The organism is Parabacteroides sp. APC149_11_2_Y6, assembly GCF_054506995.1.
In genome coordinates, this window is sequence record NZ_CP173709.1 from 1,557,129 (window position 1) to 1,614,799 (window position 57,671).

Here is a 57,671-nt window from a genome sequence, read left to right on the forward strand (position 1 = left end):
TTCTTTGACAAAATTGGATTCTGAATATCCGTTTACTGTACGTTTTTATGATGAAATCCTGCAACAGACTTATGAAAAAGAAATGAAAATAAGTATGCTGATAACTTTATTCAGCCTTGTCGCCATATTTATTTCTATAGTAGGAGTATTCGGCCTGGTTGTATTCGAGAGCGAATACCGCCGGAAGGAGATTGCTATCCGTAAGGTACTGGGTTCCACTATCCGCGAAGTTTTGCTGATGTTTAACCGGGGATATCTGACTATACTTATGATTTGTTTTGTTTTAGGTGCTCCGGTGGCATGGTATGGGGTTTCACGTTGGTTGGAAAACTTTGCTTACCGTACTCCGATGTATTGGTGGGTATTTCCTCTTGCGTTTTTGATTGTAGGAATGATAACAGCCGCTACGGTAACGTATCAGAATTGGTGTGTGGCAAGTGAGAATCCGGTAGAAAATATAAAATCGGAGTAGCTTGAAGAAGGATATTGATCATATTATAGTACCGGGAGTGTAAAGAAAATTGACACTCTTGTCAAATAATTAGACACTGTTTGTAAGCTATGGTTTTTATATCGTGTTGATAAACAGTGTTTTTTATTGTTTGGCATATTTTTTGCTTTTGTTAAATAAATGATGAATCGATATGAAAACAGTCTTACGGAACTTCTTGAGTGTGCTCCGTCGCTTTAAAACAGCTTCGCTCCTGAATGTATTGGGATTGAGCATCGCTTATGTGGCTTTTATGATAATCATGATGCAGGTAAATTATGATTATACGTTTGATAGCAGTACACAGAATGCATCATCCATTTATCGTCTGGAATTTGTTCATGGTAAAGGTTCACAGGCTGTTGTCAGTCGTCCTTTTGCACGGGCATTTACTGAATCGTCACCACATATTGAAGCAGGAGCTATTACAGCTTCGTGGCAGCAGAATAACTTTTTCTTTGTAGAACGCGAAGGTTCAAAAGTCGGTTATAAGGAAGCCTGCTGGCCTGTCTTGCCGGAGCTGACGAAAGTTTTTCATTTTGACTTTATAGAAGGTTCCGAACAGGCATTGGAAGAGCCGAATGCCGTTCTTATTCCGGAAAGCATGGCAAAGAAACTTTTTGGGAATGAGCCGGCGATGAATAAACAGTTGCTTTCGTCCAATCTGCAAGAAGATGCGAAGATAGTGAAAGGTATCTATAAAGACTTTCCCCGCAATTCGTCTTTGCAGAATGTTATTTATTATGCAATTCCTCCGAAGGAAAATTATGATTCCTGGAATAATCAGAATTATTTCTTCTTTATCCGGTTGGATGATCCGTCTAACCTGGAAACCGTTATCGATAATTTCAAGAAGAACTTTGATGCCAAATCTGTATTTGGCGAAGACTTTGAATGGGATAAAGACGGTCAGGGGATACGATTGACTTCTTTATTGGATCTTCACTTCTCGAAGAATGTCGATTTTGATAATCTTCCGAAAGCCAGCTCTCAGACGCTAATGGTATTGATTTCCATAGCTTTTGTTATTTTGCTTATTGCTGGTATTAATTTTACGAATTTCAGTACGGCACTTACTCCGATGCGCATTAAAAGTATAAATACGCAAAAAGTGCTGGGGAGTTCGGACAGGATGTTGCGTGGTTCATTGCTGGCAGAAGCTGTCGGAATAAGTATTGTCGCTTATCTGTTGGGGTTGGTTATACTGTCCTTGTTGAGTGAGGGGCCGGTTGCTTCGTTGGTGGATGCAGATATGTCGTTTTCCGTACAACGGAATATTCTTATAAGTACGGCCGGAGTGTCTATTCTTGTTGGGCTTCTGGCTGGAACGTATCCGGCATCTTATATAACATCTTTCCCACCGGCTCTGGTGCTGAAAGGAAGTTTCGGACTTTCTCCCAAAGGACGGCAGATGAGAAGTGTGTTGATTGGTGTCCAGTTTGTAGCCTCTTTCATTCTGATAATAGGTGCTCTTTTTATGTATTTGCAAAATTATTATATGCAAAACACCCCGTTGGGATATGATAAAGATGTGATAATAACCGTAGGATTGAATGGCAATATCAATAAGAGCCAGAAGGCTTTTGTCAATCAGGTGAAATCTTTTTCCGGTATCGAGGATGTAACTTTCTCCGAATCATTGTTATCCAGTGGCGACCATTATATGGGATGGGGGCGCGACTATAAAGATGAATCTGTTAATTTCCAATGTATACCCGTTTCCTCCACATTCCTGAAAGTAATGGGTATTGAAGTAACCGGCGGACGCGATTTCCGTGAAGAAGATGAATTGAAGGATACCGGTTCGTATATATTTAATGAAAAAGCGCACTCCCAATATGATTTGCAGTTGAACGACCGAATAGGGGATGGTGAGATTATTGGGTTTATGCCGGATGTGAAGTTTGCTTCCTTCCGTATGGAAGTGTCTCCCATGGCATTCTATGTATGGGGTAAATATTACTGGGGACGGGAAAATACAAATTACTTCAATGTTGCTTATATCAAGGTAAAAGGAAGTAGTAATATGCATGCCGCGATGGACCATATTCAGGAGTCTTTGCGGAAGTTCGATTCCGAATATCCTTTCAGTGTGCGTTTCTATGATGAAGTATTGCAACAGACGTATGACAAAGAGCTTAAAACAAGTTACCTGATTACTCTTTTCAGCCTTGTTGCCATATTTATTTCGATAGTGGGAGTTTTCGGATTAGTTGTATTTGAAAGTGAATACCGTAGAAAAGAGATAGCAGTACGTAAGATTTTAGGTTCTACCATTTCGGAAATCTTATATATGTTCAATAAATCTTATTTCCGTATTTTGGTTATCTGCTTTATATTGGCAGCTCCTGTAGGATGGTATGCGGTGAGCAAATGGCTGGAAAACTTTGCTTATCGGACGCCGATGTATTTTTGGGTCTATTTGTTGGCCTTTGTTGTGGTGGGTATTATAACCGTGCTGACCGTTACTTACCAGAACTGGCATGTGGCCAATGAGAATCCTGTCAATAATATAAAGAACGAATAATATAAATTAAAAGCATACAGTCATGATTAAGATTGAAGGTTTAAGTAAGTTTTTCCGTACGGAAGAAGTAGAAACAATCGCGTTGAATAATGTCTCTCTGGAAGTAAAAGATGGCGAATTTGTGGCTATCATGGGCCCTTCCGGTTGCGGAAAGTCTACCTTATTGAATATTTTAGGCTTGTTGGATAATCCGACCTCCGGTAATTATTATCTGGCGGATAAGGAAGTAGGACATTTAAAAGAAAAGGAACGTACCCAGGTACGTAAAGGGAATATCGGTTTCGTATTCCAGAGTTTCAACCTGATAGACGAATTGAATGTATTTGAAAACGTAGAATTGCCACTTACTTATCTGAAGGTGAAAGCAGCCGAGCGCAAACAGATGGTGAATGATATCCTGAAACGAATGAACATCAGCCATCGTGCCCAGCATTTTCCCCAGCAGTTATCCGGCGGTCAGCAACAGCGTGTGGCGATAGCCCGTGCTGTCGTATCGAATCCGAAGATTATCCTCGCCGATGAGCCTACGGGTAATTTGGATTCCAAGAATGGAGCTGAAGTAATGCAGTTGCTTACCGAGTTGAATAAGGAAGGGACTACTATCGTAATGGTAACCCACTCCAAACATGATGCCAGCTTTGCACACCGCGTTATCAATCTGTTTGACGGTAGTATCGTATCATCCGTAAATGAATTTATTTGATAATAGATATACCCTGTAACCGGTCAGGGATAATTCATGGAAGGCAGCTTAATAGGTTTAGGCTGCCTTTTTTATGAATCAAACTTCCGCTTCCTTCTTGCGGTAGGCAGATGGGGATATTCCCATGATTTTAGTGAACATGCGGGAGAAGTAGGCCGGTTCTTCAAATCCTAACTTGATGGATATTTCGTTTAACTTTAAGGGAGTAAGCTCGATGTATTCGCATGCCTTCTGTATCTTCAGGCGGATAAAGTAACCCATGGGAGAAACACCTGTCTCTTTCTGGAAGAGCATGGAGAAATGGGAGGGCGAGTATTTGAAATAGGAAGCAAGCTGCCCTAAAGTCAGATTCTGCTGGATATTCTCGCGCATATAGTGGATTACCCGCGAAGAGAACGGATATTCCTTTTGGCTGGGAATCATAATATGCCGGAATTGTTCCAGATAGATAAATGAAGCAAGGAACATATACAGGCACATGGAGGAGTAAATCATATATTCCTTAATGTACCCCATAGAAAAACTGCTGTATATCTCTTCAAATAATTGCAACCGGTCTTGCAGCCGGGAATACTCGTTAGGCAGGATGGAAACGGGCATCGGGTGGGATGGAAGGAACTGCTCGCGCAACTTCCCCTGGAAATGTAACCAGTAGATTGTCCATGGATCTTCTTCATCAGCCCCGAATGAATAGGGGATGCCCGGCGGGATGATAATATATTGATGTTTTTCGACTGCATATTCTTTCCCTAAAATACGGTACCAACCTTTTCCTTCGGTACAATAGATAAGCATTGCATAATCGCAACCCTGATCTTTTTGAACAAAATGGTATTTGACCCGGGGGAAAAATCCAATCTTGCGTACATATAAATTACTGATTAACGGCTCCAGCCGATAACTTGCCAGCAAATCTTCCGGAAGGAAAATCAGCCGCTCACCTTTAAAGCCCTCTTTAATCTTTGCCATCTTCTAAAATCGTAAGATTGTATAAGTAAATCGGGACAAATGTACTATACCCTTCTGAAATATTGAAATATTTTTGCAAACAAAGAGTTGAATGTATATCATTCAATAAATCGAATGATACAGAAGGATAATTCGGATAGTTAAATCAGGACGAAATAAACAGAATGAGAAAAAGTAATTACGATAAGGCACCTGCTACATCAGTAGAGGGTATGCTTTGGAAAGGATGGGGTTCAATCCGGGAAAAGCTGGCAGAGGAACATGCAAAACGTACCGGTCGCCAGATATGGGTTGTTGAATGTTATCAGGGCGTTCACCATGAAGAGTTGATAAGTGAACTGAAGGCTCTTCAGCCTGATGGGTTTATTGATACGGAAGAACTTTTTAAAACGCAGGAAGAAATAGGTGCAATGACTTATCCCTTCCTTACAGACGACCGCCTGTTCGGATTCCGTGCTCCGTTTTTGTATAAGGATTTTTTAGATGCTGAAAAAGTGTCTGCCTGCCAAAAGAAGTTAGAGCAGACACAAGGATGGATTATTATATATGGACATGGAGCAGCAGAAATAGTCGCGAATCCGGATGTTCTATTGTACGCAGATATGGCCCGTTGGGAAATCCAGATGCGTTCGCGTAGGAAAGAAATTAATGGGCTGGGGGTAAACAATAAAGATGAGGCTCCTTCTTTCCATTATAAACGTGGTTACTTTATCGATTGGAATGTTTGTGATGCACTGAAGAAAAAGTTGTTGCCGAAAGTGGATTACTGGCTGGATACCCATCAGCCGGAGCATCCTAAAATGATTACCGGGGATACCTTGAAAGAGGGATTGGAGAAAACAGCCCATAGCCCTTTCCGTGTTGTTCCATTCTTCGATCCGGCTCCATGGGGCGGACAATGGATGAAAGAAGTTTGCGATTTGGATAAAAAGCAGGAGAACTTCGGTTGGTGTTTTGACTGTGTGCCGGAGGAAAACAGCCTTTACCTGAAAGTATCGGGTGAACTGTTTGAAATGCCTTCCAATAATCTGGTGTTTTATAAAACAAGAGAATTGTTAGGCGGTCCGGTTGAAGCACGGTTCGGGCAGGATTTTCCGATACGTTTCGATTTTCTGGATACCATGGGGGGCGGCAATTTGAGCCTGCAAGTGCATCCTACTACCCAATATATCCGTGATACGTTCGGTATTTATTATACGCAGGATGAAAGTTATTACCTGTTGGATGCGGAAGAAAATGCAACTGTCTATTTAGGACTGAAGACCGGAATCGATCCGGAAGAAATGATTGCTGCCCTAAATGAGTCGCAGGAAACCGGAAAAGCATTCGATACGGAAAAATATATCAATAAGTGGCCGGCCAAGCGTCATGACCATTATCTGATTCCGGCAGGAACGATTCACTGTTCAGGTGCGGGAGCCATGGTATTAGAGATTAGCGCCACTCCCAGTATCTTCACATTCAAACTATGGGACTGGGGACGTTTAGGGCTGGATGGCTTGCCTCGTCCGATTAATATCGGGCATGGTTCACACGTAATCCAATGGGAGCGCCAGACCGATTTTGTTCGCCATCACCTGATTAACCAAGTAGAAATGGTAGCAGAAGGCGATGGATGGCGTGAAGAACAAACAGGTTTGCATGAAAATGAATTTATCGAAACCCGCCGGCATTGGTTTACGGATATCGTTCCCCATGATACGGACGGAGGAGTAAATGTCCTGAATGTGATAAAAGGGGACGAACTGATTGTGGAAAGTCCTACGAATGCTTTTAAACCGTTTGTTGTTCATTATGCAGAAACGTTTATTGTTCCGGCATGTGTCGGTCAGTATACGATCCGTCCTTATGGTTCTTCCGTTGGCAAATATTGCGGTACGATCAAGGCATATGTGCGGTTCAGACAATAAATAATGAAGAAAGGGCATAATCTATGTATATAAATGACAGTCGTATAGTAATGACATTAGATGCAGGAGGTACGAATTTTGTATTTTCTGCTATCCAAGGAGGGAGAGAGATAGTAGCACCGGTGACTTTTCAGGCGAAAGCTTGTAATTTGGAGTTGTGTTTAGATAGTTTGGCAAATGGATTTAAAATAGTTCAGGAGCATTTGTCTGAGCCACCGGTTGCTATTAGCTTCGCTTTCCCCGGACCTGCCGATTATGAGGCAGGGATAATCGGGGATCTTCCTAACTTTCCCTGTTTCCGGGGAGGTGTGGCATTAGGCCCGTTCCTTGAAAATCTCTTTGGCATACCTGTTTTTATCAATAATGACGGGAACTTATTTGCTTACGGAGAAGCACTGGCTGGTGCACTGCCGGAATTGAATCATCGATTGGAAACGGCAGGGAGCAAGAAACGGTATAAAAATCTTTTAGGCGTTACTTTAGGCACAGGTTTTGGTGCCGGAGTTGTGATTAACGGTGAACTTTTATCCGGTGATAATGGTGCCGGGGGAGATGTCTGGTGCTTGCGGAATAGAAAATATCCGGATTACATTGTAGAAGAAAGTGTAAGTATCCGTGCCGTGAAACGGGTGTATGCAGAACAATCCGGAGACTTGTCCGATAGAACGCCCAAAGAAATATTCGATATCGCCGAAGGGCTTTGCCCGGGGAACAAAGAAGCTGCAATTGCTTCTTTTGCAGAAATGGGAGAACTGGCAGGAGAGGCGATAGCATCTGCAATTACTCTGATTGATGGTATCGTTGTTATAGGAGGCGGTTTATCGGGGGCATCCAAATATATTCTTCCGTCTTTGCTGGCTAATTTGAATAGTACAATCGGTATGATGGATGGAAGCCGGTTCGGACGTATACAAATGAAAGCGTTCAATCTGGATGATGAGGAAGAATTTGCCCGCTTTGCAAAAGGTGAAGCTTTGAAAATACCTGTTCCCGGATGTAATACTTTAGTGGATTATGATCCGATGAAACGAATAGGCGTGACTGTCAGTAAGCAAGGTGCAAGCCGTTCTATTGCAATGGGTGCCTATGTTTATGCATTGAATCATTTAAAATAAATAAAGAATATAAATACCATGATACATAAAATAACAGGAGGATTATTGTTTTCTCTTCTTTTGGGTATTACAGCCTGTTCTGTTTCGGAAAAGAATACCTCGCTTGAAGAATTAAGCCAGTATGTGGAGCCTCGTATCGGAACTGCACATTGCCGTTGGTTCCATTTTACTCCGGGCGCTATGCCTTTTGGTATGGCTAAACCGGCTCCTTCTACGAATGGGCATATTGGAAATAAGTCCGGTTGGGAAGCTACAGGATATGATTATCGGGATAATACAATAGAAGGTTTTCCTTGCCTGCATGAGTTTCAGATAGGTGGAATTGTATTGATGCCGACTTGTGGCACGCTGAAAACCGTTCCCGGAGCTGTAGGGGATACGGCCGGCACAGGCTACCGTTCCCGCTTTGACCGGAAGGATGAGATTGCAACGGCAGGGTATTACTCTGTTCTTCTAAAAGACTATTCAATTCGTGCGGAATTGACAGCTACGCCTCGTGTTGCTTTTCAACGATTTACATTTCCGGCAGGAAATGATAACCATATTCTTTTTGATATAGGAAACCGTCAGGGAGAAAGTGGTGCCGTAAAAGATGCCAGTGTGGAACTCAAACCGGATGGACGGATTGAAGGTTGGGTAATCACGGAACCGGAATATGTAAAGAAATATCAGAAGGGCGCAACGGTTCCTTTATATTTTTCTGCGGTACTGGATAAAGAACCTTCTGAATATGGTGTCTTTAATGGAGAAAATATACAGGCCGACCGAAAAGAAACTTCAGGAGTAGGTGCCGGTTTATATTTGACATTCCGGACGGAAAAAGAAGAAAGCGTAACAGCTAAGGTCGGTTTGTCTTATACTTCTGTGGAGAATGCGCGTTTGAATCTGGATGCAGAAGCGGAAACTCTATCTTTTGATGATGCTTTGGAACTTTCTCATAAAACTTGGGAAGAATATTTAGGGCGTATCCGGGTAGAAACTCAGGTGAAAGAAAATAAGGTGAAGTTTTATACCGGTTTATATCATGCGCTGTTAGGAAGAGGTCTTGCGAGTGATATAAATGGGGCTTATCCGCGCCATGACGGTACTGTCGGACAGATTCCTTTGCAGGATGGAAAACCGGTACATAATTTATATAATACGGATGCCGCCTGGGGAGCGCAATGGAATTTGTCACAACTCTGGGCATTGGCTTATCCTGAATACTATTCGGATTATGTAAGCAGCCATTTATTGGTTTATCAGGATGCCGGTTGGCTGGCGGACGGTATCGCTAATAGCCGGTATGTTTCGGGAGTCGGGACAAACTTGTTGAGCACAATTATTGCAGGAGCTTATCAATGTGGTATTCGGGATTTTGATATAAAGAAAGGATATGAGGCTTGCTTGAAAAATGAACTGGATGGGGAAAACCGTCCGTTAGGTGCCGGTAAAGTAGATACCCGTGAATTTGTAAAATACGGTTATGTTCCTCATTTGGAAAATGGCGACGGTCCTCATGAAGCATTTATGTTCTCTGCTTCCCATACGTTGGAATACTCTTATAGTGCCTGGGCGCTGGCTCAATGGGCTAAACAATTGGGGAAGACTGAAGATTATAACCGTTTGATGGATTTGTCGAAAGGTTGGGAACGGATTTATGATCCGTCCGTAAATTTCGTCCGTCCTAAAAAGAAAGACGGTTCGTTTATCGATAAGTTTGAACCGATGGAGGTCTGGAGAGGATTTCAGGAAGGTAATGCCTGGCAATATACATTTTATGTGCCCCATAATGTAAAAGGATTGGCAGGGAAAGTCGGAATCGATGTTTTCAACCAACGGTTGGATAGTATCTTTACCGTATCACGGAAGCTTATTTTTAGCGGAGGAAAGGAAGTTGGAGCTTTTGCCGGCTTGCAGACTTTGTATAACCATGGCAACCAGCCTTGTTTGCATATTTCATGGATGTTTAATGAAGCAGGGCGTCCGTCTTTGACACAGAAATGGGTGCGTGCCATACTGAATGAGTTTTATGGTATAGATGGCATTCATGGATATGGGTACGGACAAGATGAAGACCAGGGACAGCTTGGTGCCTGGTATGTTATAGCCTCTATGGGATTATTTGATATAAAGGGATTGACTGATGAACAACCTGGTTTTGCGTTAGGCAGTCCATTGTTTGACAAGATTACGGTTTCCTTGAATAACCGATACTATCAGGGAAAAGAATTTGTGATTGAAACAAAGAATAACAATCTGCAAAATGATTATATACAATCAATGAACCTGAATGGTAAAGTCTGGACAGATACCCATATTCCGTTTGATGAAATTATCAAGGGAGGACATTTGATAATGGAAATGGGCAGCCAGCCGAGAGATGTATATACAAATAACTAAATCTGCATTATGGAAGCTCAATTGAATCAATATACGAAATCCGGTTCCGCTATTTTCCCTATTTTATTCGGTTTTTTTATCATGGGGTTTGTAGATGTTGTGGGAATTGCTACAAACTATGTGAAAATGGATTTCGGCTTGTCAGATACGTTGGCAAACTTACTGCCTATGATGGTATTTCTTTGGTTTGCCTTATTCTCAATTCCGACCGGTATTTGGATGGGGCGGCATGGTCGGAGGAAAACTGTGGTAATTGCTTTTGCCATTACCGCAGTGGCCATGCTGATACCCCTGTTATTCTATGATTTCATTTGTATTTTGCTTGCCTTTGCATTACTTGGCATAGGCAATACAATTTTGCAAGTTTCTTTGAACCCGATGGTGGCTCAGGTGGTCAATCCGGGGAAAGTGACAAGTGTTCTGACGTTAGGACAATTTATTAAGGCGATTTCATCTTTTTTAGGTCCGATTATTGCAGGTGTAGCTTCTTCTTTCTGGGGAGATTGGAAACTGATCTTTATTGTCTATTCCTTGACCTCGTTATTATCCATTTTATGGTTGGTGATAGCTATCCCGAAAGACGAACGGAGGGAAGAGTCTGATGCCTCTTTTGCATCGACCTTGTCTTTATTTAAAGACACAAAAATATTGATGCTGTTTTTAGGTATTTTGTGTATTGTGGGTATAGATGTAGGATTGAATACGACTATCCCTAAATTGTTGATGGAAAAGGTGAATATACCGTTGCATGAAGCAGGGTTGGGGACAAGTCTGTATTTTGCTGCCCGTACAGGCGGTTCTTTTCTGGGGGCTATCTTATTGGCAAAGTTGCCGGCTCGCCCGTTCTTGCGGATAAGCATGTTGTTGGCGATTATCGCTTTTATAGGATTGCTAGTTTCGGATGTATTGTGGATGATGGGCGCAATGATTGTGGTTGTGGGGTTAGCTTGCTCAAATGTCTTTTCTATCCTGTTTTCATTTGCATTGGAGCATAAGCCGGAACAGTCTAACGAAGTTTCAGCCCTGATGATTATGGGGGTATCGGGGGGAGCGTTGATTACTCCCTGCATGGGAGGTCTTGCAGATGCTTTCGGTCAGGTTGCTGGTTTGCTACTCCTGTTAGTGTGCATGTTTTATATAGGTTTCATATCATTAAAAACACAATAAAATGAGAAAACGAGGTTTGTTATTAGTTGGAATGGCAATCATGGCAAGTGTATTTGCTATTCAGGCTTCTCCTGATTTTTCGGGAGTTAAAGTCCGAACGTTGCCTGCTGTCTATAAATCGAAAGGAGGATTGACACAGAAGGTAGAAATATCCGTTAAACATGAAGGCGAGCCGGCAATGGCTATGGTTCAGTTTGATGGGCAAAACCGGAAAGTAAAACTGGTTCCCGGGGATAATGTGCTGGTTTTTGAAATACCGCAGGTTCAGTCTGCGAGAGAAATACCATTAGTGTTTACGTTAGGAAAGGAGAAGGAAACTTCTTCTGTAACAGTAGAGCCTGCCCGTCACTGGCAGATGAATATGGTTCAGCATACACATACGGATATAGGATATACCCGTTCGCAAATGGAAATATTGGCGGAGCATCTTCGTTATATCGATTATGCACTGGATTATTGCGATGCAACGGATAATTATCCGGATTTTGCCAAGTTTCGTTGGACTTGCGAAATTTCCTGGGCGGTTAGCGAATATCTGAAATGCCGTCCTGCCGAACAGATTGCCCGTTTGAAACAGCGGGTGAAAGAGGGACGTATAGAGTTGGCAACCATGTATCTGAATTTTGATGAGTTACCCGACGAGCAAACGCTTGCTGCTTCCTTATATCCATTAAAACAGTTCAGGGAAAATGGAATGCGTGCCGAACTTGCCATGCAAGATGATGTGAATGGTATCGGTTGGTGCTTTAGTGAGTATTTTGCGGATGCGGGAGTAAAATATGTCAATATGGGAACACATGGTCACCGCGCATTGATCTGTTTTGATAAACCGACTGTCTTTTGGTGGGAGTCTCCTTCCGGTAAGAAAGTTTTGACCTATCGTGCCGAACATTATAATCAGGGAAACTTTTTCGGTATACATACAGATAATTTTGAGCAGTTCGAAGAACGGGTATTGGCTTATTTGGACCAAATGCAGGCAAAAAACTATCCGTATGATATTCTCGCAGCACAACATTCCGGATATTTTACAGACAATGCACCTCCATCAACGAAGAGCTGTGAGATGCTGAAGAAATGGAACGATAAATATGAATGGCCGAAATTACGTACGGCTGTAGCCAGTGAGTTCTTTAAAACAGTAGAAACTCAGTACGCAGACCAGATACAGACAATCCGTGGCGCATGGCCTGATTGGTGGACAGACGGTTTTGCCTCTGGTGCCCGCGAAGCTGCAATTTCACGTGTGACTCATTCTGATATTATTTCCAATCAGGCAGGACTTTCTTTCGCAAAAATGATGGGAGCAAAGTTGCCTGTGAATATCAATGAGCAAATTGACAATATTAATAAAGCATTATTGTTTTACGATGAACATACATTCGGCCATAGTGAAAGCGTTCGCAATCCCTATGGATTGGAAACTTGGGAACAACGTTCTTTAAAGCAGTCATATGCCTGGGAAGCTTACCGCCACTCCGGATTGTTAGGGGAGGCAACATTGGGTATCCTTCAATCGTTCGTTCCTAAAAGTAATGTACCCTCAATTGCTGTATTCAATACCTTGAATTGGAGTTATAGCGGCATAGCAAAAGCTTATATCGACCATCAGATTTTACCTTTGGATAAAGATTTTGAAATAGTCGATGCACAAGGTAATGTGATACCTGCACAAGCAGGAGAAAATCGTTCGGACGGAACTTATTGGAGTTTGTATGTAAAAGATGTACCGGCATTAGGATATGCTCAATATTATATAAAGGTAAAGAATTCTCCACGTCCGGAAATGAAAACTCTTCCGGCATTGGAGCAAACACATGTGGAAAATCCTTGGTATGCCATAGATTTTAATATCAGGAAAGGTACGATTAGTAAATTATTCGATAAAGAATTGAATAAACAGTTGACAACTCCGAATGCGGAGTGGGAGATGGGGGAATTTATTTATGAGATCATCGATAGCCGCCATCCGATGGAACAATATCGGGCTCCTCAGTTCTTACGTCGCCGTCCGGAAAAGATTCGTTTTGAACGATATGAGCAAGGTCCTATTTGGGATACTTATCGTTTCCGTGGAGAAACTGTTGCCGGCCGTGAACCGAATAATTTGATGGTTGAATTTCGTGTGTTTAATGTTGCTAAGAAAATAGAAGTCGTTTATCGTTTACGCAAGAAAGCTGTAACAGATCCGGAAGCAGTCTACATATCTTTCCCATTCGAAGTGGAAAAAGGAAAGATCCATTTAGATGTACCGGGCGGAACAATAGAAGCTGGTGTAGATCAGATTCCAGGTTCGTCTAATGATTGGTATACCGTACAGAACTTTGCAACGGCACGAAATAGTGAGTCACAGGTTGTGATGGGTAGCCAGGAAATCCCTTTGATGCAGTTTGGTGCGATTAATACCGGACGTTATAAAGCGGGTGCAGTTCCCCAATCGACAAACATGTATTCATGGCCTATGAATAATTATTGGGTAACCAACTTTAATGCAGATCAAATGGGAGAATTACAATGGAGTTATTTCATTAATTCATCAAAAGATAATTCGATTGAGTATGCAACTAAGTTTGCCTGGGAGAATAGAATCCCATTCCTTACTCGTGTACTACCGGCTGGTAACAAGGAAACTGCTATTGTACAACCTGCTTCTATTTTTAATATTGTTTCGGAGAATATTTTATTAGTGAATATGAAGCCTGTAGAAGGTGAAAATGCAGTTATGCTTCAACTTCGTGAAATAGGAGGAAAGTCTTGCCAATTTGCTGTTACTTCAGATAAGGTAAACTTTAAGAAAATAGTAGTTTGTGATGTGGTGGGTGAGCCGGTTTCTTCTAATTCTTCATTAGCATTTGCACCGTGGGAAAATAAATTTATAAAATTATCCTGGTAGATATTTTTTAAAAAAAAGGAAAATAGGACAGAGTTCAGATAGAACTAAGATAAATTTGGACGATGTTCTCATAAATATAGCATCCCTACTGATAGTTATATGTTAAAAAAAGCATAACAATCAGTCAGGGATGCTATATTTGTGCCTCAAATATGGAATAATGAGGCATATGTACGAACAGAAATAGTAATGTGTTTTAGTTAGTTTTTAGTTTATTGGGAAATTTTTCTATATTTGTAGTGTGAAAAGGATTAGTTCTATCTGAACTCATGTTAAATATCAAGTAGGAATGGTAATGGGAGATCTTGGTTATAACAATGTTGATATTCAGACCGATTTTGACAAAATCTATGTCATGTATTTTTCCCGTATGCACCGTTTTGCAAAAGAATATGTTCTTTCAGATGAGGATGCTGAAAATATCGTGCAAGATGTTTTCTTAATGTTATGGGAAAAAAGGACGGTCTTAGATGTGCAAGTGAGCTTGCTCTCTTATCTTTTTTCTTTAGTGAAAAATCGTTGTCTGGATTTTTTACGACATCAAATAGTAGTAGAAGACTACAAACAAGAGTTAAGTGCTAAGTTAATTGCATTAGAGCAATTTAACTATACTTTTAATACAGATGAAGATTTAGAGCGATTATTTTCATCAGCAATTGATAAATTACCGGAACGATGTCGTGAAATTTTTATTAAAAGTCGTTTAGATGGAAAGAAGTATCGCGAAATAGCGGAAGAACTCCATTTATCCGTGAATACTGTCGAAAATCAGATGACAATTGCTCTGAAGAAGCTCAGGGCTGAATTGAAAGACTATCTTCCCCTGTTATTTATCATATAAATGTTAAATAATATTTATTTTAAATACCCTTTTAGTGGTAAATAAATCTTAAATCGCTCTATTCTACAAAAGCGAAAAGAATGCACCAATTAATAGTAAGATATTTTAACGGAGAATTAACAGAAGAAGAAAAAAAACTGTTGTTCTCCATGATGGATACAGATGCGGATTTAAGGAAAGAATTCGTGGCTGCTCAGAATTTGCGTGCATTGACATCTTGTTTACCTCAAAAGGGAGATACTATTGAAGGTTTGAATCAACTGTCTGTTTTTAAGCAGACACGTATAAAGAAAACATTTAGGATACCATATATACATATTCTTGGATATGCAGCTTCAATTTGTATTGCTATATTTTCGACATGGATGTTGATGCAGCCGGAAAAAATACAGAACGTGTCTCCTGTTACATATGAAGAATTTATTACTCCGTCCGGTCAACGGGCTATGGTAAGATTGCATGATGGAACTACAGTATGGTTAAATGCCCGTTCTGTTCTAAAATATCCGAATAGATTTGAAAACGGGGAGCGTAAGGTGGAGCTGAATGGAGAAGCTTTTTTTGAAGTGGCTCATGATGCTAAAAAGCCATTTATCGTTTCGACTGAAGATTTGGATATAAAAGTATTAGGAACGAAGTTTAATGTATTTGCATATAAAGGGCGTAAAGAGTTCAATACGTCTTTAGTTGAAGGATCTGTTAAGATTTATCAGTCGAAAGATGAAGAACATGCTGTTTCATTAAAGCCGAATGAACGTGTTGATTTGGTTGGAAACAAGCTTATCAAGCGGAATTTTGATAGTATGGATTTCCTTTTATGGAGAGATGGCATTTATTCATTTGACGATGTCTCTTTTGCCGAGATTATCAATAAGTTGGAATTGTATTATGATATAAATATAGAAGTGAAAAATTCTAATTTGAATGCATATAAATTTAGTGGAAAGTTCCGTCAAAGAGATGGCGTTGAAAATGTCCTTCATACTTTGCGGAAGGTAAAATATTTCTCTTATGTAAAAGATGAAGAACACAATAAAATAACAATACGGTAATAATTAGTAAGTGATATAAATATGTATAACCTATAAATCTTATTATTGCCTATGATATAAAAAAGAGGTCCTAACAAAAAGGACCGGAAAGTGTTGCAGCACTCTCCGGTCGGCGCTAACACAAAATTCACACATTATTAATGTATTAACGAAATTAACGAGGTAAAGTTATGAAAAAAGAATCGAAATTTCTAGATGTCATGAAAATTTCAACCTTTCTTCTTTCCGCTTGTGCTTTTTCGACATTTGCAGCTCCAACAAGCTCGCAGAATGCGAAGGTCAATATTAACGGGAATGGGATTACGATCGGTGATTTTATCGATCAAGTAGAAAAACAGACAGATTATTTGTTTGTTTATAGTAAAAATGAAGTCAATACTAACGAAACGCTAGCTGTAAAATCTGGAAACAAAACAGTTTCTCAATATTTGAATGAAGCGTTTGGAAATTCCAACGTTAAGTTTGCTTTTGAAAACGATTATATCGTTTTAACAAAAAATGCTTCTCCGGTTGTTCAACAAGGTAAGCTTGTTAAGGGAGTTGTAAGAGACATGAACGGAGAGCCTATTATTGGTGCAAACGTTATTGTAAAAGGAACAACAAACGGTTCAACTACAGATATTGATGGTAATTATTCAATAGAAGGTGTTCCGACTGGCGCTGTATTGCAGATTTCTTATATCGGTTATTTAACTAAGGAAATTACAGTTGGAAACCAATCTTCAATTAATGTAGAGTTAGTGGAAGATACTCAGGCTTTGGATGAAGTCGTTGTAGTTGGTTATGGTACTATGCGTAAGTCCGATGTAACGGGTTCTATTGCCAGTACAAAGGGTTCTGATATCCTTAAAGCTCAGTCTTTTAGTGCATTGGATGGTTTGAAAGGTAAGGCTTCCGGTGTAAATATTTTCTCTAACTCAGGACAGCCGGGTGCTGATATCCGCGTTCTTATCCGTGGTGTAAGTACGATCAATGCGTCAACAAGTCCGTTGTATGTTGTAGACGGTGTGGTTATGGAAGATTTCCGTTTAGTTAACCCTAACGACATTGAAAACATTGAAGTATTGAAAGATGCTTCTTCTGCAGCGATCTATGGTGCTCGTGGTGCGAATGGTGTTATCTTGGTAACTACTAAACGTGGTAAGACTGATGGCGAAGGCGTTTCTGTTTCTTATCAGGGTTCTGTAAGTTTTGGTAAGGTAGCCCGTTATATGGAAACATTGTCTGCTTCTCAATGGCAAGATGCTTTCATGCAGGGATTGGCTAACTCCAATACATATCACGGAACAGATTATTCATTGAATAAGGCTGACCATTTTACGGACCGTCGTTATTTTGATGCAAACGGTAATGCAATCTATGATACCGATTGGCAGAGAGAGGCAACTCGTACAGCTGTATCTCACAACCATCAGATCAACATTCAGCAGGCTGGCAAGAACTCTACAATGGGTGCTTTCTTGAACTATACAGACCAACAGGGTGTATTGCTGGAATCATACATGAAACGTATGAATGCCAAGATTGCTTATGATGCAAAACCGACAAAATGGTTATCTACTTCTGTAAACTTATTGGTTAACCATGCTTGGGGTAACAATACAGACCATGGTGATGGCGGACAAAATGCGCTTCGTACCATGATTGAAATGCCGGCTTGGTATCCAATTTATAATCCTGATGGATCATGGGCAGACAATAATACTGCAGAGTTCCACGAAGTACTAAAACATGCTGCTAAGGATGGTAAGAAAGCTGAATATGTGACTTTCTCTGGGGAAGACGGAGCAAACCCTGTTCACTTCTTAAAGACAGTACAACGTAAACAATATCGTACTCAAATCTTTGGTAATGTTGGTTTAACATTCCATATTCTTCCGAATTTGGATTTAAGAACCCAGTTCGGTGTGGACGGTCACATCAATACAAACCGTGAATATGGACCTCGTGATGTGCACGACTTCGGTAAAGGTGATTTAGGTAATGCATATCAGACTAGTTCTAATACACTTTACTGGCAGGAAGAAACTTATTTGAACTACCAGAATGTATTTGGAAAACACCGTGTTAACGGTATGTTAGGTTTATCTTGGCAGGAACGTACATATGAATATTTCAATGCTACAGCTAAGACTTTCTCCGATGATTACTATGGCTACCATAATATGGGAGCTGGAACACAGCGTCCTTCTGTTGGTTCTGGACATGACCGTTGGGCAATGAATTCATACTTCTTGCGTTTTGGTTATACTTTCGATGACAGATATATGGCTACAGTTACAGGTCGTGTCGACGGTTCTTCAAAATTCGGTAAGAATAACAAGTATGCGTTCTTCCCATCTGCAGGTTTGGCATGGTTGATTTCTAATGAAGGCTTCATGAAAGATAGCCCGGTAATTAGCATGTTAAAATTACATACAAGTTACGGTCTTATGGGTAACAGTGAAATTGACACATATCAATCACTGTCTGTGATTGCTCAGGAAAAAGCAATTATCGGTGGAGAAGTTGTTTCAACATCTCGTTTGGAAAATATGCCGAATAATGATTTGAAATGGGAAAAAACAGCTCAGTTTGACTTAGGTGTTAATTTAGGTTTGTTTAAAGATCGTTTATCTTTTGATGTATCTTTCTACCATAAGTATACAAGCGACTTGTTGTATAAACGTCCATTGCCATTCTCTACCGGTTATTCAGAAGTTATGGCTAATATCGGTGAAGTGTCCAATAGAGGTCTTGACTTGATGATTAATGGTACTCCGATTATGAATCGTGATTTCACATGGACATCTACATTGAATTTGAACTTTAACAAAAATAAGGTAGAGAAATTAGGTGCTAATGATGAAACTATCTGGGAAAACTGGGGTGCACTGAAAGTGGGTGAATCTTTGTCTTCTTTCTCCGGATTTGAATGGTTAGGTATTTATGATTCAGGTGACCAGATCGGACGTAGCAAAATTGCAACAGAAAAATCAATCTTAGGTAAAGGTTTACCTGATTGGACCGGTAGCTTTATCAACAACTTCAGCTATAAGAATTTTGACCTTACTTTGGATATGCAGTTCATGTGGGGTGTTGATGTATTGCAAGATTTCTTGCACTCAACTCAGTCTCGTTTCTTAACATCAGGTCTTTCTACTATTTTGACTGATGCTTGGACTCCGACAAATACTGATACCAATGTACAGATGATTTATAACCGTCAATATGGTGATTCATATAGCGATCAGAATTTCAACTCTTCTTGGCTTGCAGACGGTTCTTATTTCCGTTTGAACCTTGTACAGTTGGGTTATACTTTAAGTAAGTCTGCCGTACAAAAAATCGGTTTACAGAATTTACGTGTGTATTTCAATGTAAACAATGCATTTATGCTTTGCTCTAAAGATTTCAAGGGATATGATCCTGAATCATCTTCTAAAAATGCGACTTGGGGACAGAACGTAATGTTCTTCGCTTATCCGAAGGCACGTACATTTACATTAGGAGCAAGTGTAACATTCTAATAAAAAAGACAATTGTATGAAAAATATAAAAAGTATAGTATTAAGTGTGGCTGGTATGTTTGTTTTAGCAGCTGCAACATCATGTACTAGTTTTTTGGAAGAAGAGCCATTAAACAAAAAGACAGATGGTCAATTCTGGACTTCTGATGCAGATGCACAATCTGCTGTGAATAGACTTTATATTCAAGGTGTTCCAGATTTGTATAAAAGCCGTAATAATGGTTGGCATCCGACAAGATTAATGTACGGAGGTTTAATGTCCGGTTTATTTACTGATTTAAAGAAAGATGGTGATTTTTCTGCTAATACAGAAACAATGAACATAACTTTCCAGACAGTATCCAGCGATATTAATAACTTATGGGAGCAATTATATAAAGCTATTGGAGAATGTAATGTTATTGATGTTAGATTACCGGAAATGGTAGAAGCTGGCATTATTTCAGAAGATAGAAAGAATGAATTGCTTGCACAAACTTATTTCTTCCGTGGACTGTCTTATTATTATTTATTGAAGGAGTTCGGATGTAAAGATGGTGAAGCTCAGGACGGTGGTAATGGTGGTGTACCTTTGGTATTGAAACCTTACGACACAATTGATCCGGATGTGGTTCAGCAGCCGCGTGCATCTATTACTGCTGTTTATGAACAGATTGAAAAGGATTTGAAAGAAGCCATCAAGTATTTGCCGGAGAAGACTTTCTATAACAATGGAGGTCGTATCACAAAACCGGCAGCACAAACTCTGTTGGCTACTGTATATTTACAGTGGGCTGGTTATCCGGTACAGAATACAGCTAAATATGCAGAAGCTGCTCAGATGGCAGAAGCTGTAATTACAGGTGCTTCTGGACATGACTTGGAAGCAAGTGATGACAATCAAGACTATAGTGCATTTAATAAGGTTAAAACCAGCAAAACTTCTAATGAGATCATTTATGCATTGGAATATGATTATTCATTAGATACAGGTCTTGGTAATCCGTACATTAATTGCTGTTTGACAAATGAAGCTACAGGCTGGACAGAAAATGATGGTAGCAAAGTATTTAATACAAGTGTATTAGCAAATATGTATAAAGCTAGTGATTGTATTATTGACAGTTATGTTTCTGGTGATGTTCGTATTAAAGAAAAGAATTTCTTCTTTAAAGAGTACACTTCAAATAAGGGAAAAACATTCCACTGCCCGGAACTTGACAACTACTTCTGGTTTGAAAACAGTGCTATGATTAATTCTCAGGGTAGTAGCCTGAATTTCCCTGTATTCCGTATGTCTGAAGTTTATTTGATTGCAGCAGAAGCATTCTTGAAACAGGCAACTCCTGATGCAGGAAAAGCAAGAGATTATCTGAAAAAAGTTAGAGAACGTGCATTTACAGTGAATGGTACTCTAGATCCTGCTTGCGTTATACCTGCAACAGTTACAATTGATGATATCTTGACAGAACGTTTACACGAACTTCCATTGGAATTTAAAGTTTGGGATGATATTCGTAGAAATCGTTTATATCCGCAATTGCAGTCTGATAAATCTTTGAAATGGGTAGACATTGCAACAGCTGAAACATACAACAAACGTGATGGTAAGACTTTTAAAACTAACCAGCACATGTTGTTATGGCCGGTTCCGCTGAAAGCAATGGAAAATAATCCAAAGCTGGCACAGAACCCAGGTTACTAATTGACATATTGATCCACCTGTGTAACGGGCTGATCTATATCTATATGGAAGGGTATAGCTGATTCAGCTATACCCTTCTTTTTTAACCTTTAAAAATTATAACATGAAACAAATTCTTATTTCTTTATGCCTTATTGCCGGTCTGGGATTTGATGCCTCGGCTCAAAAAACGGATTTGACAAAATATGTGAATACTTTACAAGGAACAAATTCAAAACATGAATTGACAAGAGGAAATACCTATGCCACGACCGCATTGCCTTGGGGTATGAATTTCTGGACACCACAGACTGGCCCGAATGGTAGCGGATGGATTTATCAACATTTTAAAGATTCTATCCGTGGCTTCAGGCAGACACACCAGTGCAGTTCCTGGACAAATGACTATTCCGCTTTTTCTTTGATGCCTGTTACTGGCAAATTAGAGGTAAATCAGTATAAAAGAGCAGCTAAATTCAGCCATAAAAATGAGATAGCTCATCCGGATTATTATAAAGTTACTTTTGATAATAAAATTACTACAGAAATGTCACCTACAGAAAGAGGTGTACATATGCGTTTTTCATTTCCGGGAAAAGGAGAGTCTTATGTAGTATTAGATGCAAATAATAGAGGCAGTTGTGTTAAAATTATACCCGCAGAACGTAAAATAATTGGTTACAATAAAAATGCAAACCATAGCGTTCCTAAAAATTTCGCGAACTATTTTGTTATTGAATTTGATAAACCTTTTGAATCGTACGGAACATGGACCGGTAATGAAGGTTTGATTGCAGAAGGTAATACTGATGCAGAAAGTGAATATACTGGTGCTTATATCCAATTTAAAAAAGGTTCTAAGGTACAGGCTAAAATAGCATCTTCTTTTATTAGCTATGAACAGGCAGAGTTGAATCTGAAACAGGAGTTAGGTTCATTTAAATCTTTGGAACAGACACGTGCAGCTGCAAAAGAAGCCTGGAACAAACAATTAGGTAAAATTCAGGTAGAAGGTGGTTCGGAAGAATTGAAGTCTACATTCTATTCCTGTTTCTTCCGTTCTATGCTTTTCCCGCGTAAGTTCTATGAACATGATGAAGCTGGTAATCCTATATATTACAGTCCGTATGATGGAAAAGTTCATGAGGGATTGATGTATACGGATAATGGATTCTGGGATACATTCAGAGCTCAATTCCCTTTGAATGCTATTTTGCATCCGGAATTCCATAACAATTATATTACGAGCTTGATTACGGCTTACGATCAGAGCGGCTGGTTACCTTCATGGTCTTTCCCTGGTCATCAGGGTGGTATGATTGGTAATCATGCATTATCGTTGATTGCAGATGCCTGGGCTAAAGGTTTCCGTTCCTATGATCCGAAACATGCTATGGAAGCAATGTTCCATGAAGTAACTAATAAGGGGCCTGGCGGACCGGCTAATGGTCGTGAAGGTTGGAAAGAGTATTTTATTTATGGTTATGTTCCATATCCAGATGTACGTGAAGCAACAGCTAAAACATTGGAATATTGCTATAATGACTGGTGTGCAATGGAGTTTGCAAAGATGACAGGACAGCCATTCTATGAAGAACAGTTTAAAAAGCAAATATACAACTACAAAAATGTATTCGATCCTTCTGTAGGATTTATGCGTGGACGTCAGAATGATGGTAACTGGTATCCTAATTTTGATCCGACAGAATGGGGCGGTCCGTTTACGGAAGGTTGTGCATGGCATTATGTATGGTCTGTGTTCCATGATGTAAAAGGGTTGATTGATTTAATAGGCGGAGATAAATCGTTTGTTGCTAAATTGGATGCTGTATTTTCTTCTCCTAATACATTTAAAGTTGGAACTTATAACCGTGTTATCCATGAAATGGCTGAGATGGAAATGATTAATATGGGACAATATGCTCATGGAAACCAGCCGATTCAGCACATGATTTATTTGTATAACTATGCTGGAGAGCCTTGGAAATCACAGAAATGGGCACGTAAGATAATGAACGATCTGTATAATTCGACTCCTGATGGTTATCCGGGTGATGAGGACCAGGGGCAGACTTCTTCTTGGTATGTTATCAGTGCAATGGGGTTGTATTCAGTTTGTCCGGGTACAACGGAATATGTAATAGGTAGTCCGGTATTCCCGAAAATGACGATACAACTTGAAAATGGTAAGAAGTTGGTTATTGAGGCAGAAGGCAATAGTTCTGAAAATGTATATATACAGTCAGCTTCTTTGAATGGAAAACCATTTACAAGAAACTATCTGCAATATGACGAGTTGATGAATGGTGGTGTTATTCGTTATCAGATGGGTAATACACCTGCTCTTAACCGAGGAACATCAATGGCTGACCGTCCGTTCTCTTTGTCGAAATAGCAGAAACTTTGATTTATAAAAATTGACGAATGCTCTCTAAAAAGAGAGTATATCAGAGGATCATAAAAAAGTCTCGTTTTTTATGATCCTCTTTTTTTTGTCTTTCCTCAAAGCGATCAATTTATTTCATTCCGTTTTTAGCTGTCTGTTAATTTAGATATAAATACTTTTCAGAAAAACTTCTCTAAACATTATCCGAATGAAAAGATGATTATCATCCGTTTCTTCCCACAATTCATTGGCATCTTTTACCAATTTCATCCTTTAGAAATATACTTTTGATAGTTGTTAAAAGTAATTTTCATATTGATTTTTTTTAGTTTGATAATTATTATAATTCAGTTTGATAGCTATCAAAAGAATATTTCAAAATATGGTTTTTCCGAAAAGTACGGCTGTTTTTTTTAAAAGGATGGGATGAAGTTTGAAAAAGGAAGGGTGTACTTGAGGAGATGAAAAAACATGTGCGCAGGTGGCACTGATTGGATTGATTTAGATGGATTTATCTCGGTGTATTGTAAATTAAATAATTATTATGATAAAATAAATTAAAAATACAAGGTGGTAGTAAAAGTGTGTTTTTGTATGTAGAGCTGTACTTAATTGGTGTTTTTTGAGAATTTGTTTGATATGCTTATTGCATACATGTTGATATATATGGCTTATGTATTTGTTTTGTAATGACTAAAAAAACGGTCGTTTATTTTAGTCATTGCAAATATATATATAAAAACGGTAAAAACAAAAGAAAAAATTATACAAATCTGAGACTCTTCCAGTTAGCTAAAATGTAATAATCCTATTATTAGTGACTTACATGGAACATAAATGACTAAAATAAACGACCGTTTTTTTAGTCATTTTTCGTTAGTCTGTATATGGGGCTGACGAACTTTTTTATCCTCAAAAATAAACTCTGTATAATACCTTATATGTTGATTTTGTTGTGTTTAGTAATAGCAATCGTAGTATCACCTATGTTTATTTCACACCAGTTCGTGGTTGCATATAAAAAACGATTGCTTAATATACCCGATAAAAGTAAAATACGCAGTAAAGAAGTTTCTCGCTTTACAACGGGTTTGCGTTACCAGTTAGGATATACCATTCTTACCACTACCCTTAACTTTTTAATGTTTGTGTGTGGATTTTCATTCTTTACCAATGATTTCCGGACGTGTTTCATGTTTGCTCTTGCAACGTTAGGCGTCCTTTCTCTTTTCTTTTATTATAATGTATTCGGGAATTTAGAATATTCTCGAACGGTTTTTATGGGGGATACCGGAAGCCCAGCCTTGGGTTTTTACTGGTATTTCTCACTATTCGGTGTGCAATATACTGTCTTTCGGAATATCCGTCTCCCACATATTCTTGGATATATCCTTTCAATAGTATGTAGCTATATTTTCGAGAGGGTTGTTAATGCAATTCGGAGAATATATAGAATGCCGATAAATATAATAAGTGAGCTAAATATGATGTATAACCTCTAAATCTTTTACTGCCTATGAGATAAGAGAAGTCTGGATAAAAGAAGACCGGAAAGTGTTGTGCGCCTTTCAGGTCTATAAAAACACAAATTCAAACACAATTAAGTATTAACGAATTAATCAAGTAAGTTATGAAAAAAGAACCGAAATTTCTGAATATCATGAAAATTTCAACCTTTCTTCTTTCCGCTTGTGCTTTTTCAACATTTGCAGCTCCAACAAGTTCGCAGAATGTGAATGGTGATATCGACGGAAATGAAATTACGATCGGTGGTTTTATCGATCAAGTAGAAAAACAGACCGATGATTTGTCTGTTAGCAGTAAAGAAGTAAAAAATGCATCTCCGGTTGTTCAACAGGGTAAAATCGTAAAAGGTGTTGTAAAAGACATGAACGGGGAACCTGTTATTGGTGCAAATGTGGTAGTAAAAGGAACAACAAACGGAACAATTACAGATATTGATGGTAATTATTCAATAGAGGGAGTCCCAGCTGGTGCTATCCTGCAAATTTCCTATATCGGCTATTTAACAAAAGACGTTACAGTAGGAAACCAGTCTGCAATTAATGTCGTATTAGCAGAGGATACTCAATCATTAGATGAAGTAGTGGTAGTTGGTTACGGTACAATGCGTAAGTCCGACGTTACCGGTTCTATCGGTGTTGCCAAAGGCGAAGATTTGACTAAGAACCAGAACTTTAGTGCGTTGGAAAACTTGCGTGGTAAAGTTTCCGGTGTAAATATCTTCTCGAACTCCAGTCAGCCGGGTGCTTATAATAACCGTGTTATTATCCGTGGTATGGCAACAATCAACTCTTCTTCGGACCCGTTGTATGTTGTGGATGGCGTGGTAATGGAGAACTTCGGATTAGTAAACCCGAACGATATCGAATCCATGGAAGTTTTGAAAGATGCTTCTGCAACCGCTATCTATGGTGCCCGTGGTGCAAACGGTGTTATCATGGTTACAACAAAGCGTGGTAAAAAAGGTGGAGAAGGCGTCCAGATTAGCTATCAAGGATCTGTTAGTGCCAGCCATATTGCACGTAAAATGGATTTGTTAAATTCCCAGGAATGGTGTGATACCTTTATGAAAGGGTTGGAAAATGAAAACACTTATATGGGTAAAAACTGGTCGTTAGACCGTAGCTACTGGTTCCATGACCGCGATTATTTTGATGCAAATGGTAATCCGTTGTACGATACGGATTGGCAGGATGAATCAACGCGTACGGCTGTGTCTCACAACCATCAGTTGAATATCCAGCAAGCCGGCAAAAATTCATCAATGGGTGCATTCCTGAACTATACAGACCAACAGGGTATTGTAATGAATACGTATAATAAACGTTTGAATGCAAAAGTAGCCTATGATGCAAATCCTACGAAATGGTTATCTACAGCGGTCAACGTGTTGGTAAACCATACCTGGGGTCGGTATACGCCGGAAAATGGCGGTGGTCAGGATGCTCGCCGTACAATGATAGAGATGGTGCCTTGGTTGCCGGTCAGAGATAAAAATGGTGATTATACGACAAGCACTACTTCATTGTCTGAAAGTAATTATTTCGGTTTGGAAGGAATGTCCAACCCGGTTATGATTCTGGATTTACAAAAACGTATGAGGTATAATACTCAGATTTTTGGTAATGCAGCTTTAACATTCCATCTTCTCGATGGTTTGGATTTAAAGACTCAGTTCGGTATCGACCATCATAATATTACATATAGAGGGTATTCATCTATTTCTTTGAATAATATCTCAATGCCTAATGGTTGGGCTGAGTTTGAAAATTGGAATACAATGTACTGGCAGGAAGAAACTTACCTGACTTACAACAAAGCATTCGGGGAACATCGTTTGAATGCTATGGCAGGTATATCTTGGCAGGAACGTACAGAACGTTGGAACAAATCCCGTACAGAAGGTTTTGCTGATGATTTCTATGAAGATAATAATATGGCAGTAGGTACGAATCCTAATTCTCCGGAATCAAGTTGGAATCGTTGGGCGATGAACTCCTATTTCTTACGTTTTGCATACACTTATAAAGATCGTTATTCTGCAACCTTAACCGGTCGTGTCGACGGATCTTCTAAGTTTGGTGAAAATAATAAGTATGCATTCTTCCCGTCAGCCGGTTTGGCATGGAATATTTCTCAGGAAGATTTCTTGAAAGATAATAAGACTATCAGTATGTTGAAAATCCATACAAGTTATGGTTTGACAGGTAACTCGGAAATCGGTTCTTATAAATCATTAGGAAAAACAAGTGCCGGTACACATTTGATCGATGCTAAACGTGCTCCTTATTCTTATATTAATACAATGTCAAATCCTGATTTGAAATGGGAAAAAACAGGACAGTTTGATATTGGTATTAATTTAGGTCTGTTCCAGAATCGTTTAAGCTTTGATGTAGCTTATTATAATAAGAAAACTACTGATTTGTTATTAGATTGCCCGGTTCCTCATTCTACAGGATTTAATTCGATTTATAAAAATATCGGTGCTGTAAGAAACCAGGGTGCTGATATCATGATAACAGCTATTCCTGTACAGAATAAAGACTTTAATTGGAGTTCGACTATTAACCTGAACTTTAATAAGAATGAGATTCTGGCATTGGGTGATACAGATGCAGATGTTTACCTGTATGATTGGGTAGGCGGCGGCAGTATCTTACGCGTTGGCGAAAGTATGGGTAGCTTCTACGGCTTGGAACGTTATGGTGTTTATACTAAAGAAGACTGGCAGGCAGGCAACTGCACTCAGGATCAGGTAGGTCGTGCAAAACGTTCAAAAGACAAAACAATTATCGGTAAAGGTTTACCTGACTGGACGGGTAGCTGGATTAACAACTTGTCATATAAAAACTTTGATTTGACATTGGATTTACAGTTTGTATGGGGTGTTGAAACATTACAGCGCTACTTCCACTCAACTTATGACCGTTTCGGTATTACCAACGGTTTGAAGAATATTTTGACTGATGCATATGACGGAACAAATCCGGATGCAATGCAGCAGATGATTTATTTGCAAAGCGGTGAACATAATGGAGTGAAACATGCCGGCCAGGATACTACAACCGACTCTCAATGGGTGGCTAATGGTTCTTACTTGCGTTGTAACTTGCTGCAGGTTGGTTATACATTTGATTCAAAAGTGATTAAAGGCATAGGTCTGTCCGGATTACGTTTGTATGCAAGTGCTAATAACTTATTCCAGATTGTTTCTAAAGATTTCTTAGGATATGATCCGGAATCAACCTCAGAAACAGATGGTAAGTTTGGTCAGAACATGACATTCTTCTCTTATCCGAGAGCAAGAACATTTACATTTGGTGTTAATGTAACCTTTTAATTAACTCATTAAATTGAATATATATATGAAAAAAATATTAACAACAGCATTTTTATGTGCTGGCTTAATGAGCTTTACGGCTTGTAGCGACTTTTTGGATGAAACTCCGAAAACAGAGTTGACAACTGTTGGTTACTATACAACGGAAGCCCAGGCATTAGCTAACGTAAACTATTTATATCGTACAGGAGCTATTCGTCAAATAGCGTCGGCACCAAGTGCATACGTAGGAAGCTTTGCTTCTATTACAGGTTTCCTGACTGGCTATTTTTCTAATAGTTATGAAGGACAGGAAATTGTTTGTAAATATGCCCGTGAACTGAACCGTCAGCAATATACGATGCAGATTTCAGGAACGATGGACGGTGTTTGGGATGCTTGTTATAAAGCCATAAATGTGGCTAATGCAGCGATTAAGCATATCCCTGGAATAAAGATGGACGAGAATGTAGCTAATAAGTATATTGCTGAAGCCAAATTTTTCCGTGCATTTAATTACTTTTATCTGGTAAAAACATTTGGAGATGTTCCTTTCTATACAGAGCCTTATGTAGTAGCTGAAGATATGGAGTTGGCTCGTACTGCTGCTGCAACTATTTATGCTCAGGTAGAGAAAGATTTGCAAGAGGCTACTGAGATATTGCCGGAAGCTAAATTTGCAGACAATGCTCACCGTATTACAAAATATGCTGCTGCAATGATGTTGACTACCGTTTATATGCAACAGGGTAAATATACAGAAGCTGTTCCGTATGCAAGAATCGTGATCAACTCTCCTCATAGCTTGACCCAGAATGGTGATCAGGGAGCTAATAGTGCATATAATAAATTGCGTTCACTTGATGACTTGGATGAAGTTATTTATGCTCAGGAATATGATAATGCAGTCAATACAAGCGATTGGTTCCCTACCTATTCTGTTAGTTCGAGTGCTGTCTCCGTATTCAAAAAATATTCAATCTTTGAAAGAGTTTATGGTCCTACCGATGGTTTTTTGAATGTATATGATGAAAATGATTTGCGTAGCAAGCCGAATCAATTTTTCCACTGGAAATATACAAATCCGGTTAATGGAGCGGTTTGGGAGTCTAAAGTGGCAGGTTGCTGGTATTATTTCGATGAAGATGCTTTGTTGAATACTGGTAAAGGAACGAAAGACTGGAATATATTCCGGTATGCCGAAGCTTTGTTGGATGGTGCCGAAGCAATTGCTCAAAGTACAGGTGTAACAGATGAGGCTGCAGGTTATTTAGCTCAGGTACAAGCACGTGCACGCTTGGATGGTAAGACCGCAGAAGATATTAAACCTACATTACTTGCATTATCTAAACAAGCCTTTATTGAAGCTTGCTGGACAGAACGCCTACGTGAATTCCCATTGGAATATAAGATTTGGGACGACTGTGTACGTACCGGCAAATTCCCTGTAATTTCTGCAACGACTCCGGGTCAGGTAAGTTATGTTGATTTGATAGGAGCAAAGAATGCTTCTGGAGCAACATTTAAAAAGACAGACCTGTTATGGCCGATATCTGTAAATGAAAGACAGAGAAATCCGAACCTGACTCAGAATGATGGATATGAAGAATAATTAATAGAAATCTATAAAAGGAACTATAACTGAGTACTATAAAAGGGGAGGATGCTTTTCATTCTCCCTTTTTTAATAAATAAGTATTGGACAGTTTATTTATAGGAGTGGTTTCCTCTGGTACATTCAATTTAGAGGGAGACATCTTTGATTTAAATTCAATCTTTTCAAATTTCAATCAAAGTAGCTATTATTCGGCCTTTTTTTAATTATTTGTATTCTTTTTGCTCCATATTGTTCCTATCTTTGTAACGCATTGCTAACTGTCGTAGGCAATAGATTTTAAGCGTTTAAGATTTTTATATTAATTAAATAATTATATCATGAAGAAAAGAAGTGTTTGGGCTTTGGCTTTGGCTACTGTTTTGATGTGGGTGGGGAAACCTGCTTCGGCGGCTGAAAGCGGGGCTTTTGATCCGGTAGAGTATGTAAACCCGTTAATGGGAACGCAGTCTACTTATGAATTATCAACGGGAAATACGTATCCTGCGATTGCTCGTCCCTGGGGTATGAACTTCTGGACTCCGCAAACAGGTAAGATGGGAGACGGATGGCAATATGTATATACTGCAAATAAAATTCGTGGTTTCAAGCAAACCCATCAGCCAAGCCCGTGGATTAACGATTACGGACAGTTTGCCATTATGCCAATCGTCGGCAAACCGGAATTTGACCAGGATAAACGTGCCAGCTGGTTTTCTCATAAAGGGGAAATCGCTAAAGCATATTATTATAAAGTATATTTGGCAGAGCATGATATCGTAACCGAGCTTACTCCGACAGATCGTGCAGCTATGTTCCGTTTTACTTTCCCGGAAAACGAACATTCATATATTGTTGTCGATGCTTTGGATAAAGGCTCTTACATTAAAGTAATACCGGAAGAAAATAAGATTATCGGTTATTCGACAAAGAATAGCGGTGGTGTTCCTGATAATTTCAAGAATTACTTTGTTATTGAATTTGATAAACCGTTTACTTATGAAGCTACATTCGCTGATGCGACTTTGAAAGAAGGAGCAAAAGAACAATCCAGCAACCATGTAGGTGCTGTAATTGGTTTCAAAACTAAAAAAGGTGAAATCGTTCATGCAAAAGTCGCTTCTTCTTTCATTAGTTTTGACCAGGCTGCTATCAACCTGAAAGAGTTAGGCAATGATAATTTCGATACATTGGTACAGAAGGGTAAGGACGTTTGGAATAAGGAATTAGGAAAGATAGAAGTTGAAGGTGGTAACTTGGACCAGTATCGTACATTCTATTCTTGCATGTACCGTTCTTTATTGTTCCCACGTAAGTTCTACGAAATTGATGCAGCGGGACAGGTTGTCCACTACAGCCCTTATAATGGAGAAGTATTGCCGGGTTATATGTTTACAGATACAGGCTTCTGGGATACCTTCCGTTGTCTGTTCCCGTTCCTGAACCTGATGTATCCTTCTATGAATAAGGAAATGCAGGAAGGTTTGATCAATACATATAAGGAAAGCGGATTCTTCCCTGAATGGGCAAGTCCGGGACACCGTGGTTGCATGGTTGGTAACAACTCTGCTTCTATTCTGGTGGATGCTTATATGAAGGGCGTAAAAGTAGATGATTTGGAAACTTTATATAAAGGCTTAATCCATGGAACTGAAAATGTTCATCCTACTGTTTCTTCAACAGGTCGCTTAGGACATGAATATTACAACAAATTAGGGTATGTTCCTTACGATGTAAAGATTAATGAGAATGCAGCCCGTACGTTGGAATATGCTTACGATGACTGGTGTATCTGGAAGATAGCTAAGGAATTAGGCCGTCCGAAAAAAGAATTGGAATTGTATGCCCGCCGTGCATTGAATTACAAGAACCTGTATGACAAAGAAAGTAAATTGATGCGTGGTAAGAATGAAAACGGAGAATTCCAGTCTCCATTCTCTCCGCTGAAGTGGGGGGATGCCTTTACAGAAGGAAACAGCTGGCATTATTCCTGGTCTGTATTCCATGATCCTCAGGGATTAATCAACCTGATGGGGGGTAAAGATTCTTTCGTAATGATGCTTGATTCCGTATTTGCTGTTCCGCCATTGTTTGATGATAGTTATTATGGTGGAGTAATTCACGAAATCCGTGAAATGACCGTAATGAATATGGGTAACTATGCTCATGGCAACCAGCCGATACAGCATATGATTTATTTGTATAACTATGCCGGCCAGCCCTGGAAAGCACAATACTGGTTACGTCAGGTTATGGACCGTATGTATACTCCGGGACCTGATGGTTATTGTGGTGACGAAGATAACGGACAGACTTCAGCCTGGTATGTATTCTCCGCTTTAGGTTTCTATCCGGTTGCTCCTGGTACAACTCAATATATTTTGGGTGCACCTCTGTTTAAGAAGGCTACTCTTCATTTTGAAAACGGAAATAATTTGGTAATTAATGCTCCGAACAACAGCGACAAGAATATTTATATCGAGTCGATGACGTTTAACGGTAAAAATTATACGAAGAATTATTTGGATCATAATGATTTGTTCAAAGGCGGTGTTATCGATATCGTAATGGGTGACAAACCTAATTTAAAACGCGGTATCAATCCGGAAGATATGCCTTATTCATTTTCTGTAAACGAGGAAGGAATCAGTAAACTTTCTCCGATATCAGTAAAACCGAGTAAAAAGAAAAAATAAAACAAGTACAATGAATTTTATTCATAAACCGATAATGTCAGGCATAGCAATGTGCCTGACATTTTTCGCATTTTCTTGTACCACACAAGAGAAAGTAGAAAACAAAACAGACTATACTGTATATGTAGATCCTTATATCGGATCAGGTGAACACGGACATGTATTCGTTGGCGCGAATGTCCCGTTCGGAGCTATACAAGCCGGACCTCAGAATATCCATAAAGGATGGGACTGGTGTTCCGGTTATCATTATTCTGACAGTGTAATTATTGGTTTCAGCCATACTCATTTGAGTGGAACCGGCTGTGCTGATTTGGGGGATATTTTATTAATGCCCTATACTGGTGAGGTTCGTACCGCCCGTGGCGAACAGGATAATATTGAAGGCACAGCTTCTTCCTATTATAAGCACGCAAATGAGACCGTATCTCCGGGTTATTATTCACTGTTGATGGATAATGGCGTGAAAGTTGAACTTACAACAACAGAACGTACGGCTTTGCATCGTTATACTTATCCGGAAGGAAGTGAGCAACGTTTATTGATAAACCTGAAAGAGGGTAATGGCGACAGGGCGTATGAGACTTACCTGAAAAAGATAGATGATAATACAATTGAAGGATTCCGTTTTTCCAAAGGTTGGAGCCCGCGGCATAAAGTGTATTTCACTATGAAAACAGACCAACCTATCGAATCATTAGCTGTATTTAATGATGATGCAGTGGCTGGTAACGATGAGTTGAGTGGCGAATCGGTAAAAGGTGTCGTAACTTTCAAGAACAATACTCCGAATGTACAGGTAAAGATTGCAATTTCGTCTGTAAGCTGTGCAAATGCATTGGCAAATATGAATGCCGAAGTTGAGCATTGGGATTTCGATCAGGTACACAAGGACGCAATTGATAAATGGAACAACCAGTTGGCATCTGTTGTTATCGATACCAAAGATGAACGTGCCAAAAAGATTTTCTACACATCTATGTACCATGCATTCATTGCGCCGACGTTATATTGTGACGTGAATGGAGACTTCCGTGGACATGATGATAAGGTTTATACAAACAATAACTGGAAGAACTATTCCACTTTCTCTTTGTGGGATACCTACCGTACATTAAATCCGTTGTTTACTATTATTAAGCCGGAAATGGTTGGCGACATTGTGAACTCATTCCTGAGCATCTATGATCAGCAAGGCAAATTGCCTATCTGGCCGTTGGTAGGAGGTGAAACGGAATGTATGCCCGGTTACAGTGCAGTTCCCATTATTGCAGATGCTTATTTAAAAGGCTTTACAGGTTTTGATGCGGAACGAGCATATGCCGATATGGTTTCTTCCGCTACTTATGAGAAACAGAATGGCGTGCCTTATGTACTGGAAAAAGGGTATATCCCTTGTGATAAGATTCATGAAGCAACCTCTATTGCTATGGAATATGCTGCCGACGATTGGGGCATTTCGCAAATGGCAAAGAAAATGGGTAAGACTGAAGATTATCAGACATTCCTGAAACGCGGTAAATATTATGAACAATATTATGATAAGGATATCAACTTCATCCGCCCGAAAATGAATGACGGAAGCTGGCGTACTCCTTACAATCCGTTCCGTTCAGTCCACGGTGTTGGTGATTTCACGGAAGGTACCGGCTGGCAGTATACATTCTTTGTTCCGCAACATCCGGAAGGATTGATTGCCTTAATGGGAGGAGATGCGAAGTTTGTTTCCAAACTGGATTCCTTGTTTATTGTAGAAGGTGATATGGGAGAGGGGGCGTCCAGCGATATCAGCGGTCTGATTGGTCAGTATGCACATGGCAACGAACCCAGTCATCATGTGGCTTATTTATATCCGTATGCCGGTGAACAATGGAAGACTGCGGAAAAAGTTCGCTTTATTCAGGATGAGTTTTATACAGATAAGCCGGAAGGTGTTATCGGTAATGAAGATTGTGGTCAGATGTCCGCATGGCATATCATGTCTGCTTTAGGATTCTACCAGGTTAATCCGTCGAATGGTGTACTTGTGTTCGGTAGCCCGTTGTTTGACAAGGCTTCTGTCCGCTTGCCGGAAGGAAAGACATTTGATATTGTGGCACAGAATAACAGTAAGGACAATATTTATATCCAGTCCGTGTTATTAAATGGAAAGCCGTATAACAATTCTTATATCCTGTATGATGACGTTATGAAAGGAGGAAATCTTACCTTTGTAATGGGGAATACTCCGAATAAGGATTTCGGGGCCGCTCCGGAAAATCGTCCGAAGACAGCAGAATAATCTGTCCTAAGTCCAAAATTAAAATAAAAACGTATGAACAAGACAATCAAGACAACAGTAGCGTTACTGGCATCCGCATTCTTGCTGGGTGCCTGCGCTCAGAGTGGTGACAAAGGTTCTGCCCTTGATCCGGTAGACTATGTGAACCCCTATATGGGTAACATCAGCCACTTATTGGTGCCTACTTATCCTACAGTGCACCTGCCAAACAGTATGTTGCGTGTTTATCCCGAACGTGCTGATTTCACAGGTGACCTTTTAGGTGGATTGCCAATCATTGTAACCAGCCATCGCGGAAGTTCGGCATTTAATCTGAGTCCGTACCAGGGAGATGAAGCCGGTTTGAAACCTGTGATTAATTATAGTTACGACCAGGAGAAAATCCATCCGTACCGTTACCGGGTTTATCTGGATAACGAGAATATAGATGTAGACTTTGCTCCATCTCACCAAAGTGCTGTTTATGCAATCACTTTTGAGAAAGACGGCCCTGCTTATCTGATATTCAATAGCCGCAACGGCCAATTGCAGGTAAAAGATAATGCCGTTAGCGGTTACCAATATGTAGATAAAAAGACAAAAGTTTACCTGTATGCCGAAACCGACCGGAAGCCTTTAAAATCCGGTGTACTATCGGCTGAAAATGTAAACTATGACCAGACATCGGTAGAAGGAAGAAACGCTGCGATTGCTCTTTCTTTCGGTAATGATGTAAAGACTTTGGGTGTTCGTTACGGTATTTCATTTATCAGCGAAGAACAGGCAAAGAAAAATCTGGATCGTGAAATTGCTGCATATAATGTAGACGTCGTAGCGAAAGAAGCTAAGAACGATTGGAATGATGCTTTAAGTAAAATTCAGGTTCAAGGCGGAAGCCAGGACGATAAAGTGATATTCTATACTTCTTTGTACCGTTGCTATGAGCGTCCGGTGAACTTGAGTGAAGACGGACGTTATTACAGTGCATTCGATGGTAAGATTCATGAAGACAACGGACGCCCGTTCTATACGGATGATTGGATTTGGGATACTTACCGTGCTACTCATCCGCTTCGCGTCCTGATTGACAACGAGAAAGAAAGTGATATTATCAATTCTTTCCTGTTAATGGCAGAACAAATGGGAACAAACTGGATGCCTACTTTCCCGGAAGTAACAGGGGACTCGCGCCGTATGAACTCCAACCATGCTGTAGCTACCGTTATCGATGCCTACCGTAAAGGTGTCCGTGGCTTCAACCTGGAGAAAGCTTACATTGCGGCAAAGAAGGGTATAGAAGAAAAAACATTAATTCCCTGGTCTGCAGCACCGGCCGGTTGGTTGGATGAGTTCTATAAGGAACACGGATATATTCCGGCATTGAAACCGGGGGAACAGGAAACCGTTCCGAATGTATCTATTTGGGAAAAACGTCAGCCTGTAGCTGTCACTTTGGGTACGGCTTATGACCAGTGGTGCTTGTCGCAAATAGCCGCAGAATTAGGAAAATCCGATGAGGCGGACTATTATTTGCGCCAGTCTTATAATTATCGTAACCTGTTCAATCCTGAAACCCGTTTCTTCCATCCGAAGGATAAAGACGGCAAGTTTATAGAGGGTATCGATTATCGTTATTCCGGAGGATTAGGAGCACGCGATTATTATGATGAAAACAACGGATATGTTTACCGTTGGGATGTACAGCACAATATTGGTGATTTGGTTTCTATGATTGGAGGCAATGAAGTGTTTACCGCTGCATTGGATTCCATGTTTGATACCCCGCTGGGTATGTCTAAATGGCAATTCTATTCTACATTGCCCGACCATACCGGAAATGTAGGTCAGTTCTCAATGGCCAACGAACCGAGTTTGCATATACCTTATCTGTATAACTATGCAGGTCAGCCGTGGAAGACCCAGAAGCGTATCCGTACATTGCTTAACCAGTGGTTCCGTAACGATTTGATGGGTGTCCCCGGAGATGAAGACGGTGGTGGTATGTCTGCATTTGTTGTTTTCAGCCAGATGGGTTTCTATCCTGTGACTCCGGGTTCTCCTACTTATAATATAGGCAGTCCGTTCTTCACAGATGTGAAAGTCGATTTAGGCAACGGCAACGTATTTGAAGTAAAAGCAAATAATGCTTCTGCTGAAAATAAATATGTTCAGTCTGCCAAATTGAACGGTAAAGCATTGAACCAGCCTTGGTTTGATCATAGCGAAATCGCTTCCGGCGGTATTCTGGAACTTGAAATGGGACCGAAAGCAAACAAGGAATGGGGGATTGCAACTCCGCCTCCTTCTGCAGCACCGATGCCCAAATAGTTGACGGTTGTTTCAGCTTTTGGCCGATTTGTAAAGATATTCAGTAAATATCTTTAAATAAAAAATCCAACTACCCCTCTGGGAATTAGTTGGATTTTTTATTTTATAAAGGATGCGATATCTAATAATTAATCAAGTGTTGTCTAATTGTCACTTGTCAATTATTAACATTTTTCTGATCAAGTCTTCTAATTCTGCAATTTCAACCGGTTTCACAACATAGTTTGTAAAGCGGCATTGTTCCGCCATTTTTCTTTCTTTCTCAAAAGCAAAGGCCGTAAGGGCAACAATAGGTACAGTTTCTGATAGTTCCCTGATTTTACATGCTGCTTCAAAACCATCCATTACAGGCATCCGTATATCCATCAATATGAGATTCGGTTGTTTCTCTTTGTATAAATCTACAGCTTCCTGCCCGTTCCAGGCATGATATAATGTGTACGTTTTGCCTAATAAGGCATCCATTAGCTTATAGTTCTCGACAGTATCTTCGGCCACAAGGATACTCTTCTCTTTAGACGGTTCCCTATGGGTTAGCGTTTTGTAAAATTTATTGGGCGCTTGAACATCTTCATCTTGTTCTTTTCCAAGAGGCAATGTGAACCAGAAGGTTGAACCTGAATCAGCTTTTGATGTTACGCCTATTTTTCCTCCCAGGCTCTCGATAATCGTTTTACTGATAGTCAGCCCCAATCCTGTGCCGGGCTTGAAATCATTTACTTTGATGAAACGTTCGAAAATACGGTTTGCATCTTTTTCGGAAATCCCGATTCCTGTATCGCTGACACTCACACGTAAATGATCCCCTTCTTTGTTATAGGATAGAGTGATGGAACCTTCTTCTGTAAACTTGATAGCATTATTTACAAAGTTTGCAATAACCTGTGTGATTCTTTGCGGGTCTGTTTGCAGGTGGATGGAAGGCAGGTTTTGGTCAAACAGTAATTTGACATCCGGATTGGTATTATCCAGATTAGCCAAATATATCTCTCCGCATATTTCTTTGATATTGGTATCTGTAATATGATAATTGAACGTTCCCGCCTCTATTTTGGAGAAATCCAGAATATCGTCAATCAGATGCAACAGCAAGTCATTATTTTTATGAATAATATTCAGATACATTCTACGTTCGTCGGCGTCATTTGTCTCTGCCGCTATATCGGAAAAGCCAACGATTGCATTTAAAGGAGTTCGTATCTCATGGCTCATATTGGCAAGGAATGCAGACTTCAGTTTGTCGGCTTCTTTGATACGTATCAATTCATTTTCACCTTCCCGCTGTTTGGTTATATTGGAAGTATAGCTTACAATTTTGCTTGGTGTACCGTCTTCATTGAACTTATATGCCCGGACGTTTGAATTAAACCAAAACAATCTACCGTTCAGGATACGGCGATAAGTCGCTACATAATTATTTATCTCGCCATTTATCAGGCGTCTGAATAAATTGTAATAGACTTTATCTATATCTTCGGGATGTAAAGTACTGATGAAGTCCTGAAGGCAGGTTGGTTGCTGCTCCTTTATATAAGATAAAGTTTCACTTTTTTCCAGGTCGTCATTCAAGCCGAAATCTACGGTTAGTTTTTCAGTGGCAACAGTATATTCCCACATAAAAGATTCTCCGGTATCGACTGCCACCTTTAATTTGGCAAGGTTGTCTTGGATGACCTCTGCTTTATGATGGTTTTCCGTATTATCATATACAATGTATAAATAACCGAAAACCTGTTCTTGCAAATCCTTCAGGATAATGGCTTTTACCAGCAGGTGTTTAACCGTCTCTGCTACATCACTTTGGTAATAGCCGGTATTTTTGACTGTCACAAAATTGTAATCGAGCGAGAACTCCACATCTTCACCTTGTTTCTGCTTTTGTTTTACCCATTCCGGGATATTTGGATTTTGGAAGATGTTGACACCTATTACATCCCGGGTAGTTCCGAATATATCCAAATCGGCATTATTCAAGTCCAACAGATTTCCTTCTTCATCATATAATTCGACTCCCCACGGCAGCTTTTCAAAAATGAGGCGGAATTTAGCTTCGCTTTTCAGTATTAATTTAGCCGAATATTCGAGCTGGAATTTGCTGTGCTCCTGTTCTATGGCTATGGAAACTATGTCGGCGAACATAAGCAGGTTCTCTATATCCAACGAATTCCATACGCGGGGAGTTTCTACTGCATCCAATCCGATAAAGCCAACAGATTTGCCATTGCATACTACCGGCAAGGCAAGTAGGGAGGCAATATTTTGCATTTGTAATAAATATTGTACGGGAGCAGCATCTTCCGGCATTTGAGAAACATCATTTACAATAATATGCTCGGCATTCTTTATTTTATCAACCCACCAGGTAATTTCTTCTGTGGGCAACTTACGCAATATGTCTTCGCGCATAGATACGATGCCGCTGCTTGTTACTTCATGGGTAAAGTCAAGCAGATGATTTTCTTCATCCAGAATGCCGATGTATACTCTGTCAGCTTTAAAAAAACGGAGAATTAAGAGGAGTGCCTGGTCGATAACATCATCATTGTCTTGTCTCAGTAACAGAGAAAGAACTTCGGACATGGTTTTTCTTAATGAAATTAAATTGACAAACACATGATTTTCATTTATGTTATCTTTCTCATCCGAAAACTTTTTTTGTTTTAACTGTTTTATCTCACGTATTAAATCCTCTTTGGAATAATTCTCATACATGTCCATCCTGGTCTATTTTTAATACTACAAATTTATACAATGTATTTGATATTCAATGTATATGTTTATGAATTATTATTGTGAATATTTTGTAACCGATTATTCATAACAGGCAACGAATCTTTGACGTTTGCTTATTGAGGGAAATAGTTGTATCTTTGTCTATCTATAAAGAAGACAGGGATTAGATTACATGACAAAAAATAACGATATAAATTGGTATGTATTATATACATCACCAAGGGCTGAAAAACAAGTGAAAAGCAGAATTGACGCACTGGGTGTAGAATGCTGGCTTCCACTTCTTCATACTCCCCGTGTATGGTCCGACCGGGTTAAAATGGTCGACATCCCTCTGTTTAATTCCTATTTGTTTGTACGTTGTACAGACCCGGTGTTAAGGACTTTAACCCGTGTATACGGTGTCGCACGCATTGTCTATTACAATGGTAAGCCTGCCATTGTGCGGGAGAAAGAAATAGACTCTATCCGGGAATTTCTTGAAAAAGCGTCCAATCATGTGCTTTGCCCCGGCGAAGAAGTGGAAATCCTTTGCGGAGCCATGAAGCATGTGTCCGGAAAAGTCAAGAAGATTAAAAAGAATCACTTGCTGCTTTATTTGGAGCAGTTGGGAGCTACCGTTTGTGTCCGGCTGGATGATGTGGCACGCGTTAAGAGAGTCAAGTAAATCTTCTCCATGTCGACATTGGCTCTTACCCAATCGGCCAGCTTGTCATATTGCTCTTCCTTGAAGGCTTCGTAGTTGAAAGGAGTTGAGTCTGTTTCCTTATCAAATCCAAAAGCAAGGTTGTCCAATACTTCCGTATTGTCGAGGATACCGTGCATATAACTTCCCCAACACCGGTTGTTCAGGTAATATCCGTCTGTCCGTCCGTCTTCCAGTAAGGCGACGGGGCTGTCGGGGGTATTGTTCAATAGGGTGGTGCGTCCCATATGTATTTCGTATCCTTTGCAGTTGTGCCGGGTCTCAGGGGAGATTGTATTCTTTTGTTTTGGTATAAAGGAAAAAGTGCTTTGTTTGGTTATTTTTTCCTGTTCGATGATTGTGCATTGGGGGAGTAGTCCGAGTCCCGGGACTGCCGGGATATTTCCTTCCAGACCTTCGGGGTCTTCCAGGCGTGCTCCCATCATTTGATAGCCTCCGCAGATACCGATTACTTTTTTCCCGTTTTTATACGCTCTTATAATTGCTTCGGCCGTACCGTTTGCACGCAGGCTTTGTAAATCGGAAAGCGTATTTTTAGAACCTGGCAGCAGGATAATATCCGCCTTTTCTATCTCCTCTATATTATTCGTATAATAGGCATTGAAACGAGGGTCCATATCCAGCACATCGAAGTCTGTAAAGTTAGACATCCGTTTCAGCAAAATAATTGCCACATTAATTTTACCGTCCCGGTAGGTGTTGGTTTTCATATCGAGCGCCACGGAATCTTCTTCTTCTATCTTTATATCCCGGAAGTAGGGGATAACGCCTACTACCGGAAGGCCTGTCAACTCTTCCAATAATTTTCTACCTTCTTCAAACAGGGAGGCATCGCCACGAAATTTATTAATGATGATACCTTTCATTAAGGCGCGTTCTTCCGGTTTTAGCAAAGCAATGGTTCCGTAAACAGAGCCGAAAACTCCTCCGCGGTCTATATCTGCTACCAGATAAGTAGCGGCATCCGCCTGCATAGCCATTCGCATATTGGTTATGTCCCGGTCGCGAAGGTTTAATTCAGAAATACTGCCTGCACCTTCCAGTACAATCGGATTATATTTGTCTTCGAGGCGTTTGAATGCCCGGATGGCTTCTTTAAACAATTCTTCCTTCTGGTTTTGTATCCCGAAATAATCCTTTGCCGACATGTTTCCTACAGGACGTCCGTTAAGCACCACTTGCGAACTTTTATCATTTGTAGGCTTTAACAAAATGGGATTCATATCCGTATGCGGAGCAATCCCGCATGCTTCCGCCTGTACTACCTGGGCACGTCCCATCTCGCCGCCTTCCGGAGTAGAGTAGGAGTTAAGAGACATATTTTGCGCTTTAAAGGGGGCCGGATTGTAGCCGTCTTGTTTGAAAATACGGCAAAAAGCGGCATTGATTACACTTTTTCCTGCATCGGAACAGGTGCCTACGAACATAATCGGTTTAAGAGACTGCTTCATATGGATTGCTTGTCGGATTTCTTTCAGCCTACAAAGCTAATAAAAAAAACATACCGTAGATAATCCTTGCTATACAGTATTCGGCAGAGTAATCCGGAATGTCAGAATGATATTGTTTCCTCTTTATTTGTGTCATTATTGTCGTATTATCCCTTTTGTGCTGACTTGTAATATATGCATAGGACTCATTTCGGGAGGAATAGGAGTCTTTTTTATGTTAAAAAGGAGGCATTTCAGTAGAATCCGGCGACTTTTTACATTTACCCTGAGGGTAATTCCAATTAGTAGCGGTACTAATTCCAACTATCTGCGCATAAAAATACAATAATCTGCGCAGCAAAACACCTATATTTTAACTTCAAAACATATATGTTTCGATTTTAAAGCATATATGCTTCGTTTTTAGATGTTATTGAGCATGGACGCGGTTCTGGAATGGTCTGAAAACCAAACTTGACGCAGATATTAAATTGATTACCATATTCTGATAAACACAACAATATGTTTTGACGCGGATGACGCGGAAAACGCGGATTAATACAGATATTATATTTCTTAATCCGCGTTTTCCGCGTCATCCGCGTCAAAAAAATAATTTCCGCGTCCTCTCATTTTGTGGCTATAAGTCCATTTGTGTTAACAAACTGATAAATCTTAACTCCGCGTGAGCATCATATTTGCAAGAGGTGCCGCCTCTCCCTCCGTATAGAAGCAGCAAGATATAGGTGTATTGTCAAAATGTCAAAATATCATTTTGTCGTAATCCGTAAAACGTACCTGTCTGTTTAAACAAAAAAGAAAAGGATGTGCCGGAATACCCTTACAGGTATTTTGACACATCCTTTCCTTTTTATCCTATAAGAAAAATCTTACACTTATTCAGCAGGAGTACCTCCGGAAGAAACAGTTTTGCTGCGTTCGATAGATTGCAGAGCCAGATAGTTGTCTCCGAAGTTTTGCAGGTTGTCGATTTCTGTTTCGAACTGGTCGAGGTGTGCTTCTTCTTCTACTACAAGACCTTCGAAAATCTTCTTCGTAGCAGAGTCTGCATGCTGAGCACATTCGTTGGCCCAGTTGTTATAATCGTCAACGCTTCCGGTTTCCATTTGTGCGGCTTTTTCAAGCATGGCTTTCACATCATGGATTTTTTCTACCGGGCCTGAACATTTCATTTCAACTTCCCCTTTCAGGAAAAGGATACGTTCGGCAAGACGTTCCACATGCATCATTTCTGTGATAGCCGTACGTTTGAACAGGCTGGATAACAAATCATATCCCATGTCGTCCAGACGGAAATGGAAATACATGTACTGGTTTACGGCAGTCATTTCGTCTGCAACCGCTTTATTCAGCAGTTCGATGCTTTTTTCTCTTTTAATCATAATCATTAAGTTTTTAATCAGGTTGAGTTTATATTATCTAAGTTATATTATGGGTGTCAAAGTTAATAGATTTATCGAGTGATTGTCATTCCTGTCAAGGAAATATTTTATCTTTGTACTATCAGATTGTTTGAATAAACGAAGAAAATAATGACGAAAGTACAAGAAACGTTGGCTGCATTGCCGGAAGAAAAGAAAGCATTATTTGTACCGGTATTCGGTACTATCGATAAATTTTATACAGTAGTATATCTGATCGCGCGTAATGAGCATGTCACCGACCAGGAAAAACCCGAACGCTATGAAGACCGTTTGCAGGTAATACGCCGGATACGAAGCCTTGTTGAGAAAATGGTTACCTCATTCGGCTTGGAAGGAGAAGAAATCATCGCCGATATTGCCAGCGACTATTTTGAAGACTATGTAAATTACAGGACACCGGAATTAGATATAACAAATGAAGACTTTGTCGGAATCATCCAAAAGATAGCCCAAAGTTGATTAAATAACTTTTTTTTGCACAAACTGTGCCTGTATGTGCAGAATAACCTCTAATTTTGTGGGTTGCCTGACTCTGCTTGGGAAGTTGAAGAGAGTGATTGGTTTATTTGGGTTTATACAAAATTTAGATGAGATATTTTGCTAAGATAGGGCACTGGTTGTCCTCACAAGAACATTTATTCTTTTTGTTCGGATTGTTATTTATTATCCCTAACTGTTTTCTGTTTTTTACGGAACCATTGCCTGTGACGGTAGGTATCGCTTCTATCATATTGCCTTTGGCATTCTGGTTTGCCATATTGCTGCTGGCCCGTAAACCCGGAATTGTTGTCTGGTGTTTGTTGCCGAAAGTAATATTGGACGGAGGACAGTTGGTGCTGTTGCATTTGTTTGGCGAGTCGGTTATTGCAGTGGATATGTTTCTGAACCTGACAAGTTCCAATGCCTCGGAAGCCAGTGAATTATTGGGGAATATATTTGTAATTATTATTTGCGTCTTCTTTTTTTATACGTTGCCTACTTTATGGCTGGCGGTTTATTCCATACGGTTGAAAGATAAATTACAATCCGGTTTCCGTAAGAAATGGGCGTTGAGAAGTTTGGCAATGTTTCTTGTAGGCATCTTGTTATGTTGCCTGTCACCCCTTCAGGGACATCCTTTCTCGTGGAAAGATGATGTCTATCCCGCCAATGCACTGTATAATTTATATTTTGCAATAAATAAGGCCGGCAAGAACTCCAATTATCATAAGACATCCGCAGATTTTAAATTCAATTCTACACGGACGGCGCATGCCGACGGGAAGCGTGAAATCTATGTGCTTGTTGTAGGCGAGACTTCACGGGCTATGGAATGGAGCCTGTATGGTTATGAACGGCAGACTACTCCCCGCATGGAGAAACTGGATGGTTTGGTGCATTTTAAAGATGTGGTAACACAGTCAAACAATACACATAAGAGTGTTCCGATTATTCTTTCGGCAGCAAGTGCCGAAAATTATAACATCATATATGATGAAAAAAGTATTGTGACGGCTTTCAAGGAGGCCGGTTTCCGTACATTGGTTATAGCCAACCAGAAACTTACCACCTCTATGATCGGTGCATTTTATCGTGAGGCTGATACCTTCATCGATATGAGTAGCTTTAACACGGGGTCTTATCTGACATCATTGCATGACGGGGCTTTATTACCCTATCTGGAAAAAGAACTCAATAAAACGGATGATAATATGTTTATCGTTCTTCATACATATGGTTCCCACTTCAATTACCATGAACGTTATCCGGATGATTTCAAATTCTATACACCGGATAAGGCCAGAAGTATCAGTGCCTCTTATAAAAAGGAATTGAGGAATGCGTATGACAACTCTATCCATTATACGGATTATGTATTGGGCGAGGTGGCTGATATGCTTGCCCGTACCAATGCCTGTTCTTCCATGCTTTACCTGAGCGACCATGGAGAAGATATTTTTGACGACTCCCGCGAACGGTATTTGCATGCATCTCCGATACCGACTTACTACCAGCTTCACATCCCTTATATTATCTGGTTCTCCGAGCCCTACCGGGAAACATTTCCGGACAAATACCAGACAGCTCTTGCGCATGAGGCTGTACCGGTTAGTACGAACAGCGTATTCCATACGATGCTGGATATTGCCAGTGTAAAGACAGACCAGGCGGATTCTACCTTGGCTCTGACAAATAAAGGATTCGTTATACGTGATCGTATGTATCTGGGTGACCACGATGAACCGGTTCCTTTCTGGAAGATTGGTTTGAAGAAGGCTGATTTTATGATGTTGGATAAAATGAAGATTGCCTACGGTAAAGATTAATGGCTGGACCGAACGGACATATTACGCTTAAAGTAATATTAGGATACCTGTTGCTGGTGGCAATGGCAGTGGGTTCGGTTGTGTATATTTATGACGTAATAGGCAAGATAGCGGAAGAACAAACACCGGATAGTTTATCTCATAAAAAAGTATATTTGGTTACCAATACATTGTCTCTGCTTTATGAAAGTGAAGCGTTGGGACAGTTAATAGGTATGCCTCAAGGTCAAATCTCCCATTTTAACCGGACATTGAATAAGGCTATCCATAATATGGATACCTTAAGTACTTTGGTCTCTCCTGATTTATCTCCGAAAATCGATAAGATAAAAGCCTTGATTGAACAGAAAAGGCGGAATACCCGGGTGTTGCTGGATACTTGGAAAGAGACGAATACGGAGCATTTATATAATCAAAATATTGAAAAAGTCATTGCCCGGCAGGATACCGTAATCAAGCAACTGGATGTTCAGGAGCGAGTGATTGTACGTCAGGATTCTGTTGTTTCTCCAATCGTAAAGAAGCCTCGCGGGTTCTTCCGCCGTCTTGCCGATGTATTCTCGCCTCCCAAAGTGGATACGACACTTGTGTTGAACACAACCCGGCAGGTCGTTACCGATACGTTAGTCCGGGCTTTTAATCCGTCGGATACGATTGTTTCGGTTCTGAATAATTTGCGTGACAGTGTGGCCGACCAGCGGAAGTTGTTGATGGACCGGTTATTGGAACGTGCGGCAGTGCTCCGCTATGATAACAGTGTGATAACGAGCCGTATCAATCAGATGCTCCGGGATATAGAAGAAGAAGAGATGAATGTCTCGTTGGAAAGGATACAAAAAAAACAGGATTTATTGAGTGAGACTTCTGTTCTGATAGGGGGAATTGCTATTGCGGCACTTGTCGTTGTGGTTATCTTTATTATTATGATTACCCGGGATATTTCCCGTAGCCAGTATTTTCGGCAACAATTGGAAAAGGCTAAATTGTATGCAGAAGATTTGCTGCATAAGCGGGAAAAACTGATGCTTACAATCAGCCATGATATTCGTGCCCCGCTTTCTTCTATTATCGGATATATCGATTTATCACTGGGACGTCGCCCGGACGAACGGCAACGTTATTATTTAGAGAATATGGCAGGTTCGGCCGACCATATTTTATCGCTTGTAAACGGACTGTTAGACTTTCACCGTCTGGAATCCGGACAGATGGAAATTCAGGCAGTCCCATTTGATGTGCGGATTCTTTTTAATGAAATCTATGGCAGTTTCAAACCGATAGCGGATGCTAAAGGATTGGATTTTATCTTGAATATGAAAGAGGAAGGTTGGGAGTTTCTCTATTCAGGTGATCCGATTCGTATCCGCCAGGTAGTAGGCAACCTGCTTTCAAATGCAATAAAGTTTACCCGTAAAGGACGTGTTGTTTTGATTGTGAAACTGGTAGATGATTTTACACGGCTGGTGGTTATTGTCTGCGATTCGGGGCCGGGTATCCCGAAAGAAGAACAAGAAAAGATATTCGGGGAATTTGCCCGTTTATCCGGAACGGAGAAAGAAGAAGGTTTCGGCCTGGGCCTTTCCATTACCAGGAAATTGATCGAATTGATGGGAGGGGAACTGACTCTGGAAAGTGTGCCGGATAAAGGAAGCGATTTCACGGTAAACCTGCCTCTTGAAAAATCAGATGTACAATCTTTGCCTGCAAATTCGTTGCCGGAGGAAACTGTTGAAGCTGTACCTGAATCAAACGGGCGTGATATACATTGCCTTTTAGTAGACGACGATCCTTTACAGTTGGCTTTGACGGAAGAGTATTTGAAGCAGCATCATGTGCTGGTTACTTGTTGTACGGATTCTTCTTCCGTTATCGAATTGTTCGGACAAGCCTCTTTCGATGTAGTCGTTACCGATATACAAATGCCGGGAGTAGATGGGTACCAACTGCTTGATATAATTCGTAAGTCCGGTATACCCGGTACGGATACGGTACCGGTAGTTGCTTTATCTGCGAGTCTGGAGAACGAGCATAACCATTATCTGGAAGCTGGTTTTACCGGATTTCTGAATAAACCGTTTACGGCGGAACAATTGATTACTTTGCTAAATAAATTGTTGACAGTCGATATCCATACAAATACTTCTGCCGGATTGGATTTTACCTCCCTTACCGCTTTTGCCGGAGATGATAAGGAGGCTTCGGCCTCTATTATCCGGACATTTACAGAAGAAACAGGCAAGAATCTCACCCTGCTGGAAGAGGCATTGAACACAATGGATAGAGAGTCGGCAGCCAAAGTTTCACATAAACTGCTTCCTCTTTTCACGATGCTTGGTGCAACTACGCTGGTTCCTCTTCTCCGGATGTTGGATAAGAATGATGAGGCATTGTCTGACGATGGTTGGAAAAGATTATTGTCTGATGTAATTGGTCAGGCGCGGCAGGTCCTGCAACAAGCAGTGGATAACCTGTAGAAACAAGTGTGGAAATTTTCCACACCTGTGATGCCTGTTTCCCCATAAACGATACATCTTTATCTTTTGTCCGGAACATTCATATCGTTTTATCTGTTCAATTATAAGAGTTTAGAAAAACAAATGCCGGGATTGTACGGTTCTGGCACGGATTTCGTAGTATATTAAATACGAAAGGCTATAAGCGTTTCTACATTTAAACCGTTTTATTAAGTAGTAATAAGTCCGAGTATTGAATTAAGTCTGCAAAACAAGAAGAGTACCTCCGCAAGGGTACTTTTTTTGTTTTATGCCATATCTTTAATTACTTTTGCCGCAATTATAAATTTTACTTGTTAATACCATGAATATCGGACTTCAAAGTAAATCCCCGCGTATCGAGGTGGTGGATGCATTACGTGGCTTTGCTGTAATGGCGATTATGATGTTGCATAATATCGAGCATTTTAACCTGTATGATTTTCCCACCCCTTCGTCTCCTTTTATAAAAATGATGGATGGATACACCTGGAATACTTTGTTTTTTCTCTTTTCCGGTAAAGCATATGCCATCTTCTCCCTGTTGTTCGGTTTTAGTTTTTTTATTCAGTTCAACAATCAGGCACAAAGAGGAAAAGACTTCCGCCTGCGTTTCTTGTGGAGGCTTTTCCTGTTGTTTATTATCGGTTGTTTCAACGGTGCCTTTTTTCCCGGGGATATATTGGTTCTCTATTCGATTATAGGGGTTGTGCTGGTCCTTGTTTGTAAGTGGAGCGACCGGGCTGTGCTGATTACTGCGATTATCCTGATGCTTCAACCGTTGGAATTGGCTAAGTTCTTTTATGCGATGATGAATCCCGATTATGTAGGAGGTGTACAACAATGGCAGATACATGGCGACCGTATGTCGAAGTTCCTCACCCAGCCTGATTTTTGGGCAATGGTAAAATCTAATTTATGGGATGGACAGTTGTTTAGTTTGTTATGGGCATGGGGATACGGGCGTTTTTTCCAGACTGCCTCTTTGTTTATGCTTGGGATGTTGCTTGGACGCCGCCGTTTATTTGTGAACCTTTCTGAGAATCGTGTGTTCTGGAAGCGGGCTTTAGTGATAGGATTGGTTGCATTTGTTCCTTTATATTATCTGTCACTCTCTTTACCGGCATTGTTTAGTAATAAAGAAATGCTGACACCTATTTCTACCGTTGTTTCTTCCTGGCGTAATTTTGCTTTCATGTCGGTACTTGTCTCTTTGTTTATTTTCTTGTGGCAGCAGGCTTCTGCATATAAAGTCCTGTATGGGCTGGTACCTTATGGGAAGATGAGTCTGACTAATTACCTGACACAGTCTATAATAGGCTCATTTATCTACTTTGGCTACGGGCTTTCCCTGTACGATGATTTATGTGTTACTGCCAGTTTTGGGGTATCTGTTTTATTATTTGTCCTGCAATTGGGTTTCTGCCATTGGTGGTTAAAGAAATATAAACAAGGTCCGTTTGAAGGTGTATGGCGTAAAGCTACCTGGATTTTCTCCTGAGATTTCGTTAAAATCTATATCTTTGTATACGGAATAAAAATAAATACTATGCCGTCTATACTTATTATAGAAGATGATATAACGTTTTCTTTGATGTTGACAACCTGGCTTGGAAAGAAAGGGTTTGAAGTTGTAACATCCACATCGGTTTCTGATGCGAAGAACCGGATAGAAAACGTCTCTTTGGATCTTATCCTTTCGGACTTGCGTCTACCGGATGGGGATGGTATTGATTTGCTGAGATGGATAAGAGAACGGAATACCTCGGTTCCTTTGATAATGATGACAAGCTATGCGGATATACAAACAGCCGTACAAGCCATTAAACTGGGGGCTTCCGATTATATAAGCAAACCTTTGAATCCGGATGAACTGCTGGGAAAGATTCATGATTTACTAAAAGAAGGACATACTGTGCCTACGGTTGCTTCTCCTAAGAAGGCGGAGCGGCGTCCGGCTGAAAACTCACAATATATAGAAGGTAAGAGCCCGGCTGCCCGGCTGCTGTATGAACATGTAGGATTGGTTGCGCCGACCGATATGTCTGTACTTATCACCGGTTCGAGTGGAACAGGTAAGGAGTATGTGGCACGCCGTATCCATGAGCAGAGTAACCGTAAGAAGGCTCCTTTCGTTGCTGTAGATTGTGGTGCTATTCCTAAAGATCTGGCAGCTTCTGAATTTTTCGGGCATATCAAAGGTTCGTTTACAGGTGCAATAGATAATAAGGAGGGTGCTTTTATTGCGGCTCAAGGAGGTACCATATTTCTGGATGAAATAGGAAATCTTTCTTATGAAGTGCAGGTTCAGTTATTGCGGGCTTTACAGGAACGTAAAGTCAAGCCTATCGGTAGTAACCAGGAAATTCCTATTAATGTCCGTCTGATATCTGCTACAAATGAGAATTTGCGAACGGCAATTGAAAAAGGGGATTTCCGCGAGGATTTATATCACCGGATCAATGAATTTACAATTCGTATTCCTGATTTAAAAGAGCGTCAGGAAGACTTATTATTGTTTGCCGATAGTTTTCTCGACCAATCGAACAGTGAATTGCAAAAAGATATTATCGGTTTTGATGCGGAAACAATCCGTATATTCCAATCTTATTCATGGCCGGGGAATCTTCGTCAGATGAAGAATGCTATCAAGTACGCAACTTTGCTGGCTACCGGAAGTTATATTACGCGCAAAGAGTTGCCGGAAGAACTGACGGAGGTACAGCCGGTATCTTCAAATATCCAACTGAAGAGCGAAGCACATGAGAGTGAATTGATAATAAAAGCTTTACAGAAAGCCGGAAACAATAAAACGAAAGCTGCCCAATTGCTGGGAATAGACAGGAAAACGCTTTATAATAAATTAAAGGCTTACCATATCGAATAGGTTTTAGAAAAGAAAGCCTAACGAAAAACTCATGACATTTGTCCGTTTGTCTATAGACATCAGCCCTGTTTGGGTTGTATTGGTTTTTATTTCCCTGAAATTGGATTCAACTTCATTCAAGCCGAACTCGTAAGTGAAATCAAAGAATAAACGCCAGATACTAACCCCGATCCCGGTTGCAATATTGATGCCGTAGGGGGTGCTTTCGCTTATGTACTCACTGGGTGTTTCCACGAAACTTGCCGAATAACGGTTTTTGTAATTATATTTTAGATTCGGGCCAACCATCAGGCTAAGCGCATAGGGACCTTGCTTGACGATATAATATCCAATCATAATCGGAATTTCCAGCGAAGTCGTTTTATATTCCAGTTTACTGTTTTCTTGTACTGTTGAAGTTGCTGCGGTTGTGGAAGCTAAAGGTATTGTAAAACGGATATCACCTTCCGCATAACGCCAGGATAAACTGGGTTGTATGAAAAAGCGGTCGATATTTATTCGTGCAAAAGCAGCAGCAAGAAAACCCACTTTATATTTCTGACTGATATTTTCAGCTTCAATATCATTAATTGTCAATGAATTGATAACGGGAAGGGTGGCACTGAAGCCAACTTTTCCTCCCCAGTTAAATGATTTATCCTTGATTTGTATAAACTTCTGGGCATTTACAGGTATCAGGAATAAAAACACAAACAGCCCTATAAAGTGGATTTTTCTCATTGGTTATTTTTTCTTTTTTACTGACCAGCCGAATTTACCGACCAGCTCTCCTAATTCATAATATTTACCATGCGAATAGGCCAACAGTTCTGCCCGTTGCATGTCGAAAGCTCCGGTTTCGGGGTCCAGATATTTGTCGTCAGCCTGTACATTTACAACCTCAGCGATAAACATATCGTGGCTGCCTAAAGCAATAACTTCTTTCACCCGACATTCGATGCATAGAGGTGCTTCTTCAATAATGGGAGCCTTCACAACTGAAGCTTTACCCGGTGTCAGGTTCATTTCTTCAAATTTGTTATGGTCTTTTCCTGAATTTACTCCGCACCAATCGGTTGCGTATGCCAATTCTTTGTTGGTAAGATTGATGACAAACTCCATGTTCTTTTTCAGAATGGGATAGGAGTGACGTTCCGGGCGTACGGAAATATAACACATCGCAGGGTTAGTACAGATTGTACCAACCCATGAAACGGTTATAATATTATATTCTGAAGGCTCGGAGCCGCAACTTATCATTACCGCCGGCAATGGATATATCATTGTTCCCGGCTTCCAGTCGTGTTTCATTTTACAATAATATCTTCTTTATTGATTTTACGTTCGCAATAATGGCATTTAACGGTACCTTTTTCTCTGTCGATTACTTCGAAGCGGGTAGGCATCGGCTCATTATTGGTAATACATTTCGGATTGTTACATTTTACCAGACCGATTAGCTCGTCCGGCAGGGTAACCGTCTTCTTTTCCACCACTTCATAGTCACGTATAATGTTCAGAATGACGTTGGGAGCAATCAGGGCTATCCGGTTGATCTCATCTTCTTCAAAAAATTTATCCGAGATTTTAATCATTCCTTTACAACCCATTTTGTTGCTGTGAAGATTATTTCCGATAGTGATTGTATTGTTCATATTTTCCAGCCCCAGTAACTTTGCGACTTTAAATAACTGGCTGGGGGGGATATGGTCGATAGCAGTTCCGTTTTCTAATGCGGCTACCTGCAATTCTTTTTTCTTTTCTGCTGACATAACTTTATTAATTGAAATTGGTAAATGATAATTGACAAGTAGCAGTTGACAGTTGACAAGTGACAGTTGACAATTGAAAGAAAAGGCAATCATCTGTCATCTGTAAATTGTTACTCGTCAACTGATAAGTTTAGCACTTCGCTGATAATAGCCTGACGGGCAAACAGTCCGTTGCGGGCTTGCTGGATATAATAAGCTTTTGGATTATCATCCACATCGTAAGCAATTTCGTTCACGCGAGGCAGCGGGTGCAGGATACGCAGGTTTTCGCGGCTGTTTTTCAGCATGTCGTTTTTAAGAATATACACGTTCTTTACCCGTTCGTATTCTTCCAGGTCGGTGAAGCGTTCGCGTTGTACACGGGTCATATACAGAATATCCGTCTGATTGATAATATCTTCGGTGAAATCCGTACACTCGTTGTATTTGATGCCATGCTTGTCGCAGAAGTTTTTTTGTTCGTCGGGCATGCGCAGTTCTTTAGGCGCTACGAAATTGAACGTAGGATTAAAGTGGGACATTCCGACAATCAGGGAGTGAACCGTACGGCCATATTTCAGGTCGCCTACCATCGTAATTGTGAGATCTGTCAGTTTTCCCTGTGTCTTTTGGATGGAATATAAATCCAGCATGGTCTGCGAAGGATGCTGGTTGGCTCCATCTCCGGCATTAATGATGGGAACGTCTGTTATTTCCGAAGCATAACGTGCAGCACCTTCAAGATGGTGCCTCATGATGATAAGATCCACATAATTGCTGACCATCAGGATTGTATCTTTCAGTGTTTCGCCTTTGGAAGAACTGGTGGTCGAAGCATCGGAAAATCCGATTACGCGTCCGCCAAGCCTGTTGACTGCCGTTTCAAAACTCAGGCGAGTACGTGTGGAAGGTTCGAAGAAGAGAGTCGCAGCCACTTTACCTTCCAGTACTTTCCGGTTGGGATTTTCCTCAAACTTCCTGGCGTTTTCCAGAATACGAAGAATGTCCTCTTTGGAACATTGATCAATAGAAACTAAACTTTTACTTTTCATTGTAATGTGTATATTCTGTCTATATGTGCAAATTGTATTAACAAAGGTACGTAAACTATCTTTATTATAAATAATCTGTATGCGAATATTTCATTTTTTAGAAACTCATACGGAAAACAGTACGAATATCAGGTTGGGATTCAACCGTCAGCGTTCCTCCATGCAATTGCATGATACGGTGGGATATACTTAAACCGATACCGCTTCCTCCGGGTTTTGTGGAAAAGAATGGGGTAAAAATAACAGGTATTTGTTCCGGTAAAATGCCCGGCCCATTATCGGTTATTGTTATTTGGACTTGCTCGGAAGCGGAAAAGGCTTCTATTAAAATTGTTCCGTTTGTTTGCCCTTTTATCGCTTGCAGGGCATTACGTATCAGGTTAATTAATGCCAGTGTTAATAAATTCTGGTCGGCGTGAAGTATTAAATCATCCGGGGCTTTAAAATGTATTTTGTTACCCTCCGGCTCTGCATGCAGCAAACGTTCCAGCTTATGGAATAATTGGGTTACACATATTTCGCTTCGTTCCGGTTCCGGCAGGTGGGTTAACCTGTGATAGGAGTCCAGAAATGAAGAAAGATTTTTGGCTTGGCTATGGATTACGTCCAGCCCTTCCTGTATTTGTTCGGGGGTATATATGCTGGAGTATTTTAGTAAATCGGCAGATAAGGTACGGATGGGAGTGATGGAGTTCCGTATTTCATGTGTCAATACACGTAAAATACTTTCATAGTACAGACGTTTTTCTTCTGTTTCGTTCCGGTTTTTACTAAAGAGTTCTACAATCCGGTTCATCTCCGTGCATAAACTTTTTAAGAACGGATCATCTGTTGTTCCGAGGTATCTCAGACTTGTATCTTCATTGCGGATGGATTCGAAGAAGACGGATATTTTACGATTCATAGCATTCATCCACCGGATTTGTGATAAAGCGGTTAATACGACAATTATCAGGCATATCAGGGAAAGAAAATAAGAAGTGCCCGTCGTGAGTAAGGCAGAGCCGAGAACCGAGCAGACTACAATCAGAAAGACACTTCCGATAATTTTCAAATATAGTTTACGATTTACCATAGTCTTTCGGATTATAAACCATACTTTTTGATTTTATTGTATAAAGTCTGGCGGCTGATGTCTAATTGCTGGGCAACAAGGGAGAGGTTTCCCTTTTTTTCTTTCATCACTTCTGAAATAAATTGTTTCTCCATCTCTTCCAGCGTATAATTATGGGAGGAAACAGTATCCGGTTCATCATAAAAATCATCAATGTCAAGCATATCGGAATCAGCAAATAAAAGGGCTCTTTCTACGGATTGCTGGAGAAGGGATAAATCGCCTCTTCCTGCCATGTCGGAAAGTTTTCTGAATGCTTCCGGAGTTAATTCCGGGAAAGGTTTGGCATAGGCTGTTGCATATTTTTTTAATAAGGCTTTGATGATTTGTTCCGGTATCGTATTTATGCCTTGCGGTTTATGCTCCCATACGTTTATTACAGTATTTATCAGTTTATCGTTATCCCATGGTTTTATGATAAAATCGGATGCTCCTTTTTTCAGGGAGGCAACAGCAAGTTCGATATCTCCAAAGGCCGTTATAAGGATAACAGCCGGCGGATTCTCGTAGTTCAGAATATGCTCCAGCCAAAAAAGCCCCTCTCCGCCGTTTTGTTTGCCTGTTCCAAAATTCATATCCAGTAGAACAATGTCGACATTACCGCTTTTTAGCAGGGAAGGCAATAATACAGGTGAAGAAACCGCTATTATTGTTTTAAATTCATGGGATAAAACTGTCCGCAAACTTTTTAATATAGCTTCATTATCATCGACTACTATTATTTTCCCGTCACGCATACTCTTTTATTTAAACGATATACAAAGATATTATTTTACATGGACGTTGCTATGCTGTTCTTTTCTATTCTTAAAAAAGGGACAGGATTGTCCAAAATCTGGACAAATAGAAGATAAAATAATTGTTTCCGGTTCTTTTGCTTGTGTGGAGTTTATGTTTGAAATAGTTTTGGGGTACCAAAATAGAAAGAAATGAATGCAGTATCCTTAAAACTAATATTTCGTAGCTGGTGGCGAAACAAAACGTTTGCCGTAATTTCCCTGTTGAGTCTTGCTGTCGGAATGGCTTGCACCAATTTGTTGATAGCTTATGTTATTTATGAGTCGGGCATAGAGTCCGGGAATCCGAATAAATCACATATTGTCTATATGGCACAGGATTCTCCTATGACCACAGGGCAGAAAGTTTCTTATATAGTCGGTGATATTCCCGTACTCTTGAAAGACCAATATCCTGAAGTGGAGGATTACTTGCGTATGAATATTGGAAATACACCTTTTATCACTATCGGTGAAAAACATTTCGACCCAATCACAATACTTATGGCTGACCCGTCCTTCCCCCGCTTTTTCCCCTATGAGGTGTTGGCCGGAGATTTAAACAAGGCATTAACCCAACCGAATGCGATTGCTTTAAATGAGAATTGTGCAAAGATTTTTTTCGGAAACGAGGATGCCATCGGGAAAATCTTTTCGGCGAAACTCCTCTATGAAAATGAAACAATTACCTATGAGGTTGCAGCTATTATTAAAGACTATCCCCAGTCTTTCTTAAAGTTCGATGCGATAACCGGTGCCCCCAAAGACTTTCCCGGTGGTCCTACATTATTGCTGGTAAACGATTTATTCAATATCGATACTTTTGCCGGAAAACTTAAGGCCGACAAAGTCCCGACTTTTCAAAATGAAATCGGGCAATATTATTTCTATACGCTTCAAGAAAGTTATTTCCAGGAACAGGAATATATACAAGAGACTATTCCCTACATTAACCGGAATCAGAAAGACTTGTTGTACGTAGGGTTATTTTCGGCTATTCTTATATTGATAATTGCTTGTTTTAATTATGTCAATCTAAGTTTTTCCCGCATTTTTCAGCAGGTAAAGGTGATTTATATCCAGAAAGTGACGGGAGCATCCTCCGGACAAATCCATCGTCAACTATTTACGGATACATTCCTTACCGTACTCATTGCTTTCTTTTTATCTTTATTGCTTACCCTGGACTTTCTTCCGTTATTTAACCATACCGTATCCGGGCGTATTTCTATAGCGTTTTTCTTTGGCGAGCAGGTTTTACCGGTTATAGGAGTATTAATCCTCTTGCTATCCGTTATTCCTTCTCTTTATATGAGCTATAAAATTACCACTTTATCTCATACTGAGTATAAATCATTTACCACGGGTTTCCAAAAACGTACAATCATTGCCGGACTGTCTATCGCACAGTTTGCCATTTCCATCAGTTTGGTATTCGCTACCTTAACAGTACGGGAACAATTGAATCTTACTCAAATGAATGGCGAACGTTATCGGAACCTGATAGAGGTTGGCGATTGGACAGGAAATAATATTCCTTATATACAAACGTTCGCGAAAGAAATCCAACGTTTTCCTTCTATCGAAGAGATGTGTCTGTCAAAAGGTTCGATTATTAATTTCGGATTACGGCAAATTATCCTAAAGAACGGGAATGGCAGTGAAAATT

At 40.2% G+C, this 57,671-nt stretch carries 35 protein-coding genes (2 of these 35 cut by a window edge); 25 read left to right on the forward strand and 10 right to left on the reverse strand.

Features of this window, described 5'->3' with window-relative positions; translation table 11 throughout:
• The 3 genes from ACGE0T_RS06280 to ACGE0T_RS06290 all read left to right on the forward strand — a co-directional run.
• Nucleotides 1-472, forward strand: the 3' end of a protein-coding gene (locus tag ACGE0T_RS06280) for an ABC transporter permease (RefSeq protein ID WP_459189677.1). Its footprint begins 1,913 nt before the window's first position; the window shows 472 of its 2,385 coding nt (coding positions 1,914-2,385); the start codon falls outside the window, past its left edge; its stop codon occupies nucleotides 470-472.
• A 172-nt stretch (nucleotides 473-644) separates the two neighbouring features.
• On the forward strand, nucleotides 645-3,017 hold the full coding sequence (locus ACGE0T_RS06285; RefSeq protein ID WP_459189678.1) for an ABC transporter permease: 2,373 nt from the start codon (nucleotides 645-647) through the stop codon (nucleotides 3,015-3,017).
• Nucleotides 3,018-3,039: 22 nt separating this feature from the next.
• Entirely contained in the window at nucleotides 3,040-3,720 is a 681-nt protein-coding gene (locus tag ACGE0T_RS06290) for an ABC transporter ATP-binding protein (RefSeq protein ID WP_459189679.1), read from the forward strand.
• Nucleotides 3,721-3,798: 78 nt separating this feature from the next.
• Here ACGE0T_RS06290 and ACGE0T_RS06295 read toward each other — a convergent pair whose 3' ends face one another.
• A complete protein-coding gene (locus tag ACGE0T_RS06295) occupies nucleotides 3,799-4,689 on the reverse strand; it encodes an AraC family transcriptional regulator (protein WP_459189680.1) in 891 nt (296 codons plus the stop codon).
• 164 nt (nucleotides 4,690-4,853) lie between these two features.
• Here ACGE0T_RS06295 and ACGE0T_RS06300 point away from each other — a divergent pair, with 164 nt between their 5' ends.
• The 15 genes from ACGE0T_RS06300 (at nucleotide 4,854) to ACGE0T_RS06370 (ending at nucleotide 37,331) form a co-directional block, all read left to right on the forward strand.
• Complete coding sequence (locus tag ACGE0T_RS06300) at nucleotides 4,854-6,599, forward strand: class I mannose-6-phosphate isomerase (protein WP_459189681.1); 1,746 nt, start codon at nucleotides 4,854-4,856, stop codon at nucleotides 6,597-6,599.
• 23 nt (nucleotides 6,600-6,622) lie between these two features.
• Nucleotides 6,623-7,714, forward strand: coding sequence for an ROK family protein (locus tag ACGE0T_RS06305; protein ID WP_459189682.1), 1,092 nt, complete (start codon nucleotides 6,623-6,625; stop codon nucleotides 7,712-7,714).
• An 18-nt stretch (nucleotides 7,715-7,732) separates the two neighbouring features.
• Nucleotides 7,733-10,096: a GH92 family glycosyl hydrolase gene (locus ACGE0T_RS06310; protein ID WP_459189683.1), complete on the forward strand. Its 2,364-nt coding sequence runs from the start codon at nucleotides 7,733-7,735 to the stop codon at nucleotides 10,094-10,096.
• Between the two features lie 9 nt (nucleotides 10,097-10,105).
• Nucleotides 10,106-11,263, forward strand: a complete 1,158-nt coding sequence (locus tag ACGE0T_RS06315) for an MFS transporter (protein ID WP_459189684.1) — start codon at nucleotides 10,106-10,108, stop codon at nucleotides 11,261-11,263.
• Nucleotide 11,264: 1 nt separating this feature from the next.
• Nucleotides 11,265-14,156: a glycoside hydrolase family 38 N-terminal domain-containing protein gene (locus tag ACGE0T_RS06320; protein ID WP_459189685.1), complete on the forward strand. Its 2,892-nt coding sequence runs from the start codon at nucleotides 11,265-11,267 to the stop codon at nucleotides 14,154-14,156.
• A gap of 289 nt (nucleotides 14,157-14,445) precedes the next feature.
• Nucleotides 14,446-14,997, forward strand: coding sequence for an RNA polymerase sigma-70 factor (locus ACGE0T_RS06325; protein WP_459189686.1), 552 nt, complete (start codon nucleotides 14,446-14,448; stop codon nucleotides 14,995-14,997).
• Between the two features lie 80 nt (nucleotides 14,998-15,077).
• Entirely contained in the window at nucleotides 15,078-16,049 is a 972-nt protein-coding gene (locus ACGE0T_RS06330) for a FecR family protein (RefSeq protein WP_459189687.1), read from the forward strand.
• 200 nt (nucleotides 16,050-16,249) lie between these two features.
• On the forward strand, nucleotides 16,250-19,558 hold the full coding sequence (locus tag ACGE0T_RS06335; protein ID WP_459189688.1) for a TonB-dependent receptor: 3,309 nt from the start codon (nucleotides 16,250-16,252) through the stop codon (nucleotides 19,556-19,558).
• A 16-nt stretch (nucleotides 19,559-19,574) separates the two neighbouring features.
• Nucleotides 19,575-21,242, forward strand: a complete 1,668-nt coding sequence (locus ACGE0T_RS06340; RefSeq protein ID WP_459189689.1) for a RagB/SusD family nutrient uptake outer membrane protein — start codon at nucleotides 19,575-19,577, stop codon at nucleotides 21,240-21,242.
• Nucleotides 21,243-21,345: 103 nt separating this feature from the next.
• Nucleotides 21,346-23,616 (forward strand): GH92 family glycosyl hydrolase, encoded by a 2,271-nt coding sequence (locus ACGE0T_RS06345; RefSeq protein ID WP_459189690.1) that lies wholly within the window; start codon nucleotides 21,346-21,348, stop codon nucleotides 23,614-23,616.
• Nucleotides 23,617-25,237: 1,621 nt separating this feature from the next.
• Nucleotides 25,238-28,474 carry a SusC/RagA family TonB-linked outer membrane protein gene (locus tag ACGE0T_RS06350; RefSeq protein ID WP_459189691.1) on the forward strand — a complete coding sequence of 1,079 codons (3,237 nt, stop codon included), beginning with the start codon at nucleotides 25,238-25,240 and terminating at the stop codon, nucleotides 28,472-28,474.
• A gap of 25 nt (nucleotides 28,475-28,499) precedes the next feature.
• Nucleotides 28,500-30,065, forward strand: a complete 1,566-nt coding sequence (locus tag ACGE0T_RS06355; RefSeq protein WP_459189692.1) for a RagB/SusD family nutrient uptake outer membrane protein — start codon at nucleotides 28,500-28,502, stop codon at nucleotides 30,063-30,065.
• 323 nt (nucleotides 30,066-30,388) lie between these two features.
• Nucleotides 30,389-32,743 carry a GH92 family glycosyl hydrolase gene (locus ACGE0T_RS06360; RefSeq protein ID WP_459189693.1) on the forward strand — a complete coding sequence of 785 codons (2,355 nt, stop codon included), beginning with the start codon at nucleotides 30,389-30,391 and terminating at the stop codon, nucleotides 32,741-32,743.
• Between the two features lie 10 nt (nucleotides 32,744-32,753).
• A complete protein-coding gene (locus tag ACGE0T_RS06365; protein WP_459189694.1) occupies nucleotides 32,754-35,024 on the forward strand; it encodes a GH92 family glycosyl hydrolase in 2,271 nt (756 codons plus the stop codon).
• A gap of 33 nt (nucleotides 35,025-35,057) precedes the next feature.
• Nucleotides 35,058-37,331 (forward strand): GH92 family glycosyl hydrolase, encoded by a 2,274-nt coding sequence (locus ACGE0T_RS06370; protein WP_459189695.1) that lies wholly within the window; start codon nucleotides 35,058-35,060, stop codon nucleotides 37,329-37,331.
• A gap of 150 nt (nucleotides 37,332-37,481) precedes the next feature.
• On the opposite strand, the gene ACGE0T_RS06375 is transcribed toward ACGE0T_RS06370, so the two are convergent.
• Nucleotides 37,482-40,049, reverse strand: coding sequence for a hybrid sensor histidine kinase/response regulator (locus tag ACGE0T_RS06375; protein WP_459189696.1), 2,568 nt, complete (start codon nucleotides 40,047-40,049; stop codon nucleotides 37,482-37,484).
• A 187-nt stretch (nucleotides 40,050-40,236) separates the two neighbouring features.
• On the opposite strand from ACGE0T_RS06375, the gene ACGE0T_RS06380 reads away from it, so the two are divergent.
• On the forward strand, nucleotides 40,237-40,731 hold the full coding sequence (locus ACGE0T_RS06380; protein ID WP_459189697.1) for a UpxY family transcription antiterminator: 495 nt from the start codon (nucleotides 40,237-40,239) through the stop codon (nucleotides 40,729-40,731).
• On the opposite strand, the gene ACGE0T_RS06385 is transcribed toward ACGE0T_RS06380, so the two are convergent.
• Nucleotides 40,659-42,221, reverse strand: coding sequence for a cobyric acid synthase (locus tag ACGE0T_RS06385; RefSeq protein ID WP_459189698.1), 1,563 nt, complete (start codon nucleotides 42,219-42,221; stop codon nucleotides 40,659-40,661). The two genes, ACGE0T_RS06380 and ACGE0T_RS06385, sit on opposite strands and share 73 nt — an antisense overlap.
• Nucleotides 42,222-43,096: 875 nt before the next feature.
• Nucleotides 43,097-43,603, reverse strand: coding sequence for a bacterioferritin (locus ACGE0T_RS06390; RefSeq protein WP_459189699.1), 507 nt, complete (start codon nucleotides 43,601-43,603; stop codon nucleotides 43,097-43,099).
• 150 nt (nucleotides 43,604-43,753) lie between these two features.
• On the opposite strand from ACGE0T_RS06390, the gene ACGE0T_RS06395 reads away from it, so the two are divergent.
• The 5 genes from ACGE0T_RS06395 to ACGE0T_RS06415 all read left to right on the forward strand — a co-directional run bounded on the left by ACGE0T_RS06395 (nucleotide 43,754) and on the right by ACGE0T_RS06415 (nucleotide 51,330).
• The gene (locus ACGE0T_RS06395) at nucleotides 43,754-44,104 is read left to right on the forward strand and encodes a hypothetical protein (RefSeq protein ID WP_459189700.1); all 351 of its coding nucleotides are present in this window, start codon (nucleotides 43,754-43,756) and stop codon (nucleotides 44,102-44,104) included.
• 128 nt (nucleotides 44,105-44,232) lie between these two features.
• Entirely contained in the window at nucleotides 44,233-45,951 is a 1,719-nt protein-coding gene (locus ACGE0T_RS06400) for a phosphoethanolamine transferase (protein ID WP_459189701.1), read from the forward strand.
• On the forward strand, nucleotides 45,951-48,425 hold the full coding sequence (locus ACGE0T_RS06405) for an ATP-binding response regulator (protein WP_459189702.1): 2,475 nt from the start codon (nucleotides 45,951-45,953) through the stop codon (nucleotides 48,423-48,425). Before ACGE0T_RS06400 ends, ACGE0T_RS06405 begins: the two co-directional genes overlap by 1 nt.
• Before the next feature lie 343 nt (nucleotides 48,426-48,768).
• The gene (locus ACGE0T_RS06410) at nucleotides 48,769-49,944 is read left to right on the forward strand and encodes a DUF418 domain-containing protein (RefSeq protein ID WP_459189703.1); all 1,176 of its coding nucleotides are present in this window, start codon (nucleotides 48,769-48,771) and stop codon (nucleotides 49,942-49,944) included.
• A 48-nt stretch (nucleotides 49,945-49,992) separates the two neighbouring features.
• Nucleotides 49,993-51,330 (forward strand): sigma-54-dependent transcriptional regulator, encoded by a 1,338-nt coding sequence (locus ACGE0T_RS06415; protein WP_459189704.1) that lies wholly within the window; start codon nucleotides 49,993-49,995, stop codon nucleotides 51,328-51,330.
• Between the two features lie 3 nt (nucleotides 51,331-51,333).
• On the opposite strand, the gene ACGE0T_RS06420 is transcribed toward ACGE0T_RS06415, so the two are convergent.
• From ACGE0T_RS06420 to ACGE0T_RS06445, 6 genes are all read right to left on the reverse strand, one after another.
• Nucleotides 51,334-52,050 carry a porin family protein gene (locus ACGE0T_RS06420; protein WP_459189705.1) on the reverse strand — a complete coding sequence of 239 codons (717 nt, stop codon included), beginning with the start codon at nucleotides 52,048-52,050 and terminating at the stop codon, nucleotides 51,334-51,336.
• 3 nt (nucleotides 52,051-52,053) lie between these two features.
• Nucleotides 52,054-52,620 (reverse strand): flavin reductase family protein, encoded by a 567-nt coding sequence (locus ACGE0T_RS06425; RefSeq protein ID WP_459189706.1) that lies wholly within the window; start codon nucleotides 52,618-52,620, stop codon nucleotides 52,054-52,056.
• Nucleotides 52,617-53,081: an aspartate carbamoyltransferase regulatory subunit gene (gene pyrI / locus ACGE0T_RS06430; protein ID WP_459189707.1), complete on the reverse strand. Its 465-nt coding sequence runs from the start codon at nucleotides 53,079-53,081 to the stop codon at nucleotides 52,617-52,619. The genes ACGE0T_RS06425 and pyrI overlap by 4 nt, the downstream gene beginning before the upstream one ends.
• A gap of 110 nt (nucleotides 53,082-53,191) precedes the next feature.
• Nucleotides 53,192-54,112 (reverse strand): aspartate carbamoyltransferase, encoded by a 921-nt coding sequence (pyrB, locus tag ACGE0T_RS06435; protein ID WP_459189708.1) that lies wholly within the window; start codon nucleotides 54,110-54,112, stop codon nucleotides 53,192-53,194.
• Between the two features lie 97 nt (nucleotides 54,113-54,209).
• Nucleotides 54,210-55,187, reverse strand: coding sequence for an ATP-binding protein (locus ACGE0T_RS06440; protein ID WP_459189709.1), 978 nt, complete (start codon nucleotides 55,185-55,187; stop codon nucleotides 54,210-54,212).
• Between the two features lie 11 nt (nucleotides 55,188-55,198).
• Nucleotides 55,199-55,963 carry a response regulator gene (locus tag ACGE0T_RS06445; RefSeq protein WP_459189710.1) on the reverse strand — a complete coding sequence of 255 codons (765 nt, stop codon included), beginning with the start codon at nucleotides 55,961-55,963 and terminating at the stop codon, nucleotides 55,199-55,201.
• Between the two features lie 192 nt (nucleotides 55,964-56,155).
• Here ACGE0T_RS06445 and ACGE0T_RS06450 point away from each other — a divergent pair, with 192 nt between their 5' ends.
• Nucleotides 56,156-57,671 carry the 5' portion of an ABC transporter permease gene (locus tag ACGE0T_RS06450; protein WP_459189711.1) on the forward strand. 860 nt of this gene lie beyond the right edge of the window, so only the first 1,516 of its 2,376 coding nucleotides appear in the window; the start codon lies at nucleotides 56,156-56,158; its stop codon lies off the right edge, out of view.

Coding starts and splice junctions, on each gene's coding strand:
- ACGE0T_RS06285 (WP_459189678.1), top strand. CDS start 645: ATGAAAACAGTCTTACGGAACTTCTTGAGTGTGCTCCGTCGCTTTAAA.
- ACGE0T_RS06290 (WP_459189679.1), top strand. CDS start 3,040: ATGATTAAGATTGAAGGTTTAAGTAAGTTTTTCCGTACGGAAGAAGTA.
- ACGE0T_RS06295 (WP_459189680.1), bottom strand. CDS start 4,689: ATGGCAAAGATTAAAGAGGGCTTTAAAGGTGAGCGGCTGATTTTCCTT.
- ACGE0T_RS06300 (WP_459189681.1), top strand. CDS start 4,854: ATGAGAAAAAGTAATTACGATAAGGCACCTGCTACATCAGTAGAGGGT.
- ACGE0T_RS06305 (WP_459189682.1), top strand. CDS start 6,623: ATGTATATAAATGACAGTCGTATAGTAATGACATTAGATGCAGGAGGT.
- ACGE0T_RS06310 (WP_459189683.1), top strand. CDS start 7,733: ATGATACATAAAATAACAGGAGGATTATTGTTTTCTCTTCTTTTGGGT.
- ACGE0T_RS06315 (WP_459189684.1), top strand. CDS start 10,106: ATGGAAGCTCAATTGAATCAATATACGAAATCCGGTTCCGCTATTTTC.
- ACGE0T_RS06320 (WP_459189685.1), top strand. CDS start 11,265: ATGAGAAAACGAGGTTTGTTATTAGTTGGAATGGCAATCATGGCAAGT.
- ACGE0T_RS06325 (WP_459189686.1), top strand. CDS start 14,446: ATGGTAATGGGAGATCTTGGTTATAACAATGTTGATATTCAGACCGAT.
- ACGE0T_RS06330 (WP_459189687.1), top strand. CDS start 15,078: ATGCACCAATTAATAGTAAGATATTTTAACGGAGAATTAACAGAAGAA.
- ACGE0T_RS06335 (WP_459189688.1), top strand. CDS start 16,250: ATGAAAATTTCAACCTTTCTTCTTTCCGCTTGTGCTTTTTCGACATTT.
- ACGE0T_RS06340 (WP_459189689.1), top strand. CDS start 19,575: ATGAAAAATATAAAAAGTATAGTATTAAGTGTGGCTGGTATGTTTGTT.
- ACGE0T_RS06345 (WP_459189690.1), top strand. CDS start 21,346: ATGAAACAAATTCTTATTTCTTTATGCCTTATTGCCGGTCTGGGATTT.
- ACGE0T_RS06350 (WP_459189691.1), top strand. CDS start 25,238: ATGAAAAAAGAACCGAAATTTCTGAATATCATGAAAATTTCAACCTTT.
- ACGE0T_RS06355 (WP_459189692.1), top strand. CDS start 28,500: ATGAAAAAAATATTAACAACAGCATTTTTATGTGCTGGCTTAATGAGC.
- ACGE0T_RS06360 (WP_459189693.1), top strand. CDS start 30,389: ATGAAGAAAAGAAGTGTTTGGGCTTTGGCTTTGGCTACTGTTTTGATG.
- ACGE0T_RS06365 (WP_459189694.1), top strand. CDS start 32,754: ATGAATTTTATTCATAAACCGATAATGTCAGGCATAGCAATGTGCCTG.
- ACGE0T_RS06370 (WP_459189695.1), top strand. CDS start 35,058: ATGAACAAGACAATCAAGACAACAGTAGCGTTACTGGCATCCGCATTC.
- ACGE0T_RS06375 (WP_459189696.1), bottom strand. CDS start 40,049: ATGGACATGTATGAGAATTATTCCAAAGAGGATTTAATACGTGAGATA.
- ACGE0T_RS06380 (WP_459189697.1), top strand. CDS start 40,237: ATGACAAAAAATAACGATATAAATTGGTATGTATTATATACATCACCA.
- ACGE0T_RS06385 (WP_459189698.1), bottom strand. CDS start 42,221: ATGAAGCAGTCTCTTAAACCGATTATGTTCGTAGGCACCTGTTCCGAT.
- ACGE0T_RS06390 (WP_459189699.1), bottom strand. CDS start 43,603: ATGATTAAAAGAGAAAAAAGCATCGAACTGCTGAATAAAGCGGTTGCA.
- ACGE0T_RS06395 (WP_459189700.1), top strand. CDS start 43,754: ATGACGAAAGTACAAGAAACGTTGGCTGCATTGCCGGAAGAAAAGAAA.
- ACGE0T_RS06400 (WP_459189701.1), top strand. CDS start 44,233: ATGAGATATTTTGCTAAGATAGGGCACTGGTTGTCCTCACAAGAACAT.
- ACGE0T_RS06405 (WP_459189702.1), top strand. CDS start 45,951: ATGGCTGGACCGAACGGACATATTACGCTTAAAGTAATATTAGGATAC.
- ACGE0T_RS06410 (WP_459189703.1), top strand. CDS start 48,769: ATGAATATCGGACTTCAAAGTAAATCCCCGCGTATCGAGGTGGTGGAT.
- ACGE0T_RS06415 (WP_459189704.1), top strand. CDS start 49,993: ATGCCGTCTATACTTATTATAGAAGATGATATAACGTTTTCTTTGATG.
- ACGE0T_RS06420 (WP_459189705.1), bottom strand. CDS start 52,050: ATGAGAAAAATCCACTTTATAGGGCTGTTTGTGTTTTTATTCCTGATA.
- ACGE0T_RS06425 (WP_459189706.1), bottom strand. CDS start 52,620: ATGAAACACGACTGGAAGCCGGGAACAATGATATATCCATTGCCGGCG.
- pyrI (WP_459189707.1), bottom strand. CDS start 53,081: ATGTCAGCAGAAAAGAAAAAAGAATTGCAGGTAGCCGCATTAGAAAAC.
- pyrB (WP_459189708.1), bottom strand. CDS start 54,112: ATGAAAAGTAAAAGTTTAGTTTCTATTGATCAATGTTCCAAAGAGGAC.
- ACGE0T_RS06440 (WP_459189709.1), bottom strand. CDS start 55,187: ATGGTAAATCGTAAACTATATTTGAAAATTATCGGAAGTGTCTTTCTG.
- ACGE0T_RS06445 (WP_459189710.1), bottom strand. CDS start 55,963: ATGCGTGACGGGAAAATAATAGTAGTCGATGATAATGAAGCTATATTA.